This is a genomic window from Microbacterium terregens, from assembly GCF_039534975.1.
Classification (GTDB): domain Bacteria; phylum Actinomycetota; class Actinomycetes; order Actinomycetales; family Microbacteriaceae; genus Microbacterium; species Microbacterium terregens.
In genome coordinates this window covers 912,046-969,716 of the sequence record NZ_BAAAWH010000001.1, presented here as the reverse complement: position 1 = coordinate 969,716, position 57,671 = coordinate 912,046, and the positions used below count along the sequence as shown (strand labels likewise).

General features: G+C 67.5%; 49 protein-coding genes (2 of these 49 only partly in view). 23 read left to right on the top strand and 26 right to left on the bottom strand.

The window, feature by feature from the left end:
* A protein-coding gene (locus tag ABD655_RS04410) for a hypothetical protein (RefSeq protein ID WP_344711892.1) crosses the window boundary here: on the bottom strand, nucleotides 1-439 show its 5' portion. 272 nt of this gene lie to the left of the window's left edge; only the first 439 of its 711 coding nucleotides appear in the window; it begins with the start codon at nucleotides 437-439; the stop codon falls past the left edge of the window.
* Between the two features lie 66 nt (nucleotides 440-505).
* On the opposite strand from ABD655_RS04410, the gene ABD655_RS04405 reads away from it, so the two are divergent.
* From ABD655_RS04405 to ABD655_RS04390, 4 genes are read left to right on the top strand one after another with little or no spacing between them, the layout of a single operon-like run.
* Nucleotides 506-1,276: a hypothetical protein gene (locus ABD655_RS04405; RefSeq protein WP_344711890.1), complete on the top strand. Its 771-nt coding sequence runs from the start codon at nucleotides 506-508 to the stop codon at nucleotides 1,274-1,276.
* On the top strand, nucleotides 1,273-2,577 hold the full coding sequence (locus ABD655_RS04400; protein ID WP_344711889.1) for an O-antigen ligase family protein: 1,305 nt from the start codon (nucleotides 1,273-1,275) through the stop codon (nucleotides 2,575-2,577). Before ABD655_RS04405 ends, ABD655_RS04400 begins: the two co-directional genes overlap by 4 nt.
* Nucleotides 2,574-3,485 carry a glycosyltransferase family 2 protein gene (locus ABD655_RS04395; RefSeq protein WP_344711887.1) on the top strand — a complete coding sequence of 304 codons (912 nt, stop codon included), beginning with the start codon at nucleotides 2,574-2,576 and terminating at the stop codon, nucleotides 3,483-3,485. Before ABD655_RS04400 ends, ABD655_RS04395 begins: the two co-directional genes overlap by 4 nt.
* 22 nt (nucleotides 3,486-3,507) lie before the next feature.
* Nucleotides 3,508-4,737, top strand: coding sequence for a glycosyltransferase family 4 protein (locus ABD655_RS04390; RefSeq protein WP_344711885.1), 1,230 nt, complete (start codon nucleotides 3,508-3,510; stop codon nucleotides 4,735-4,737).
* On the opposite strand, the gene ABD655_RS04385 is transcribed toward ABD655_RS04390, so the two are convergent.
* Genes ABD655_RS04385 through ABD655_RS04325 form a run of 13 tightly spaced genes read right to left on the bottom strand, consistent with a single transcriptional unit; the run spans nucleotide 4,715 to nucleotide 20,534 of the window.
* The gene (locus tag ABD655_RS04385; RefSeq protein ID WP_344711883.1) at nucleotides 4,715-6,436 is read right to left on the bottom strand and encodes a hypothetical protein; all 1,722 of its coding nucleotides are present in this window, start codon (nucleotides 6,434-6,436) and stop codon (nucleotides 4,715-4,717) included. The genes ABD655_RS04390 and ABD655_RS04385 overlap by 23 nt on opposite strands.
* Complete coding sequence (locus ABD655_RS04380) at nucleotides 6,433-6,696, bottom strand: acyl carrier protein (protein WP_344711882.1); 264 nt, start codon at nucleotides 6,694-6,696, stop codon at nucleotides 6,433-6,435. Before ABD655_RS04380 ends, ABD655_RS04385 begins: the two co-directional genes overlap by 4 nt.
* Nucleotides 6,697-6,713: 17 nt before the next feature.
* A complete protein-coding gene (locus ABD655_RS04375) occupies nucleotides 6,714-7,940 on the bottom strand; it encodes a pyridoxal-dependent decarboxylase, exosortase A system-associated (protein WP_344711881.1) in 1,227 nt (408 codons plus the stop codon).
* Complete coding sequence (locus ABD655_RS04370; RefSeq protein WP_344711880.1) at nucleotides 7,937-9,502, bottom strand: acyl-CoA ligase (AMP-forming), exosortase A system-associated; 1,566 nt, start codon at nucleotides 9,500-9,502, stop codon at nucleotides 7,937-7,939. Before ABD655_RS04370 ends, ABD655_RS04375 begins: the two co-directional genes overlap by 4 nt.
* The gene (locus tag ABD655_RS04365; protein ID WP_344711878.1) at nucleotides 9,499-10,710 is read right to left on the bottom strand and encodes a rhamnosyltransferase WsaF family glycosyltransferase; all 1,212 of its coding nucleotides are present in this window, start codon (nucleotides 10,708-10,710) and stop codon (nucleotides 9,499-9,501) included. The genes ABD655_RS04370 and ABD655_RS04365 overlap by 4 nt, the downstream gene beginning before the upstream one ends.
* Nucleotides 10,711-10,737: 27 nt before the next feature.
* A complete protein-coding gene (locus tag ABD655_RS04360) occupies nucleotides 10,738-11,928 on the bottom strand; it encodes a glycosyltransferase family 2 protein (RefSeq protein ID WP_344711876.1) in 1,191 nt (396 codons plus the stop codon).
* Nucleotides 11,918-13,363 (bottom strand): oligosaccharide flippase family protein, encoded by a 1,446-nt coding sequence (locus tag ABD655_RS04355; RefSeq protein ID WP_344711874.1) that lies wholly within the window; start codon nucleotides 13,361-13,363, stop codon nucleotides 11,918-11,920. Before ABD655_RS04355 ends, ABD655_RS04360 begins: the two co-directional genes overlap by 11 nt.
* Before the next feature lies 1 nt (nucleotide 13,364).
* The gene (locus ABD655_RS04350) at nucleotides 13,365-15,602 is read right to left on the bottom strand and encodes a glycosyltransferase family protein (RefSeq protein WP_344711872.1); all 2,238 of its coding nucleotides are present in this window, start codon (nucleotides 15,600-15,602) and stop codon (nucleotides 13,365-13,367) included.
* 1 nt (nucleotide 15,603) lies between these two features.
* Complete coding sequence (locus ABD655_RS04345) at nucleotides 15,604-16,728, bottom strand: DegT/DnrJ/EryC1/StrS family aminotransferase (protein ID WP_344711871.1); 1,125 nt, start codon at nucleotides 16,726-16,728, stop codon at nucleotides 15,604-15,606.
* Nucleotides 16,725-17,351 (bottom strand): NeuD/PglB/VioB family sugar acetyltransferase, encoded by a 627-nt coding sequence (locus ABD655_RS04340; RefSeq protein ID WP_344711870.1) that lies wholly within the window; start codon nucleotides 17,349-17,351, stop codon nucleotides 16,725-16,727. Before ABD655_RS04340 ends, ABD655_RS04345 begins: the two co-directional genes overlap by 4 nt.
* Complete coding sequence (locus tag ABD655_RS04335; RefSeq protein WP_344715668.1) at nucleotides 17,348-18,472, bottom strand: DegT/DnrJ/EryC1/StrS family aminotransferase; 1,125 nt, start codon at nucleotides 18,470-18,472, stop codon at nucleotides 17,348-17,350. The genes ABD655_RS04340 and ABD655_RS04335 overlap by 4 nt, the downstream gene beginning before the upstream one ends.
* 17 nt (nucleotides 18,473-18,489) lie before the next feature.
* A complete protein-coding gene (locus ABD655_RS04330; protein ID WP_344711869.1) occupies nucleotides 18,490-19,482 on the bottom strand; it encodes an NAD-dependent epimerase/dehydratase family protein in 993 nt (330 codons plus the stop codon).
* Complete coding sequence (locus ABD655_RS04325) at nucleotides 19,479-20,534, bottom strand: Gfo/Idh/MocA family protein (protein ID WP_344711868.1); 1,056 nt, start codon at nucleotides 20,532-20,534, stop codon at nucleotides 19,479-19,481. Before ABD655_RS04325 ends, ABD655_RS04330 begins: the two co-directional genes overlap by 4 nt.
* Nucleotides 20,535-21,088: 554 nt before the next feature.
* On the opposite strand from ABD655_RS04325, the gene ABD655_RS04320 reads away from it, so the two are divergent.
* Nucleotides 21,089-21,691 (top strand): acyltransferase, encoded by a 603-nt coding sequence (locus ABD655_RS04320; RefSeq protein WP_344711867.1) that lies wholly within the window; start codon nucleotides 21,089-21,091, stop codon nucleotides 21,689-21,691.
* Nucleotides 21,692-21,704: 13 nt separating this feature from the next.
* On the opposite strand, the gene coaA is transcribed toward ABD655_RS04320, so the two are convergent.
* The gene (coaA, locus tag ABD655_RS04315) at nucleotides 21,705-22,688 is read right to left on the bottom strand and encodes a type I pantothenate kinase (RefSeq protein WP_344711866.1); all 984 of its coding nucleotides are present in this window, start codon (nucleotides 22,686-22,688) and stop codon (nucleotides 21,705-21,707) included.
* A 168-nt stretch (nucleotides 22,689-22,856) separates the two neighbouring features.
* Nucleotides 22,857-24,130, bottom strand: a protein-coding gene (locus ABD655_RS04310; RefSeq protein WP_344711794.1) for an IS3 family transposase whose coding sequence is annotated in 2 segments (ribosomal slippage) — nucleotides 22,857-23,860 and nucleotides 23,860-24,130 — 1,275 coding nt in all. Because the reading frame shifts where the segments join, the coding sequence is not laid out codon by codon here.
* Between the two features lie 222 nt (nucleotides 24,131-24,352).
* Here ABD655_RS04310 and ABD655_RS04305 point away from each other — a divergent pair.
* From ABD655_RS04305 to ABD655_RS04295, 3 genes are all read left to right on the top strand, one after another.
* Nucleotides 24,353-25,297 (top strand): Ppx/GppA phosphatase family protein, encoded by a 945-nt coding sequence (locus ABD655_RS04305; protein ID WP_344711865.1) that lies wholly within the window; start codon nucleotides 24,353-24,355, stop codon nucleotides 25,295-25,297.
* Between the two features lie 214 nt (nucleotides 25,298-25,511).
* The gene (locus tag ABD655_RS04300) at nucleotides 25,512-28,109 is read left to right on the top strand and encodes an ATP-binding protein (protein WP_344711864.1); all 2,598 of its coding nucleotides are present in this window, start codon (nucleotides 25,512-25,514) and stop codon (nucleotides 28,107-28,109) included.
* Nucleotides 28,090-28,959, top strand: a complete 870-nt coding sequence (locus ABD655_RS04295; protein ID WP_344711863.1) for a hypothetical protein — start codon at nucleotides 28,090-28,092, stop codon at nucleotides 28,957-28,959. The genes ABD655_RS04300 and ABD655_RS04295 overlap by 20 nt, the downstream gene beginning before the upstream one ends.
* Before the next feature lie 263 nt (nucleotides 28,960-29,222).
* Here the strand turns inward: ABD655_RS04295 and ABD655_RS04290 are convergent, their stop codons facing one another.
* The 4 genes from ABD655_RS04290 to rplM form a co-directional block, all read right to left on the bottom strand.
* A complete protein-coding gene (locus ABD655_RS04290; protein WP_344711862.1) occupies nucleotides 29,223-29,549 on the bottom strand; it encodes a GYD domain-containing protein in 327 nt (108 codons plus the stop codon).
* Nucleotides 29,550-29,986: 437 nt separating this feature from the next.
* A complete protein-coding gene (glmM, locus tag ABD655_RS04285; protein WP_344711861.1) occupies nucleotides 29,987-31,345 on the bottom strand; it encodes a phosphoglucosamine mutase in 1,359 nt (452 codons plus the stop codon).
* Nucleotides 31,346-31,362: 17 nt separating this feature from the next.
* Nucleotides 31,363-31,842 (bottom strand): 30S ribosomal protein S9, encoded by a 480-nt coding sequence (gene rpsI, locus ABD655_RS04280; protein WP_344711860.1) that lies wholly within the window; start codon nucleotides 31,840-31,842, stop codon nucleotides 31,363-31,365.
* Between the two features lie 30 nt (nucleotides 31,843-31,872).
* Nucleotides 31,873-32,319: a 50S ribosomal protein L13 gene (rplM, locus tag ABD655_RS04275; protein WP_344711859.1), complete on the bottom strand. Its 447-nt coding sequence runs from the start codon at nucleotides 32,317-32,319 to the stop codon at nucleotides 31,873-31,875.
* Between the two features lie 367 nt (nucleotides 32,320-32,686).
* Here rplM and ABD655_RS04270 point away from each other — a divergent pair, with 367 nt between their 5' ends.
* Nucleotides 32,687-32,821 (top strand): hypothetical protein, encoded by a 135-nt coding sequence (locus ABD655_RS04270; protein WP_344711858.1) that lies wholly within the window; start codon nucleotides 32,687-32,689, stop codon nucleotides 32,819-32,821.
* A gap of 184 nt (nucleotides 32,822-33,005) precedes the next feature.
* Entirely contained in the window at nucleotides 33,006-34,961 is a 1,956-nt protein-coding gene (locus tag ABD655_RS04265) for a hypothetical protein (protein ID WP_344711857.1), read from the top strand.
* Between the two features lie 17 nt (nucleotides 34,962-34,978).
* Here the strand turns inward: ABD655_RS04265 and ABD655_RS04260 are convergent, their stop codons facing one another.
* Nucleotides 34,979-36,451, bottom strand: coding sequence for an HNH endonuclease signature motif containing protein (locus ABD655_RS04260; RefSeq protein WP_344711856.1), 1,473 nt, complete (start codon nucleotides 36,449-36,451; stop codon nucleotides 34,979-34,981).
* A gap of 1,008 nt (nucleotides 36,452-37,459) precedes the next feature.
* Between ABD655_RS04260 and ABD655_RS04255 the strand changes: the two genes are divergently transcribed.
* Both ABD655_RS04255 and ABD655_RS04250 read left to right on the top strand, forming a co-directional pair.
* On the top strand, nucleotides 37,460-37,627 hold the full coding sequence (locus ABD655_RS04255) for a hypothetical protein (protein WP_344711855.1): 168 nt from the start codon (nucleotides 37,460-37,462) through the stop codon (nucleotides 37,625-37,627).
* Nucleotides 37,624-38,868: a hypothetical protein gene (locus tag ABD655_RS04250; RefSeq protein ID WP_344711854.1), complete on the top strand. Its 1,245-nt coding sequence runs from the start codon at nucleotides 37,624-37,626 to the stop codon at nucleotides 38,866-38,868. Before ABD655_RS04255 ends, ABD655_RS04250 begins: the two co-directional genes overlap by 4 nt.
* Here the strand turns inward: ABD655_RS04250 and ABD655_RS04245 are convergent.
* From ABD655_RS04245 to ABD655_RS04230, 4 genes are all read right to left on the bottom strand, one after another.
* Nucleotides 38,861-40,042 carry an SGNH/GDSL hydrolase family protein gene (locus ABD655_RS04245; RefSeq protein WP_344711853.1) on the bottom strand — a complete coding sequence of 394 codons (1,182 nt, stop codon included), beginning with the start codon at nucleotides 40,040-40,042 and terminating at the stop codon, nucleotides 38,861-38,863. The two genes, ABD655_RS04250 and ABD655_RS04245, sit on opposite strands and share 8 nt — an antisense overlap.
* Before the next feature lie 221 nt (nucleotides 40,043-40,263).
* Entirely contained in the window at nucleotides 40,264-40,998 is a 735-nt protein-coding gene (locus tag ABD655_RS04240; protein WP_344711852.1) for a CPBP family intramembrane glutamic endopeptidase, read from the bottom strand.
* Nucleotides 40,999-41,108: 110 nt separating this feature from the next.
* Nucleotides 41,109-41,648, bottom strand: coding sequence for a hypothetical protein (locus ABD655_RS04235; protein WP_344711851.1), 540 nt, complete (start codon nucleotides 41,646-41,648; stop codon nucleotides 41,109-41,111).
* Nucleotides 41,649-41,847: 199 nt separating this feature from the next.
* Nucleotides 41,848-42,687, bottom strand: coding sequence for a CPBP family intramembrane glutamic endopeptidase (locus ABD655_RS04230; protein WP_344711850.1), 840 nt, complete (start codon nucleotides 42,685-42,687; stop codon nucleotides 41,848-41,850).
* A 35-nt stretch (nucleotides 42,688-42,722) separates the two neighbouring features.
* On the opposite strand from ABD655_RS04230, the gene ABD655_RS04225 reads away from it, so the two are divergent.
* Nucleotides 42,723-43,316, top strand: coding sequence for an arsenate reductase/protein-tyrosine-phosphatase family protein (locus ABD655_RS04225; RefSeq protein ID WP_344711848.1), 594 nt, complete (start codon nucleotides 42,723-42,725; stop codon nucleotides 43,314-43,316).
* An 896-nt stretch (nucleotides 43,317-44,212) separates the two neighbouring features.
* Here the strand turns inward: ABD655_RS04225 and ABD655_RS04220 are convergent.
* Nucleotides 44,213-45,514, bottom strand: coding sequence for a hypothetical protein (locus tag ABD655_RS04220; RefSeq protein ID WP_344711846.1), 1,302 nt, complete (start codon nucleotides 45,512-45,514; stop codon nucleotides 44,213-44,215).
* A 377-nt stretch (nucleotides 45,515-45,891) separates the two neighbouring features.
* Between ABD655_RS04220 and ABD655_RS04215 the strand changes: the two genes are divergently transcribed.
* The 10 genes from ABD655_RS04215 to ABD655_RS04170 form a co-directional block, all read left to right on the top strand.
* On the top strand, nucleotides 45,892-47,460 hold the full coding sequence (locus ABD655_RS04215; protein ID WP_344711845.1) for a tyrosine-protein kinase domain-containing protein: 1,569 nt from the start codon (nucleotides 45,892-45,894) through the stop codon (nucleotides 47,458-47,460).
* 1,035 nt (nucleotides 47,461-48,495) lie between these two features.
* Complete coding sequence (locus ABD655_RS04210) at nucleotides 48,496-50,055, top strand: sugar transferase (protein ID WP_344711844.1); 1,560 nt, start codon at nucleotides 48,496-48,498, stop codon at nucleotides 50,053-50,055.
* Nucleotides 50,055-51,161, top strand: a complete 1,107-nt coding sequence (locus ABD655_RS04205) for a glycosyltransferase (protein ID WP_344711843.1) — start codon at nucleotides 50,055-50,057, stop codon at nucleotides 51,159-51,161. The genes ABD655_RS04210 and ABD655_RS04205 overlap by 1 nt, the downstream gene beginning before the upstream one ends.
* 334 nt (nucleotides 51,162-51,495) lie before the next feature.
* A complete protein-coding gene (locus ABD655_RS04200; RefSeq protein WP_344711842.1) occupies nucleotides 51,496-52,437 on the top strand; it encodes a glycosyltransferase in 942 nt (313 codons plus the stop codon).
* The gene (locus ABD655_RS04195) at nucleotides 52,403-53,509 is read left to right on the top strand and encodes a glycosyltransferase family 4 protein (RefSeq protein WP_344711841.1); all 1,107 of its coding nucleotides are present in this window, start codon (nucleotides 52,403-52,405) and stop codon (nucleotides 53,507-53,509) included. The genes ABD655_RS04200 and ABD655_RS04195 overlap by 35 nt, the downstream gene beginning before the upstream one ends.
* A gap of 106 nt (nucleotides 53,510-53,615) precedes the next feature.
* On the top strand, nucleotides 53,616-54,713 hold the full coding sequence (locus ABD655_RS04190; protein WP_344711838.1) for a lipopolysaccharide biosynthesis protein: 1,098 nt from the start codon (nucleotides 53,616-53,618) through the stop codon (nucleotides 54,711-54,713).
* A 1-nt stretch (nucleotide 54,714) separates the two neighbouring features.
* Nucleotides 54,715-55,266 carry a serine O-acetyltransferase gene (locus tag ABD655_RS04185; protein WP_344711836.1) on the top strand — a complete coding sequence of 184 codons (552 nt, stop codon included), beginning with the start codon at nucleotides 54,715-54,717 and terminating at the stop codon, nucleotides 55,264-55,266.
* Between the two features lie 79 nt (nucleotides 55,267-55,345).
* A complete protein-coding gene (locus ABD655_RS04180) occupies nucleotides 55,346-56,476 on the top strand; it encodes a hypothetical protein (RefSeq protein ID WP_344711834.1) in 1,131 nt (376 codons plus the stop codon).
* A gap of 99 nt (nucleotides 56,477-56,575) precedes the next feature.
* Entirely contained in the window at nucleotides 56,576-57,613 is a 1,038-nt protein-coding gene (gene gmd / locus ABD655_RS04175) for a GDP-mannose 4,6-dehydratase (RefSeq protein WP_344715666.1), read from the top strand.
* Nucleotides 57,610-57,671, top strand: the start of a protein-coding gene (locus ABD655_RS04170) for a GDP-L-fucose synthase family protein (protein WP_344711832.1). Its footprint extends 919 nt past the window's final position; the window shows 62 of its 981 coding nt (coding positions 1-62); it begins with the start codon at nucleotides 57,610-57,612; the stop codon falls past the right edge of the window. Before gmd ends, ABD655_RS04170 begins: the two co-directional genes overlap by 4 nt.

The following is a 57,671-nucleotide window of genomic DNA, read 5'->3' as shown; positions in this document are numbered from 1 at the left end:
CGGTCCGGACGCCCTCCAGCAGGTCCTGCTGCCGCTCCCGGACGGCCTCCAGGGTCGGCCCGACGATGTCCAGGACGAGTCGCTGGGTCGCGAAGTTGGTACCCCACTGACCACCCGTGTCCGGCAGACGCAGGGACCAGCCGTCTCGAATCCCCAGGCCCAGGAGGGTGACATCCGGGGAGGCGAACTTCTGCACTTCGCCCGGGCCGGTGAGCCTCTTGGCCACCACGCCGGCCATGTCGATGACGTCCTCGGACTGCGTGCGCAGGGCGTTCGGGTTCGATGGGCTCGTCGGAGCGAGGAACAGGATCTCGGTACGCGTGAAATACACGCCATCGTCGCTCAGAATCGCCACGCCCGCCATGGCGGTGCACAGCGCCCCCGCCAGCACGATGGGCCAATACCTGAGAACCGCTCGCAAAAGCTCCCAGAAAGTCATACGTCCCCCGGATTAGACTAACTCTGTACGTGGCTTTCGGGGAGTGCTCGTGGGGGGAGGAAGCCCGTGATCGCCGATGTTGTCAAAGCGCTGGCGCGCCGCTGGTACGTCGTGCTGGTCGGACTTCTTCTGACCGCCGGGCTCGCTGTGAGCGCCTACTCCGTGACACCACCGGAGTACAACGCCCGGGCACTGGTCCTCCTGCTTCCCGGCCCGAACGCCGTCGCGGAGGGGGGCAACCCGTTCCTGGCCCTCAGCGGCCTGGAACAACCCGCCAGCATCGTCGTCGCGTACTTCGCCAGCGAGTCCGCCCATACCGAGGTCGAACGTCTTTCGCGCACCGCCGAGTACGAAGTCCTCCTGGATGACTCCACCCGAGGACCCGTCATCTCGGTGGATGTGACCGACCGGACGGCCGAGGCGACGCTGTCGACGCTCGACCACCTGCTGACGCGCATCCCCGAAGAGCTGGCTCGACTGCAGGGCGAGGTCGATGCGCCGGAGTCGTCGGTCATCACATCGATGGAGTTGGCGGTGGACTCCGAGGCGACCCGGGAGACCTCGTCCACGGTGCGGAACGTGATCGCGGCCGTCGTCGTGGGAGTGGTGGTCACCGGGTTCGCCGCCTTCGCGCTGGATGGCCTGCTGCTGCGGCGCAGAATGCGCCGCAGCGCCCCCGCCCCCGCCGACGCGGAATCGTCCACCGATCGACGGCCCCCACGTGCGCCGAGGGGCCGGAGACGGAGTCGTCCCGCACCAACGGCACCGGCGCCGAGCGAGGAACCCGAGGGCGCGGTCACGGGCCCGATCGAGATCCGGGCGGGACGGGATAGTTGACGGCTCTCCTGCCCGTCGCGCAGACGAGGATCCTGACGGACTCGGTCGGATGGCTGACTCTGTACCTCGGGCTGCTGTTGTTCCTCCCCTCCCGCCTGATCGTCGGCCCGCTCGGCAGTGCGGGAGCACCGTCCCTGCTCTTCGGTCTGGGGAGTCTGCTCCTCTGGCTGCTCACCTTCGTCGGCGCCGCACGACGGGCGGTCTCCGAGCCTCAGCCCATCCGGATCGCGCTGGGCATCCTGCTGTTCAGCGTCGGCGTGACCTATGTGCTCGCGATGACAGGCCCCATCAGCCCGGATGAGATCAGCCCCGCAGACGTCGGGCTGCTCGCTCTCGCGTCGTGGTCGGGCACGCTGCTGCTGACGCACGACGGCATCCATCAGAGAAGCCGCCTCGACACGCTCATCTGGCGCTTCGCGGTGTGCGGCGGACTCCTCGCGGTTCTCGGTCTGGTGCAGATCGCGACCCGGCAGCTGTGGGTGGATCAGCTGTCGATCCCCGGCCTGAACGGAGGGCCGTCGTACAGCCTCAGCACCCGCGGCGGGTACCCTCGCCCGGCCGGGACCGCGACGCATCCCATCGAGTACGGCGTCATCCTGGCGATGATCCTTCCGATCGCCCTGCACGTCGGCTTCTGCCACAATCATCGCCCACTGGTGGTGCGGTGGCTTCCTGCTCTCGCACTCGCCGCCATCATCCCGCTCACCTCGTCGCGGTCCGCGTATCTCGGCGCTGCCGTCGCCGTCCTCGTCTGCCTGGTGGCATGGTCACCCGCCCGACGGCGATACGTCCTGGCCGTGGCGGTTGCCGGCGTGCTGGCGATGGTGGTGCTGGTGCCGAGCTTCGTCGGCTCCATCGTCGGCCTGTTCACCGGTGCGGGCGATGACCCGAGCATCACCTCGCGCACCGACAGCTTCGCGTTCGCCGGGGACTTCATCGCCCGGGATCCGTGGTTCGGACGCGGCTTGGGCACCCTGCTGCCCAAGTACCGGATCTTCGACAACCAGTATCTGCTGCTCCTGGTGACGATCGGGATCGTCGGCACTCTCGCGTTCCTCGCGCTGGGGATCACCGCGGCGGTGACCCTGTTCCGGCTTCGGGCTCGGCTGCGCGACGAGGCGTCGCGCGACCTGGCGGTGGCGCTGGCCGCGGCCGTCTGCGCGGGATTCACGTGCCTGTTCATGTTCGACGCGTTCGCGTTCCCGATGACGATGGGGACGCTGTTCCTGATCCTGGGCCTGGGCGGCGCGCTCCGCCGGATAGAAGATGCCAAAGCAGGTCTGGCGGCGCTCCTGCGATGACCGACGCGCCGCCCGTGGACATCGCTGCCGTCGTCGTGACGTTCAACAGCGAACACCACATCACCGAGCTGCTGGACAGCATCCCCGCCGCAATGGGACAGCTGACGTATTCGGTCGTCGTCGTCGACAACGGCTCGACCGACGCCACCCTGGCGATCCTGGACGGCCGCGCGGACTGCACGGTGATCCGCTCCCACAACGACGGGTACGCCGCGGGCATGAACCGCGCCGTGCGTCATTCGCCGCAGGCTTCCGCGATCCTCATCCTCAACCCCGACGCCGTGCTCGACCCCGGCTCGGTGCCATCGATGTACGCCGTGCTGCGCAAGCCGGGGACCGCCGTGGTCGCTCCGCGCGTGCGGGAGCAGGACGGGAGCCTGTCACCGACGCTGCGGCGGGGTCCGACGATGGGCCGCGTGGGTGGGTTGAGCTTCACCGGCAGGCCGATGTTCACCGAACGCATCGAGGATCCGCAGCAATACGAGACCGAGCACGAGGTGGAGTGGGCGGTGGGCGCGATCCTGCTCGTGGACGGCGCACGCTACGCGGCGCTCGGGGGGATGGACGAGTCGTACTTCCTCTACTCGGAAGAGACCGACTTCAGCCTGCGCGCCAAGGACGCCGGGTGGGCCACGGTGTACACGCCCGCGGCGGGCGCCATGCACATCGGCGGCGGATCAGGAGAGAGCGCGACGACCCACACGATGAAGATCCTCAACCGCGTGCGGCTGTACCGCCGGCGAACCGGCACCGTCCGGGCGATCGTCTACTTCTGGCTGACCGTCGCGACCGAGGTGCGACGGGGGCTGCTCGGCCACGCCAAGTCCTGGCCGACCGTGCGGGCGCTGCTGCATCCGAAAGAGCGGCCGCCGCTGCTCGGAGCACGCGATAGCCTCCTCCCCAGATGAACCCACCGAGAGGCCGACCGGCATGAAAGTCCTGATGATCGCACCGGCGTGCGACGGCGAGGACATCGGAGAAGCGTGGGTCGCCTTCCAGTGGGCGCGGATGCTCTCGGAGGAGCACGACCTCACCCTGTTGACGACCTTCAAGCGCGGCCATACGCCCTCCGCGCAGCAGCTGCCCGGCGTTCGCGTCATCGAGTGGGAGGAGCCGCCCGGCGTGGGCCGATTCGAGCGGCTCAACAGCCTGATGCAGCCCGGGTACCTGCCCTTCTACGTCCGTGCGCAGCGATGGATCCGGCGGCGACAGGCTGCGGGTGAGCAGTTCGACGTCGCCCATCAGCCGGTACCGGTCGCGATGCGCTACCCGTCGCCGGCGGCGGGGCTGGGCATCCCTCTCCTCATCGGCCCGGTGGGCGGCAGCCTCGACTCGCCGCCGGCGTTCACCGAGGAGGAGGGAGCGACGCCGTGGTGGCAACGGCTGCGCGCCCTCGACGCCTGGCGGATCCGACGCGATCCGCTGCTGCGACGCACGTACGAGTCGGCCGCGTGCGTGATCGGCGTAGCCCCGTACGTGCAGGATTTCCTCAGCGGGCTCCGGCTGCGGCAGTTCGAGATCATGAGCGAGACGGCCGTCCACTCCGTTCCCGCACCGGTGGATCGCTCCCGACGCGATGGCCCGGTGCGACTCCTCTTCGTGGGCAGGATCGTGCGCACCAAGGGGCTCCGCGACGTCGTCACGGCCCTCGGTCGCACGCGGGATCTGAACGTGACCCTCGATGTCGTCGGCGACGGCAACGACCGTGCGGCGTGCGAGGCCCTCGTCGCCGAGCTCGGTCTGAGCGCGCGGGTCGCCTTCCACGGCAAGGTCCCGCGTGACGACGTGGACGGTTTCTACGAGCGCGCCGACGTCTTCGTCTTCCCGAGCTATCGGGAGCCCGGCGGGAATGTCAGCCTCGAGGCGATGGCGTACGGGCTTCCCCTCATCGTCTGCCGCCGCGGCGGGCCCGGCGCGAACGTCGACGACTCCTGCGCGTTCCGGCTCGACGCGGACTCCCCCGCCCAGCTGGCAGCCGACGTCGCCGCGGCGATCCGCACACTCGTCGAGGATCCGGATCTCCGACAGCGCATGGGGGATGCCGCGCGCGAACGCGCCGCCCGCACCCACCTCTGGGCGCACCGCCTCGAGCGCGTGAACCGGCTGTACGAAGAGATCGCCGCGCCCGCGGTGGGCTCTACCCGGGGTCGGGCGAACTGACCACGATCAGGTTGGTCACGAACGCGACCGAGCTCGGACGCGGTTCGACGCGTCCCGCGAGCACCGCCTCCACCCAGTCGGCGCGCACGAAGTCCAGTCCATTGACGGGATCCAGCAGCCCGGGGTTCTCCCGCCAGTGCGCGACGACCTTCGCCGCCATGATCGATCCGCCGGCCGGCGGGCGGTTGCCTCGACGCAGCCGCTGCAGAGCCTTGCGCGCTGCCCGGCGACCGGTGCGCACCGCGTCCAGCGCCGGCTGCCAGGGCACCGGGTTCGCGTACGCCGACGGCGGCGGGCGTCCATCGAGGGGCATCACGCCGAGCTCGGGATCCAGTTCCATCTGCAGCGCACCGAGGAATCGGGCGTGCGCCTTGTCCTGCGGTCGCAGTCGCGCGGCGATGTCGAGGAAACCCGGGTCGAGCATGGGATTGATGACCACGCGCTGGTCGGACACGGCCACGTCCGTGGCGCCCGCCCAGCGCTGCATGCGATGGCCGACGTACAGCTCATCGGCCGCCCGGAACCACTCGTCCCCGCCGGCGCGCAGCGCGTCGTAGACCGCCCGGTTGGCGGCCTCTCGCGCCTGCGTGCTGAACTCGTCCGTGAGCAGGCCCGGTTCGACCGCCTCGTTCACGAACATCCGCCATGCCGCCAGCTGCTCGGCATCCTTCCGGGTGTACGGCCGGTCCCGGGTCCGCCCGACGTAGTAGAAGCCCCGCGCGATCTCGCCGCCCAGCCCCGAGATCCGCACGCCCTGGTCGAAGTCGCGCTCGGCGATCCGCTGCGCCGCGAGCGCGACCGGGTCGGCCATGCCGTCCAGGCGGATGGCGTCGGCGCGGCACAGCTCCCACGCCTGGGCGGCGGTGACCGCAGCGACGTCGGTGAGCCCGTGCACGGAATGGTGGATGCCGTAGCGCGCCGTGATCGCCCGCGCCCGCGCGACGTCTCCCGTCCCCGGCACCTCCAGCGTCATCGCCCGGAGCCCACGCCGCCGGCGTTCGGGAATCGCGCTGAGCAGCAGCCGCGAGTCCATGCCGCCGGTGAGCTGGAGCACCGCCTCGGGGTGATCGTCGAGCAGGGCGTTGAGGGACACCCGCAGGAGCGCGGCTGCCTCGTGCACCGCGTCGGTGAGCTCGATCGGGGCTGTCGCGCGCGCACGTGATGCGGAGACCGCCACCCCGTCCTCGCCGAGGCGGGCGACCGCGCCCGGGTCGAGCTTGCGGATGCCGTCGAACAGCGTGCGCTGTCCCATCTGCCAGCCGAGCAGCGACTGGATCCCGACGGCCGTGCGATCCAGCGGCGCGGACGCGGCCCACCCGGCCTGCAGCGCGGAGCTGGACAGCACCGCGCTCCCGGCACTCCCGGTCTCGGTGTGGAACAGGTGCTGGAACCCCAGCGAATCCGCGACCATCGACACGCCGCCCTCGTCGACGCCGACAGCCCCGAACGGGGGCAGAAGCCGGGTGAGGGCGTGCGGATCAGCGCGCATCAGTTCGGCGACCTCGCGGTCCGTCACGTTTCCGTCCGCCCGCCGCACCACCCGCGAGACCGCCAGTACCGCGTTCGAGCCCGCGGTGGAACGCAACCCCCGGTGATCCAGCTGCACGGGGCCACCGGTGGCACGCGTCCCACCGGGCGCGCCCGGTGGGACGGGGCGCGCCGTGGTGGCGAGGAAGCCGGCGAGGGCGGCGGAGTTCATCGCACCGCCGACGCCCGCTTCGCGTCCACGAACGCGGTGAGCGAGCCGACGGTGTCGAACAGCTCTGCGCCGAACTCGTCGTCGTCGATCGTGATGTCGAAACGCTCCTCGATCGCGGCGACGAGGGCCACGACGCCGAACGAATCCAGCTCCGGGAGCGCGCCGAACAGCGCCGTGTCTGCACTCAGTTCGTCGGGCTGCTGCGGCAGTTCCAGCGCCTCGACGAGAACAGTGCGCACAGCATCCAGGGTTTCGGTCATGTCGGTCTCCTTCGGTCTCAGACGAGGACTTCGGCGGGCGGGGCGTGCCCCAGAAAGGCGGTGGGACTGGCGGTGAGCCCGTAGGCTCCCGCCTGGAAGATCACGATGAGATCGTCGATCTCGGCCGGCGGCAGCGCGATGTCATCGCCGAGCAGGTCCAGCGGCGTGCACAGGCATCCCACCACGGTGACGGCCTCGCCCGAGGCCGTGTCCACGCGATTGCCGACCACCACCGGGTAGTTGCGGCGGATCGCCTGGCCGAAGTTCCCCGAGGCTGCCAGCTGGTGGTGCATCCCCCCGTCGACCACCAGGTAGGTCTTGCCGCGGGAGACTTTGCGGTCCAGCACCCGGGTGACGTAGATCCCGCATTCGCCGACGAGGTAGCGTCCGAGCTCGAGCACAGCGCTCGCTTCGGGGAAGCGCGCGGCGATCGGCCCGTCGACCAGCTCGTGCAGCCCGGCGGCGACCGCGTCCAGGTCCAGCGGCTGGTCCTTCTCGGTGTACGGGATGCCGAATCCTCCGCCCAGGTTCAGATAGCGCACCGGTCGGTCGAGGTGGTCGGCGAGCGCGCTGACCAGGTCGACGGTGCGGCTCTGCGCCTCGGCGATGATCGCCGCGTGGAGGTTCTGCGAACCCGCGAAGACGTGGAAGCCGAGCACGTCCACACCGGTCGCGGCGATCTCGCGCAGGACCGCGGGAACGTCTTCGGCGTCGATGCCGAACTGCTGGGGTCCGCCGCCCATGCGCATCCCCGAGCCCTTGACAGCGAAGTCGGGATTGACGCGGAGGGCGATCGTCGGGGTCAGGCCGAGGTCGTCGCCCGCGGCGACGACGCGCGACAGCTCGGTCGTCGACTCGATCTCGAGCAGGACGCCCGCCGCGACCGCCGAGCGGATCTCGGCCGGTGTCTTGCCGGGACCGGCGAAGCTCACCCGGTCCGGGCGCATGGCGGTATCCAGCGCCGCCTGCATCTCCAGGCCCGAGGCCACATCGATCCGGTCGACGCGTCGGGCGAGGTGCTGCACGACGGCGGGCATCGGGTTGGCCTTCATCGCATAGCTCAGCTCGAGGCGCGCGGGCAGGGCGGCGCGCAGCGTGTCCACCCGCGCGTCGAGCAGACCGCGGTCGTAGGCGAAGAAGGGCGTGGACCCGACGCGGGCGGCCAGCCGGCTGAGCGGCAGACCGCCCACCCGCAGTTCGCCGTCGGTCGCGCCGAACGCGGCGACGTGGTCGTGGGGTGTCACGCTGATACCTCGGCCTTCAGAAGGGTGCGATCGAACTTGCCGTTCGGCGAGCGGGGCAGCTCTTCACGGACCTCGATGCGGGACGGGACCATGTACAGCGGCAGGAGCCGGCGGAGGGCGGCGGTCAGGGCGGGAACGTCGAGTTCGGGTTGCGTGGGTGTGGCGATCAGAACGATCCTCTGGCCCAGGGCCGCGTCCGGCAGACCCACGGCGACAGCATCCCGAACCAGGCCGGTGCTGTACGCCGCCTCCTCGATCTCGGTCGGGCTGACCCGGTACCCCGACGTCTTGATCATGTCGTCGGCGCGTCCGACGAAGTAGAGGAACCCGTCGTCGTCGGCCACGACGGTGTCACCGGACCACACCGCCATCTCGGGGGCGCGCCACTCCTGATCGGGATGGTGGACGAGGCGGTACCGCTCGGCGGTGCGCACCGGGTCGTTCCAGTAGCCCAGCGCCACCAGTGCTCCCCGGTGCACGAGCTCGCCCGGCTCCCCCGGGTCGCAGCGGGTGCCATCGGGCCGCAGCACGAGGACCTCGGCGTTCGGAATGGCCTTGCCGATCGAGTCCGGTCGACGATCGACTTCGGCCGGATCGAGATACGTGGAGCGGAACGCCTCGGTGAGGCCGTACATCAGGTACGGGTCGGCCCCGGGAAAGGTCGCGCGCAGCCGATCGAGTGTGGCCCGCGGCATCCGTCCCCCTGTGTTGGCGAAGTAGCGCAGGCGTTGCACCGCCGCGTCGGGCCACGGAACGTCCGCGATCTGCAGCCAGAGCGGGGGGACCGCCGTGATCCCGGTCACCCCGTGCTGCGCGCAGAGCTTCGGCACCTCGCGCGGGAGGAGGTAGTTCATCAGGATGACGTGCGCGCCGACCGCGAACGCCGTGGTGACCTGGCTCAGTCCGGCGTCGAAGCTCAACGGCAGCACGCTGAGGATGACGTCGTCGCCGGTGTTCTCGAGGTAGCCGCTCACGCTCTCGGCGCCGACGAGCAGGTTGCGGTGGCTGAGCACCACACCCTTCGGTCTGCCGGTGCTGCCCGAGGTGTACAGGATCGCGGCGGGGTCCAGATCGATCGCCGCCGGTGCGACGGGGTCGTGCGCCGTATCGGCCGATCCCCGCCAGGGATGGAAACCGGCTGCGAGGTCGCTCTCGTCCGCGGCGCCGATCACGATCACGTGCTCGACCGCGGTGTGCGGCAGCAGCTCGCCGAGCTGACCCAGCCGGTCCGCGGAGGTGATCAGGATGCGCGACCCGCTGTCGCTCAGGATGTGGCCGACCTGGGCGGATTTGAGGACGGCGTTGATCGGCACGAACACCCCGCCCGCAGCGGATGCCGCGAACAGGGCCACGACGGTCTCGATCCGCTTCTCGAGGTAGACCGCGACGCGGTCCCCGCGCGCCAGACCCAGCTCGCGGAGGTGCACGGCGACCGAGGTCACCGCACGCCACACATCGGCGTAGGCGGCGGTGTCGCTCTTGTACGTCAGCGCCGGCGCATCCGGCGTCGCCGCGGCGGCCTGGGCGAGCAGGTGGTGGACGTTCCAGCGCAGCGCGGTCACGGTCCGTACACCTCGTCCTCGATGATCCGGGTGACCGCGTCACGGGTGGGTTGCCAGGATCGCCCGCGGACCGATGCGGCTGCGGCAATCGCGTTCGCGTCGATGTCGGGTGCCGTCACGGCCGCGCTGAGCGCGGCGGCGAGGCCGCCCGCGGTGGGCTCGGACCACCGCACGTGCGGATTGGGCAGCACCCGGTGCGCGAGCGGCATGTCGTTGACCACCGGGATGTTCCCGGCGGCGAGCATCTCCTCGGCGACGAGCGTGATGTTCGTGAAGGACATCGCCAGCCCCGCGACGGTCCGGCCGTAGAGGTCGTTCAGCTCCGCGGTCGTGAGGCGGCCGTGGAACGCATGCGGGACGTCCAGTCCCCGGGGTGGTGCCCCGTAGACGTGGATCTCCTGATCGGGGTGCAGGCGGTGGAAGTGGGTCAGCGCGACGCGTGCCAGCTGGTACCCGCGACGGGCGTAGTCGGGGCGCGAGTAGAAGACGACCCCGCGGCGGTCCGGCTGCGGGGACGGCAGTCGGTAGGCCGCCGAATCGCAGCCGAACGGGACGACGTCCGATGCCAGGCCGGTGTGCTGACGGATCATGCCGTCCAGCATGTCCCCCAGGGCGATCCGGCGGAATGGCAGCCGGTAGGTCATCGCCGCGAACTCGTGCTCGGCGCCGTGGCCGTAGAAGTGCGGCTCGTAGTCCTGGATGAAGTACAGCCGCCGCATCGGCGTATCGCCGTATCGAACGATCAGGTGGGCGGATTCCCACCCCGAGGCGACGACGGCATCCAGGCCACGGATGCCGGCGCGCACGTCTCTGACTTCCGCGCGCACGGTCGGCCAGTGCTCGCGGACGACGGCGGCCAGCGCGGCGACGTCCAGCCCGTGCCGGTCGTAGAAGTACAGGACGCACCGATGGCCGTTCGCCTCCAGCGCCTCCACCATCCGGAACAGCGTCGTGTGACCGCCCGAACCGGGGGCCGGTGCCGTGGAGACCCAGCCGATGGTCAGCGGACGCCCACGGCGGGGGCGGACGAGCGGTGTCGGCAGCTCTTCCGGGACGCGGGCGAGCAGGTCCTCGTCGGCGATCTGGAAGAAGAGGTCCGCCGCCCCGGTCGCGCGGTACGCGCGCCACGCGACCCGCTGCGCGACGCCGCGCGGCCCGACGTCGCGGGCGCGTCGTGCTGTCGTCATCACCGCCTTCACCCTGCCCATGGCCCGCCACTCTCTTCAGAAACCGTCCTAGGCACCGGAGACCACCCACCGCGCGTAGTACAGCCGGTCGCGGGTGCGCCGCCCGGCCCTCCGTGCGAGCACCGCGAGCCGCGCGGCCCGCGACGGCGGGGTTGCGCGCGCGACCCGCCGGAACGTGCCCCACTCCGTCGCCGGCGGCCACACGCCCGCCGCGAAGTCGAGGAGGTCGGCGTAGTCCTCTTTCGGTCGCCCCCGGTCGAGCGCGGCGGACGCGAACCGCAGCGCATCACGGGCCAGGGCGCGGCGCGCTTCGTCCCCTAGGCGCGCGGCCTCGGGAAGCCGCCCCCCGACCCGCCGGAACACGCTGGCGAAAGCCCCCGCACGGGCGATGAGATCGACCAGGGTGCCGGAGCCGTCCGTCGCGCTCATGCTTGCGCCGTGTTCCCGGTGCAGCGCCTGGTCGGCTCCGCCGATCCACCCGACGTCGCTGACCGCGGCGACGCGCATCGCGATCTCCATGTCGGGGGCGTACGGGAGCGCCGGGTCCATCGGCCCCAGCTCCACCAGCACGGCCGAGCGCAGCACCATCTCGGGATTCGTGATCGCGCTGACCCCCAGGCGGCAGCGTTCCGCCAGCCAATCCCGTCCGGCCCACACCGTCCAGCGCACCTCGCGCACCCGGCCGGCCGGTAGTGCACCGTCGAAGTGCCGAGGGTGGCCGTAGACCAGGCCGACGTTCGGATGCGCTTCGAAGAGGGCGGCCGCGCGGGCCAGCGCCCCCGCGGCGAGAAGGTCATCGGCATCCAGTTTCACGATGTACGCGCCGGACGCGACCTGCCATCCGGCGTTGAAGGCGCGGACGTGCCCCCCGTTCTGCTCGCTGGCCAGAACCCGCACGTTGGGGTGCGCCGCCGCGAGGCCGCGCGCCACCCGGAGGCTGTCGTCCGTGGAGACGTCGTCGACGATGATGACCTCGACATCGACGTCCTGCTGCGCCACGACGCTGCCGACGGCATCCGGCAGATACCGGGCGTAGTTGTAGCAGGGGATGACGACCGAGATCACGGGCCGCTCCCGAGGCGTGAGTCGGGGCGCGCGGGTGCGGGCGACCGGTCTGGGCAGCGGCGGCGTGGCGAGCGCCAGCAGGCGCAGCGCACGGCCCGACAGGGCGTGGGCTTCGGCGTAGTCCTGCCAGGTCCCGGACACCGGCACCGCGGTCACCGATCGCTCATCCAGCATCCGACACCTCCGTCCGCCGGCCGCCGCGGACCGCCCGCACATGAGCGCGCAGCCACGGCCAGCCCACGAGCAGGTAGACGATGACCGCGCCGAAGCCCCCGACCAGCACGGCGAACACCGGGTCGCTGAGGAACACGCGCGCGGCGAGCGCGACGCCGACCGCCGGGATCGCGGCGACGGTCGGCCACCACGCCGCCGCCAGGATCGTGCGGAACCGCACCCCGGCCGTCCTCAGGGCGATGGCGTACGCCGGCAGGATCACCACGACGGCGACGACCACGTGCACCCACCCGGCACCGACGATGCCGAATGCCTGCGTGGCGAAGATCATGCCGACCACGAGGACGACCAGCCACACGATCTGCACCCACAGCACCGGTCGGGACAGCCCGCGAGCGTAGAGGAAGCCCGCGAAGATGTCGAACACGACCCGGAGGCTTCCGTAGAGGCCGAGCGCGGCCAGGACCGGCGCGGCGGGGAGCCATTTCTCCCCGTAGACGACTTCGATCAGCGGGGCGCTCAGCGCGGCCAGCACGGCGCCGGCCGGAAGAGCCGCCGCCCACGCGACTGCGACGACGGACGAGAGCCCTTCGCTCCCGTTTCCCGTGCGCGAGAAGTAGGGCAGCGAGATGGAGCGCACGACCTGCGACAACGCGCTCATCGGCCAGCTCGAGATGTTGAAGGCGAGGACGTAGTAGCCGAGGGCCGTCGCGCCCGCGACGCGCACGAGCACGATGTTGTCGACGTTCAGCAACGCCCAGGAGAGCAGGTTGGCGGCCGCGATGGGCAGGCCGAAGGCCAGCACCGGACGGACGACGGCACGATCGATCCGGTACTTCGGAACGACGCGCGCGAATCGGAACTGCATCGCGGACGATACGATCTGTGCGCTCACCCGCCCGATCGCCAGGCCCAGCACGCCGAGCCCCATCGCCACCAGCACGAGGGTCACGGTGGTCGAGACGACGAAGTCGGCCACCCCGACGAAGAACATCTCCCGCTGCTGGAAGCGGCGCTGCAGCATGGCGTACGGGACGACGGTGGCTCCCGCCAGCACCAGCGTGAAGGAGAGCACCGCGATGGCCGGCCCGGCTGCGGGGCTGCCGAGGAGCTCCGCGATCGCGGTGCTCGACGCCACCGTGATCGCCGTCATGACCGCCCCGCTGAGCAGGCCGAGACTGGCGACCGTCGGCGCGATCCGTTCGGGCTTGTCGGATCTGATCAGGTCGGCCGACAGACCGAGATCTGCGACCGTGATCAGGATCGACTGGACCGTGAGCGCGACCGCGTACACGCCGAACTGCTCGGGGGTCAGGATGCGCGCCAGGACGATGCCCACCACGAGCCCGCCGAGCCGGAGGACGATCGTGCTGAGCCCGCTCCACGCCGCACCGCGGGTCGCCCGCGAGCGGAGGGTGGGCTCTGACTCCGTCATGTCACACGCTCCCCCGCGAATCGGATGCCGCGGAGCGTTCCCACGCCGTGATCCGGATGCCGGGGAGCGCTTCGTTCCAGCGATCCGTCGTCTCCGCTCCGGCCGGAACCCAGGCCGCGCCGGTTCGCGCCGACCGCTCGAACGCGGATTCGGGTGCGTCGTCGTCGATGAGAACCACCACGTCCGTGTTCGCCAGGTCCGGGACGCGGAGGTACGCCGCGCCCGCTCGCGTGGCGACGACCATCGAGGTGCCCCACAGCGGGAGGGAGCGCAGCACCGAACCCTCGACGCCGGATCGAAGTCCCCACGGGACGAATCGATCGGGGTCCGCAGAGCGCACCGCCGAGCCCAGGCGGACGATCTCCAGCGACGACGGGTCGCGTGCGACGAGGGACTGCAGCCGCCGTGCGGTGTCGTCCGCGACCATCAGGAGAAGGACGGTGTCCAGCCGACGCCCGCCGAGGATCTGGAACATCGAAGAGCGGTCGGGACCGGTTTCGCGTCCGGTCAGCGATGCGAGTTCCCGTCGCGCACGGCGCGCGACCCGTCCGAGCAGGCGCCGGGTGGAGCGCACCGCGCGATGGACGCGCGACGCGGTGGGGGTCGGTTCCGCGGGCCCGGCGGGCAGCGGCGCGGCCGCCGACGGGTCCGGCATCGTTCCAACCTGCGACGCGGTGGCCGGGCGCCGGCAGGCGAGCAGGTCCTGGACCAGGTCGGCCCGCCACACCTCCCACGCCTCCGCGCCATAGCCGGCATGGACGCTCCGGTGCCGCGGTCGGTCGGCCGGCGAGACGGAGGCACCGACCAGGTGGGCGACGACGGCTCGCATGCGATCCAGCTCCGGATGACGCACCTGCGGGTAGGCGGCTGCGGCTTCTCGCGCGCGCTCGAGGTCTCCCTGGCAGAGCGCGACGCGAGCCAGCCAGGCCCACTCGACCGGATCCGCATGCGAGGCCCCGTGTCCGCGGACGACGATCGCGGTGGAGTGCTCCAGCAGCGCCCGGGCCAGATCCGGTCGTCCCAGGTGCAGCGCGCTGCGCGCGAACCCGAGGGCCGCCTCGGGCTCGAAGTGGAAGTTCAGCACCTGTCCAAATCGATCGGCCGCCTCGCCGGGACGCCCGGCCGTGATCGACGCCACCGCCGACGCCAGCAGGCGTCGATCCACGCCGGGACGGGTGACGATACTCACCGACTCGGCATCACCGGCGGCGTTGACGGTGAGGAGCCCGAACGGATCGGGCTGGGTGATCTGCTGCCCCGGTGCGCTCTTGCGCAGCTCGTACCACTGGCGGAGCTGGTCCCGGTTCTCGATCGAGTGCCGATCATGCGCGAGCCGGGTGCCGGCGGCGGTGATGTCGGCCAGGACGTCGAGGCGCTCCAGCAGGTACTCCACCTTGTCCGCGACATCCGCGTCGTCCGCGAACACGCAGTTCACCATGTCGACGTACCCGGCGGCCTCCACCGCGGGTGTGCGCTCGGTCAGCAGCAGCGCGCCCGAGGCCGGAATCTCGAGGTGCTTGCGCACGAGCTCCTCGGCGATCGTCCCGCACGTCGGCACGATCAACGCCGAGCTGAGCGCGCGCGCATAGGACTCCCCCGACGACATCGCGGTGGCCGCGGAGCGGTCGAACCACCCCGTGTGCGGCATGCTCCGCACCGGGAACCGCTCGCGCAGCACCCGGTCGACCCGCACCCGCCACGGGTAGTTGCTCTCCCGGCTCCCGCTCAGCAGGATCGATTGCGTCTTGCCGCCCGGGTAGGGGTGGAAGATCTTCCGGTCGGCGAAGTTCGGCCAGGCGTATGTCCGGTCGGCGATGTCGGGGGTGTAGCCGACGGCCGAGACCGCGATCGCGAAGAACGTGTCCACTCCCCAGTCATCCATGTCGGCGAGGAACACCGACCGGGTCGGACAGTATCCATCGGCGTTCAGCAGCCCCACCTTGGGGATCTCCGGGTGACGGTGGGTATTCGCGATGGCGCGGCCGCGCCGCGCGTACACCCCCGATTCGAACAGCGTCAGGTCCGGCCGCAGGCGATCGACCACCTCGTCGTAGTCGGCGTTCGCGTCGATGACGGACACGTCGAAGAACTGCTCCAGGCACCGGACATGGTCGCGCGCGTGGCCCGCGATGAACTCCGGCAGCGCGGGGTCGGCCATGCGGAAGAACGCCATGCGCGGCTTCGGGCCCGGCCACGCGCGCACGTCTCCTGTCACCACCAGCCGGTCGAGGGTGTCCATGTCAGCTGCCCGCGGGTGCGTACCGGGCGGCCGCGTGCACCAGTGTCTCGGCGACCCTGTCCTGCTGACCCTCGGTCAGGTGCGGGAACATCGGCAGGGACAGGATGCTGTCGGCGGCCGCCTCGGCGACCGGGAACTGCCCGCGGCGGTAGCCGAGCGACGCGTACGCCTCGGTCAGGGGCACCGGCGTCGGATAGTGGATGCCGGTGCCGATGCCCGCCGCGGCGAGCTCAGCCAGAACACGGTCGCGATCATCGACGCGCACCACGTAAAGGTGCCAGACGTCGACGTTCCCCGGCCGGACCGTCGGGATCCGCACGTCGCTCTCGCGCAGGAGCTCCGCGTACCGACCCGCCGCGGCGCGGCGGGCTTGATTCCACCGCTCCAGGCGGCGCAGCTTGGATCGCAGCACCGCGGCCTGAACGGCGTCGAGACGTGCGTTGACGCCGACGTGGTCGTGCACGTATTTGACCGAGCTGCCGTGCGCCGCGAGGGTGCGCACGAGCGCCGCGACCTCGGCGTCATCGGTCAGCACCGCACCGGCATCCCCGGCCGCACCGAGGTTCTTGCCGGGGTAGAAGCTCGTCGCCGCGACGCGCGCCAGCGCGCCCGCGCGTCCCGCCGTCGAGGCCGCGCCCTGCGCCTGGGCGGCGTCTTCGATCAGCACCAGGTCGTGGCGCTGCGCGATCGGCCGGAGCAGATCCATCGGCGCGGTCTGGCCGAACAGGTGCACGGGGACGATCGCGCGGGTGCGTGCGGTGATCGCAGCCTCGACGGCATCGGCATCCATCAGCAGGTACTCGTCGTCGACGTCGACGAAGACCGGTACCGCGCCGATGCGGGAGAGCGCCTCGGCGGTGGCGATGAACGTGTTCGCCGGGACGAGCACCTCATCCCCCGGGCCGATGCCGACCGCGCGATAGGCCAGCTCGAGCGCGTCGGTGCCGTTGGAGACGCCGACGACGTGGGTCACGCCGATGTAGTCGGCGAACTCGCGCTCGAAGGCCTCGACCTCGGCGCCGCCGATGAAGCTCGCGGACTCGAGCTGCGCGCGCCACACCGGCAGCACCTCGTCGACGATCTCGGCCTGCTGCGCGGCCAGATCCAGGAACGGCACGGGCGTCATCGCGCGTCCTCCAGCCGCCGCGCGGGCACACCGGCCCAGGTCTGATCGGCCGGGATGTCCTCGAGCACCGCCGCGCCCATCCCCACCGTCGCCGACCCTCCGACCTGCAGGCCCTGCCGGATCGACGCGTTCATCCCGATATATGCCGCTTCGCGAATGTGCACGGATCCGCCGAGCGCGACGCCCGCGGCGAGGGTCGCGAAGTCGTCGAGAATCCCGTCGTGGGCGATCGTGCAGTTCGGCATCACCACGACGTGGCGGCCGATGGCCGCGTCGGCGGTGACGACCACGCCGTCCAGCACGATGCTGCCGATCCCGACGGTGCTGCTGAGCCCGATCCGCGCGGAGCGCGCCACGTAGGTCGCGAAGCGCTGCTCGGGCACGCCGAACTTCAGCAGTCGCCGCACCACTGTGCGACGGCTCGCGCTGGGCCCGATGCAGACGAGCAGCTGCTCGTCGCGCCGGGTCGCATCGCCGGTCAGCCCGACCACCGGCACGCCGGCGATCTCGGTGCCCTGCAGATCCAGGTCGTCGTCCAGGATGCCGGTGACTCCGACCATTCCGGCGGTTAGAACCTCCCGCGCCAGTCCGCTCGCCCCCACGAGCAGCACTCCCTCGCTCACGTTCCCGTGCCCCCCACCTCGCGCAGGACCGCGATCACCCGATCCTGGTCGGCCCCGGACAGCGCGTGATACACCGGCAGGATCAGCGTGCGATCGTGCAGCCGTTCGGTCACCGGCAGTCCCTGCGGCGGTGTGAGGCCGCGATACGGCGCCTGGCGGTGCGAGGCCATGATGCCCCGCCGCGCGGAGATGTCCGCGTGGGCGAGCGCCTCGAGCAGCCCGTCCCGGTTGGTCGGATACTCCGGCTGCACCTCGACCCAGAAGGACTGATAGTTGCCGGTGCCGTAGACGGGGTCGGTCACCGCGCGCAGACCGGGGATGTCCGCGATCGCACGCTGATACGTCTCGGCGATCGCACGCCGGCGCGCCACGATCTCGGGCAGGCGGCCCAGCTGCACGATCCCGACGGCGGCCTGCAGGTCGGTCATCCGGAAGTTGAAGCCCATCTCGGTGTACTCCTCGGCGGCCGGCAGCACCGCGAGGTGCCGGTCGGCGGCCGAGACGCTCATCGCGTGCTCGCGCAGGTGCCGGGCCCGGGCGGCCCACCCCTCGCGCCGGGTGGTGATCATGCCGCCCTCCCCGGTCGTGAGCAGCTTGCGCGGATGGAACGACCACGCCACGATGTCCGCCCCCGCCCCCACCGGGCGGCCCTTATACGTGGATCCCGCCCCGCACGCGGCATCCTCCACCACGAGGACGCCCTCCGGGTCGGTCACCGCGCGGATGTCGTCCAGGTCGACCGGGACCCCGCCCTGGTCGACGGCGATGACGGCCTTCGTGGCCGAGGTGAGCACGTCCGCCACGGTGGCACCCGTGAGGTTGCCGGTCGTCGGATCCACGTCCGCGAACACAGGGTTCGCCCCGACGTAGCGGACGGCGTTGGTGGTCGCGATGAACGAGAACGACGGCACGATCACTTCGTCGCCCGGTCCGACTCCGGCGACGAGCAGCGCGAGGTGCAGCGCGGTGGTGCAGCTGGTCGTCGCCACGGCGTAGGGCGCCTGCATCGCGGCGGCGAACTCCTGCTCGAACCGCAGCACACGTGGTCCCTGCGCGACCCATCCGCTGGCGATCGCGTCGGCGACGGCATCCGCCTCCTCCTGGCCCAGCCACGGGACCATGACGTTGATACGGTCGCTCACGCGCGCACCAGCCGGCCGGCGGCGATCTGTTCGCGCAGCGGCCGCCACCAGTCCACGAGCATCCGCAGCCCCTCGTCGATGCCGATCGTGGCCTCGAAGCCGAGGTCCCGCTGGGCGGCGCGCGTGTCGGCGAGCCGCCGGGGGACACCGTTGACGGCGCGTTCAGGTCCGTGCTCGACTCCAAGCTCGGACCCCATCACGCGCAGCAGTGCCTCCGCAAGTTCCAGCAAGCTGGTTTCGGTGCCACTCGCGATGTTGTAATCGCCGTCAACGGTGCCGCTTCGTGCCGCGAGCACATTGGCTCGGGCGATGTCGGGGACGCAGATGAAATCCATCGTCTGCCTGCCGTCGCCGAAGATGAGCGGTGGCTTGCCATCGGCGATGCGCTCCATCCAGCGCACCAGCACCTCGGTGTACAGGCCGTGCACGTCCATGCGAGGGCCGTACACGTTGAAGTACCGCAGGATCACGTAGTCCAGCCCCTGCATCGCGCGGAAGCTGCGGATCAGCCCCTCGTTGAAGGACTTCGCCGCGCCGTACAGGGTGTCGTTGTTGTGGTGGTGGTGGCGTTCCGGAGTCGGGAACTCCTCCGCGAGGCCGAACACCGAGGCGCTCGAGGCGGCGATGAGCTTTCCCACGCGATGCTTGGCCGCCGACTCGACGACGTTGAAGGTGCCGTCCACCAGCACCTCGAGGGCGAGCCGGGGCTCCTCGGCGCACTGCGTGATGCGGATCGCCGCCTGGTGGTACACGACGTCCTTGCCCGCCGTGAGGTCATCGACCAGCTTCGCGTTGCGGATGTCGCCGTCCACGAGCGTCACCCGGCCGGACGCGAGCGCGCCCTCCAGGTTGCCGACGCGCCCGCGCACCAGGTTGTCCAGCACGTCGACGTGCGCGACGCCGGCATCCAGCAGCTGATCGACCAGTGTCGATCCGACCGTTCCCGCGCCGCCGGTGACGAGGATGTCCGCGCCTTCGAGAGTCGTCATCGGGCCACCTCCAGCTTCATGGATGCCGTGGCCATCGACTGCGGGGCACCGCCGGCCTTGATGCTGCCCGTCGCGGCCTCGAGCACCGACAGGACGCGCAGCCCGGCGCCGCCGCTGGTGCGCGCGGTGCGGCCCTCGTGGATGGCGGCGGCGAACTCGGTGACGACACCGGCGAGCGCCTCGCCCTCGTGCAGGGCCGGCGCCCATGTGTCGCCGAGGCGGTAGGAGATGTTCGCCGCGCGGGCGTCGCTCGCGGTGGCTTTGGAGACCTCGGCGATGTCGACGCCGCGGTCGTAGACGCTGACCCGCTGCTGCGGGTTCAGGTCGTCCCACACCAGGGTGCGCTTCGTGCCGCCGATCACCATCTGCCGGATCTTCGTCGGGCTGAGCCAGTTGACGTGCACGTGCGCCATCGCCCCGCCGACCAGCGGCATCGCCAGGTAGCCGACGCACGACTTGCCGGTGCGGAGCGGGTCGGCGCCGTGCGCGGAGACGCTGGTCACGTCCAGGCCGCCGGGCAGCACGAAGTCCATGATCGACAGGTCGTGCGGGGCGAGGTCCCAGAACACGTCCACGTCGGGCTGGATGAGCCCGAGGTTGATGCGCACGCTGTCGACGAACAGCACGTCGCCGAGGAAGCCCTCGGCGATCAGTTCGCGGATCTTCAGCACGGCGGGCGTGTAGCAGTAGGTGTGGTCGGCCATCAGGACCAGGCGCAGCTCGCTGGCGCGTTCGACCATCTCCAGGCCCGCCGTCCGGCTGTCGGCGAGCGGCTTCTCGACGATCACGTGCTTGCCCGCCTCCAGCGCCGCCATCACGATCGCGTGATGCGTGCGCGCCGGGGTGGCGATGGCGACCGCGTCGATGAGCGGATCGTTCAGCACGTCGCTCAGGGAGTCGGTGACCGGAGCCCCGCCGACCGACTCGGCGACGGCGCGTGCGCGCTCGATGTCGAGGTCGCAGATCGCGGCCAGATTCCATGCCGCGTTCGTACGGAAGTTGCGTGCGAGGTTCGGCCCCCAATAGCCGGCCCCCACGACAGCGATGTTCATCCTGTGGTCCACGATTCCCCGACTTCCCCGTTATCTCCCCAGATGCGCGAGCTCGCGCCGACGACCGCGACGGATGCTGTCCGGCACGCGATCGGATCGCCGTCCCCGGCTCGCGAGAGTGCATGTCCCCGCTCGCGAGAGTGCACGTCCCCGGCCGCGACAGTGCACGTCGTCGCGGCGGCGCGTTCGCGTGCCTCCGCTCGCGAGAGCGCACGTCCCCGCTCGCGAGAGTGCATGTCCCCGCTCGCGAGAGTGCACGTCGTCGCGGCGCGCGTGTAAGCGGCGCGCGAGTACGCGGCGGGCACGACCCGTGCCGTCGACGTCGTCGTCCCCTTGAGAACGACGGATTCCCCAATCCCCATTTTTCCCCAGACTGCCCATGGCTCCGTTCGACAGCGCCATGGAACCACCTGCCCCAGCAGGTGTTATCTACCCGACGACCCCCCACGCGATCCCCAGAAAGCGCAGCCGTCGAATATCCCCGGGTGCAGTATAGCGTTATGCGGTCGCGGAGCAGCAACGTCCGCCGACCGTCTTTCAGAGAAGGGATGCCGATGACCGACCCGCGTGCCCCCTTCGCCGCCGCGTCCGCCGACGTGGCCGACTCCGCCACGCTCGGCGCGGGAACGCGCGTGTGGCACCTCGCCCAGGTGCGCGAAGGAGCCGTTCTGGGCGCGGACTGCAACGTCGGTCGCGGTGCCTACATCGGACCCGGAGTCACCATCGGCAACGCCTGCAAACTGCAGAACTACGCGCTGGTCTACGAGCCGGCGGTGCTCGGCGATGGGGTGTTCATCGGCCCGGCGGCGGTGCTGACGAACGATGAGTTCCCGCGCGCGGCGAACCCGGATCTCACGGTCAAGAGCGCCGCGGATTGGCACCCGGTCGGCGTCGAGATCGGCGACGGTGCCTCGATCGGCGCCCGCGCGGTATGCGTCGCCCCGGTGCGGGTCGGGGCGTGGGCGCTGGTGGCGGCCGGTGCGGTGGTCACCAAGGACGTGCCCGACTACGCGCTCGTCGTCGGAGTCCCCGCCCGTCGGATCGGATGGGTGGGCCGGGCGGGCAAACCGCTCGTGGCCGAGGCCGGTGCGTGGGTGTGCCCGGACACCGGCGAGCGCTACGTCGAGGTGGACGGCATCCTGAGCGCGGCATCCTGATTCGGCTGTTCTTTCACAGCTTGCGCAGCAGTACCCGCTGGACCGTGTGCCGCGCGCCCTTCTCGAGCACCAGCGTCGCCTGATGCTTGGTGGGCAGCACGTTCTCCTCGAGGTTCGGCAGGTTGATCTCGTTCCAGAACCCGAGCGCCGTCTGCACGGCCTGATCGTCGGACAGGTGCGAGAAGACGTTGAAGAAGGAACTGGGGTTCGAGAACGCGCTGCGGCGCAGCGCCAGGAACCGATCCACGAACCAGGACGCGATGTGGTCGGTCTCGGCATCCACGTAGATCGAGAAGTCGAACAGCTCGCTCACCGCGATGTCACTCGGCGAGGGTGAGGGCTGCAGCACGTTCAGTCCCTCGACGATGACGACGTCGGGGCGCCGCACGGTGACGTGGGCGTCCGGCACGATGTCGTAGCGCATGTGCGAGTAGAACGGGGCACGCGCCTCGGGCGCCCCGCTCTTCACATCGGTGAGGAAGCTCACGAGGGCGCGGCGGTCGTACGACTCCGGAAAGCCCTTGCGCTCCATCAGGCCGCGACGCTTCAGCTCGGCGTTGGGGTAGAGGAACCCGTCGGTGGTGACGAGCTCGACCCGCGGAGTGCCCGGCCAGCGGCTCATCAGTTCGCGCAGCAGGCGGGCGATGGTGGACTTGCCGACGGCGACGGATCCGGCGACGGCCACGACGAACGGCGTCGTCGTGTCCGGCTCGCCGAGGAACGTGCTCGTGTCCGCGCCGAGGCGCTTGGTCGCGTTCGCGTACAGGCTCAGCAGGCGGCTGAGCGGCAGGTAGACCTCGCGCACTTCGGCCATGTCGAGCATGTCGCCGATGCCGCGGATCTGCACGATCTCGGTCTCGGACAGCGGCTGCGGCGTTCCCGCGGCCAGTCGCGACCAGTCCCCGCGGTCGATCTCGCGGTAGAGCGAGAAGCCGCCCGGCGTCTCAGGGCTCGAGACAGAGGTGGTCGTTCCGGGGGCGGTGTCGTCGGCGGGCATCTGGAACATCGTATCCATAGGTGTCCTGTGCTCGGCTCGCGCGCGTGTGCGTCCCGGCTCGCGCGCGTGTGCGTCCCGGCTCGCCGAGAGTGCATGTCCCTGCTGCCGAGAGTGCGGGTCGTTGTTCGCGAGGGTGCAGGTTGAACCGTCCCCGGTTCTGTGCCGCTCCTATGCGGGTTCCATCACCGGATGGGATGGCGTTTCGAGGTCAGCGTAGTACGCGGCCTCGAGCTCTTCGGGCGGGACGTCTCCGATGGTCGAGTGCAGGCGTCTCGCGTTGTACCAGTCGACCCAGTCGGTGGTGACCCATTCGACGTCGTCGATCGTGCGCAGCGGCCCGGATCGGAACGGGGAGCCGTCGCGGATCGCCTCGTTCTTGAACAGCCCGATGGTCGATTCGGCCAGGGCGTTGTCGTATGCGTCACCGATCGATCCGATCGACGCGGCGATGCCCTCGAGGGCGAGCGTCTCGGCGAACGACACGCTCGTGAACTGTGAGCCGGCGTCGCTGTGATGGATCAGCCCGTCCTTCACTCCGTGCCCGGCACGGTCACGGCGCCACAGTCCCATCCGCAGCGCGGTGGTCACCAGCGGTGTCGTCTTCACGGTCGCGGCATGCCAGCCGACGACCGCCCTCGAGTAGCAGTCGATCACGAACGACACATAGACGAACCCGGCCCACGTCCGCACATACGTGAAGTCAGCGACCCACTGCCGGTTCGGCGCGGCGGCGGTGAAATCGCGGTCCAGTAGGTCAGGCGCCCTCGCGGCGTTACGGTCCGGGATGGTGGTCCGCACGCCCTTGCCCCGCACGAGGCCGTTGATCTGCAGCTGTCGCATCAGTCGGTCAACTTGCCGCTTCGACACGGCGAGGTCTTGCCGGCGCAGCAGCGCGGTCATCTTCCGTCGCCCATACATCGACTCCGGCGTCAGCTCGCCCTTCGCGTTCACCCGGGCGGCTCGGATCGCGTCGATGATGACCGCGTCCGCGAGGTCCCGGTTGCTGGGCTGGGCGCGTTTCCATGCCCGATAGGTCCGCTCGGCGACCGGCACGCCCTGCTCCCGCAGAACCTTGCAGATCGACCCGACCGAGCGGCCTTTGGCGCGTTGATCCTCGATGAACGCGAGGATCAACGGCGTCGGGGGTCGAGTTCCCCGGCGAAGAAAACCGCCGCGTCCCGCAGAATCGCGTTCGCCTCACGCAACTCACGGTTCTCCCGCTCGAGCCGACGCATCCGCTCCGACTCACTCGAGGACACCCCCTGGCGCTCGCCCCCGTCGATCTGCGCCTGCCGCACCCAGCGGCGCAGCGACTCAGCCCCGAACCCGAGCCTCGCCGAAACCGCCTCGCACGCAGTCGTCAGGTTCGGGTACTCATCGAGGTGATCGAGCACAAGCCGGATCGCTCGCTGCTTCGTCTCCTCCGGAATCCTCTTCGGCATGATCAACATCTTCCTTCCAGACTCGAAAGGAAACGGCATCAAACCGGGGACGGTTCAACGGCCGCGACACGCACCCTCGGCAGCCGCAACACGCACCCTCGACGGCCGCAACATGCACCCTCGGCAGCCGCAACACGCACCCTCGGCAGCCGCAACATGCACTCTCGGCAGCCGGGGGGAACCCGCGCGGACACGACCCCGCGCCGCGCTACGCTTTCCCCCGTGCGCCTCGGAGTTCTCGATATCGGCTCGAACACCGTCCACTTGCTCGTTGCCGATGTGCGACCGGGAGGGCGTCCGCTCGCGACCACCAGCCAGCGCACGGTTCTGCGGCTCATGCGGTACCTCGACCCGGACGGCTCCATCACCGAAGAGGGCATCGTCGCCCTCGAGCAGGCGGTGCGCGAAGCCCGCGCGGTCGCCGCGACCGAGCGGGTCGACGAGCTGCTGGCCACGGCGACCTCCGCCGTCCGCGAGGCCGAGAACGGCGCCGCGGTGATCGCCCGCATCGAGGCCGCGCTCGGCCAGCCGCTTCAGGTGCTGGCCGGCGAGACCGAGGCCCACTTCACCTACCTCGCCGTGCGGCGCTGGTTCGGCTGGGCGGCCGGGCAGATCCTGCTCCTGGACGTCGGCGGCGGCTCGCTCGAGATCGCGGCGGGGTCCGAGGAAGTCCCCGCGGCCGCGGCATCCGTCCTCCTGGGCGCGGGACGCATGACCGTGCAGTTCCTGCCCGACGACCCGCCCGGCGAAGCCGCGGTCGAGCGCCTCCGGGACCACGCGAAGCAGGTCCTCGCGCCCGAGCTCGACACGTTCCGCGCGCAGCCGCGCCCCGACCACTTCGTCGGCTCGTCGAAGGCGATCCGGTCGCTGGCGAAGCTCGCCGGGTATCCGGTGGGTCGCTGGTCCAGCATTGAGCGGATGCTGTTGCCTCGCGCCGCGCTCGGCGCATGGATTCCGCGGCTGGCGCGCATCCCCGCGTCCGCGCGGCAGGAGCTGCCGGGGATCACCCCCGACCGCACGTTCCAGATCGTCGCGGCCGCCGTCGTCCTGCACACGGCGATGACCGCGCTGAACGTGGAAGAACTCGAAGTCTCGCCGTGGGCGCTGCGCGAGGGCGTACTGCTGCGATACATCGAGTCGTTGTCGTGGAGCACCCCGGCCGCCTGACCCGAGCCCCCCGCAGTACCGACCTCCGCTGACCCGAGCCCGCAACACCGGGCCGCCAGCAACACCGAGCCTCCGCCTGACCCGAGCCCCCAGCCGACCCGAGCCCCCCGCACAACCAACCCCCCGAAAGCCCCCGACCCACCCCCGCGAAAACCCAGCCCCCCAACCCGCCACATCCCTGGCGCATCGGACCCACCTGCGCCACACTTCACGTATGGACGCTCATGCGTCGTCGATCCGCACGCCCGACCAGCGCATCCGGGTGTTCCTGAGCTCCACTCTCCGAGAACTGGAGCCCGAACGCGAGGCCGCCCGTGCCGCGATCGAGTCACTTCATCTGGCCCCGGTCATGTTCGAACTGGGGGCCCGGCCACACCCGCCCCGGTCCCTGTACCGCGCCTACCTCGCGCAGAGCGACATCTTCGTCGGGCTGTACTGGCAGAGCTACGGGTGGACCGCCGACGACGAGCAGGTCTCGGGCCTCGAGGACGAGTATCTGCTCTCGGGCGACCTGCCCCACCTCATCTACATCAAGAGCCCCGCGCCCGACCGCGAACCGCAGCTGGCCGAGCTGCTCGGGCGCATCCGCAGCGACGACACCAGCTCGTACCGCACCTTCGAGACGCCCGCCGAGCTCGCGCAGCTGATCGTCGCCGACCTGGCGACCCTGCTCGCCGACCGGTTCGACGCATCCCGAGCCGCGCCGGCGGCCGCGCAGCTGGAGTCGGGGCGCGGCATCCCGGCGCCCTTCACCAAGCTGGTGGGACGCGTCGACGAGCAGCAGCAGCTGCTCCAGATGCTCGACTCCCCCGGCGTGCGTATGGTCACGATCGTGGGCCCCGGCGGCATCGGCAAGTCGCGCCTGGCGATCGAGGTCGCCGGTGCGGTGGCGGCGACCGGGCGCGAGGTCGCCTTCGTCATGCTCGAGACGCTCACCTCGCCCGAACGGGTGCTGAGCGTGATCGCGCGGTCCGTCGGCGTGCGCGAGACCGGTGAGGAACGCGTCGACACCAAGCTCCTCGCCGCGCTCGGCGGCCGGAACATGCTGCTGGTCGTGGACAACATGGAGCACCTGCTCGATGCCACCGGCGACCTGGTCCGCCTCATCACCGAGCTGCCGACCCTGCAGCTGCTGGTGACCAGCCGGTCCCCGCTGCGGGTGCGGGCCGAGCGCACCTTCGAACTGGGTCCGCTGACCCTTCCCGATCCGGATGCTTCCCCGACGGATGCCGTCAACGCCAGCGCCGTCGCCCTGTTCGTCGAGCGGGCCATGGCGATCAACCCCGCGTTCCGGATGACGCCCGATCAGGCGCCGTCCGTCGCCGGCATCGTCAGGGCACTGGACGGCGTGCCGCTCGCGATCGAACTGGCCGCCGCGCGCACGCGGACGATGCCGCCGCGCGAGATCCTCAAGCGGCTGGATTCCGCACTGAGCCTCCTCGTCGGCGGCGCGCGCGACCTGCCCGAACGGCAGCGCGCCGTGCGCAGCACGATCGAGTGGAGCGTCCGGCTGCTCGATGAAGAGGCGACCGCGGCCTTCGAGTCGCTCTCGGTCTTCTCCGGCCCGTTCAGCTTCGTCGCGGCCGAAGCCGTCCTCGGCACGAGCGATGATGAGGGCGACGGAGCGGTCGCGGCGATGGAGGCGCTGATCGACACGAGCCTGCTCTGGCAGCACGAGCGCGACGGCCTGCAGGTGTTCGGGATGCTGGCGCTGGTCCGCGCCTTCGCGCGCGAGCGCGCGAAGGCTCCCGAGACGGTCGAGGCGGTCGACGCGGCGCGGGATCGCTGGGTCGCGCACTACATGTCCGTCGCCCGCGACGCGTCCGTGCGCATGCGTACCGCCGATCAGCTCGCCGTGATCCGGGAATTGGATGCCGAGACCGAGAACCTCGGCGCAGTCATGCGTCACCTGCTCGACACGTCGCGCCTGGACGAAGCGGCCGACTTCGCGTGGTCGCTGTACATGTACGTGTGGATCGGAGGGCTGCTCGGGGTCGTCCGCGATTGGATGGCCGAGCTGCTGGAGCAGGCCGAGCGCGACGGCATCGCGCTGACCCCGCGCACCGAGGCGATCGCGCTGTACTTCACCCGCGCCGTGACGTACTGGCAGGATCCCGGCGTCGACGTGCTGCCCGGGTTGGCGCGCGCGGCCGAGCTGTTCGAGAAGTCCGGTGAGCCGGCGAGCGCCGCCCTGACGCGGGTGTCGATCGGCCTGGCGTACCTGTCCGCCCCGACCGGTCCCGACCTCGCGTCCGGTCGCGCAGCCCTCGAGCAGGGCCTCACCGGGTTCCGCGACGCCGGTGACCGGTGGGGGCAGGCGATGATCCTGGTCGCGCTCGGACGGATGGACATGGTGACGCAGGATGTCCCGGCCGCCGCCGCGCGATTCGACGAGAGCCTCGCGCTGGCCTCGTCGGCGGGAGAGATGCTGGGCGTCGTCATCGCGCAGCACCACCGCGGCTGGCCGAAGTTCCTCGCCGGCGACATCGACGGTGCCGAGCGGGACTTCGCCGAGGCCCTGGACACCTCGCTGGCGATGCGTCACGACGAAGGCATCGTGTACGGGCTGGAGGGATTCGCGGCGATCCGCGCGGCGCAGCGCAACGCCGAGCAGACCGGGCTGCTGGTTGGCGCCGCGCAGCGCCTGCGGCGGCACATCGGCTTCGTCAATCCCGGAGGTCTCGCCTTCTCCGGCCCGCTCGTCGAGGCACTCCGCGAGTCCGGTCAGGGACCGGTTCTGGATGCCGCGATCCAAGAGGGCGCAACCCTCCCCGTCTCCGAGGTCCTTGCTCGTGTCACGGACCGACGCTGAACGCGCGCGTCCGGAGCGGACGCGCGATGACCGGGTCCTGCGGATCACGCGGATCGTCGCGCTGCTCCTGCTGCCGTTCCTGATCATCGCGGTCATCCTGCTGTTCGGGTTTCCGGACCGCACCGGCGAGCTGTTCGCGTGGCCGATCACCCCGCCGCTGACGGCGTATCTGCTGGCCTCGGCATACGTCGGCGGCATCTGGGTCTTCGCGCGGATCGTGCGCGCACGCCGGTGGCACCGAGTCGTCGTGGCGTTTCCCCCGGTGATCGTCTTCACCGCGGCGCTGCTGATCGCGACGCTGCTGCACCTGGACCGGTTCTCGCAGAACCTGTCGTTCTACACCTGGTTCGTGCTGTACATCACGACGCCGTTCGTCACCGCGTGGTTGATGTGGCTGCAGCGCGGGCGCGATGACGGGGAGCCCGAGATTCCCGACAGCCGGGTGCCGATGGTGGTGCGCGTGCTGCTGATCCTCGTCGGCGTCGCGTCGCTGCTGACCGGCGTCGTGCTGTTCGTCATCCCGACGTTCGTGATCCCGTTCTGGGCCTGGGACGTGACTCCGCTGACCGCCCGGGTGCTCGGCGCGGTGCTGTCGCTGCCGGGCGTGGTCTCGCTGTGGTTCCTGCGCGATGCCCGGTGGAGCTCGTTCCGGATCGTGTTCCAGGCGCAGCTCGTGAGCCTGATCGCGATCGGATGCTCCCTGTTCGCCGGCCGCGACGCGCTGCACTGGGACCGTCCGGCGACCCCGGGGTTTCTCGCGCTCCTGGGAATCGCGTTCGTGGGCTACCTGGCCCTGTACGTCGCGATGGAGTTGCGGTTGCGGCGGGCCGCGGCATCCCCCGGTCCTTGACCCCCGCTCCCCCTCGCTGCCCCCTGCTGCCCAGAGTGCACGTCCCCGCTGCCGAGAGTGCACGTCCCGCTGCCGAGGGTGCATGTCCCCGCCTGCCCCGCTGCCGAGAGTGCACGTCCCCGACGCCGAGAGTGCATGTCCCGGATGCCGAGAGTGCACGTCCCCGGCGCTGAACTGGCAAGTCCCGTGCCGACAACACGCACTCTCGCGAGCAGCAACATGCACTCTCGCGAGCAACGACCTGCACCCTCGCGAGCAGCGGGTCAGGTCCCGGGCTGGCGGTACTTGACCTGCGCGACCTTGCCCAGCGCCTCCAGCGTCTCTTCGACGCTGAGGAGCACCGTCGTCTCGAACGAACTCATCGCCCCGCCACTGCCGATCGCCAGGGCCACCGCCGCCATCGACACGTTGTCGGGCGCTTCCCACAGCGTGTATCCGTCGTGGCTGCCGAACGCGTACCAGAATCCGTGCAGCTGTCCGCCGACGGACTCGATATACGTCCGCGCCGCCGTGCGACGATCCTCGGGATGCTGTGCCAGCCGCTGCCAGGTCTCGGGTGTGTAGCTGAATCTCGTCAGGTAGAGCGGCATCGTCTCGTCCTTCCCTGCGCTCGAAAGAATCGCTGATTCCCCCAGAGTGACCCTCTACGCCCGCTCCCACAATGGGTTCCGCGCACCATGGCTGTGGGCGGGTGTTCACACGCGAGCCATGCACTCTCGCGGGCCGGGCATGCACTCTCGCGGGCCGGGCATGCACTCTCGCGGGCCGGGCATGCACTCGCGCGGGCCGGGCATGCACTCTCGCGAGCTGGACAGCGGCGACCGAACGATCGCTCAAGCCCGAGCGCACCACCTACGCCCCCGCGCACCACCTACCCCGAGCGCACGACTTCCCGCCGAGCGCACGACTTGTCCGCATCGCGAACCCGTGCACTCGTCGCGAACCCGTGCACTCGGCGAAGCCCAAACCCGTGCAAAGCGCGCAACGAAGAAAAGCGCGACACCAAACCCGACGAAACGCGCAGACCCTAAAGCGCGAGCCGCTCCCGCACCACTTCGGCCAACTGCTCCGCATACTCCGACGCGACCTCCGCCGAGGACGCCTCGACCATGACGCGCACCATCTCCTCGGTGCCCGAGGGCCGCAGCAGCACGCGCCCGGAATCGCCGAGCGCCGTGGCGACTGATGCAACGGCAGAAGCAACGCCGGCGTCCGTCGCGGCCAGCGTGCGATCCACGCCGCGCACGTTCACCAGCACCTGCGGGTACACGGTCATCACCGACGCGAGCTGCGCCAACGAACGGCCCGACCGGGCCATCTCGGCCATCAGGTGCAGGCCGGTCAGCAGCCCGTCGCCGGTGGTGGCGTACTCGCTCATGATCACGTGGCCGGACTGCTCGCCTCCGAGGGAGTATCCGCCGGCGTTCATCGCCTCGAGCACGTAGCGGTCACCGACCCCGGTCTGGACGACCGTGATCCCCTGATCGGCCATCGCCCGGTGCAGTCCGAGGTTGCTCATCACGGTCGCCACCAGCGTGTCCGCGACCAGGTGCCCGCGGTTCTTCATCGCGACCGCGAGGATCGCCATGATCTGGTCGCCATCGACGATGCGTCCGCGCGAGTCCACGGCCAGGCACCGGTCGGCGTCGCCGTCGTGCGCGATGCCGACGTCGGCACCCACGCGCACCACGTGCGCGGCCAGCGAATCCAGGTGCGTCGAGCCGACGCCGTCGTTGATGTTCATGCCGTCCGGGTCGGCGCCGATGACGGTGACGCGGGCTCCGGCGTCGCGGAACGTTTCGGGTGAGACTCCGGATGCCGCGCCATGCGCGCAGTCCAGCACGACGTGCAGCCCGTCCAAGGAGTGCGGCAGGGACGCGAGCAGGTGGACGACGTAGCGGTCCTCGGCATCCGCGAACCGGCGGATGCGGCCGACGCCGACGCCGGTGGGCTGCAGCATCTGCCCCGCCATCGCGGCTTCGATGCGTCGCTCGACCACGTCGGGGAGCTTGACACCGCCGCGGGCGAAGATCTTGATGCCGTTGTCGGGAGCGGGATTGTGGGATGCCGAGACCATCACACCGAAGTCGGCATCGATGTCCGCGATCAGATACGCCGTCGCCGGGGTGGGCAGCACGCCCGCGTCGAGGACGTCGACACCGGACGAGGCCAGGCCCGCCGCGACGGCGGCGGAGAGGAACTCACCCGAGACGCGCGGGTCGCGGGCGACGACCGCGGTGAGGCGTTTGCCGGCGGCCTTGCGGGCCTCGGCGGTACGCCCCTGGCCCAGGACGACAGCAGTCGCCTGGGCCAGGTGCAAAGCGAGATCGGCGGTGAGGGGGCCGTTGGCCAGCCCCCGCACCCCGTCCGTGCCAAAGAGCGGCATGCGGAACGGGGGACCGATCAGCGCTTCGAGTACTGAGGAGCCTTGCGGGCCTTCTTGAGACCGGCCTTCTTGCGCTCGATGACGCGGGCGTCACGCGAGAGGAAGCCGGCCTTCTTCAGGGTCGGGCGGTTGTTCTCCTCGTCGATCTGGTTGAGCGAACGGGCGATGCCCAGGCGCAGTGCGCCGGCCTGGCCCGAGTCGCCGCCACCCGAGATGCGCGCGATGACGTCGTACGCTCCGGTGAGGTTGAGAACCGTGAACGGGTCGGTGATCAGCTGCTGGTGGAGCTTGTTCGGGAAGTAGTCCTCGAACTTGCGGCCGTTGACGGTGATGGTGCCCGAGCCGGGGATCAGTCGCACGCGGGCGATGGCCTGCTTGCGTCGTCCGACCGCTGCGCCGGGGACGCTGAGCACGGGGCGCTCTACGACCTCGACGGTCTGGTCGGCCGGGGTCTCGGTCGAGAAGTTGCTTTCGGTGGATTCTTCGAGATTCGCCACGAGTATGTCCTTAGTCAGTCTGGGAGGCGCTTACTGGGCGACCTGGTCGAGGGTGAAGGTCTTGGGCTGCTGGGCACCGTGGGGGTGCTCGGCGCCGCGGTAGACCTTGAGCTTGGAGAGCTGCTGCGCACCCAGGCTGTTCTTCGGGAGCATGCCGCGGACGGCCTTCTCGACGGCCCGCTCGGGGTTCTTGGCGAGGAGCTCTTCGTACGTGACCGACTTCAGACCACCCGGGTAACCCGAGTGACGGTAGGCCTTCTTCTTCTGGAGCTTCTGCCCCGTCAGCGCGACCTGGCCGGCGTTGATGATGATGACGAAGTCGCCCATGTCCATGTGGGGGGCGAAGGTCGCCTTGTGCTTGCCGCGGAGCAGTGCTGCCGCGTGGCTTGCCAGCCGGCCGAGAACGACGTCGGTGGCGTCGATGACCAGCCACTCACGCTGAGCTTCGCCAGCCTTGGGGGTGTACGTGCGCGTCACAATAGTGCTGCTTTCATTGATTCGAACGGAGATGTTCGTGAATCCCGCTCCGGGGGGTTTGGCCATCCCGGTCCCCGAGCTTTTGTCGAGGGGGCCGGACCAAACGCACCAGTGGAGGGCTCACGTTCGCGGTGCGAGGCCAGCAGGGCACAGGCACCAAGGATCGATTCTACGGCATCGGGATGCCGCGGCCAAACACGCGGTCAGATCGCGAGCGGCTTCGCCCCGGCAGGGTGCGGATGCCGCTAGTCTCGCAGCACGGTCTCGCGATGACGCGGGTACCACCGCGTCCGCGGGAAGACGAGAGATCCAGGCATCGATGATGGATTCGAAGAGTCCTCGCCAGACATGTGGGTTAGGCGTACTCGTGATACCTGCTGTGCTCGGAGTCCTGATCGCCTTCGCGATCGCCGTGTCGATGATGCGTGTGTCGACCATGCTGCGCCGCGATGCCGAGCGCGAGGCCGAGCTCGACGGCTGGGCTTCCGCGCGCCTGTCCTGACGGACCGTTCTCGGGGGTCGTAAAGACCATCACGTAAGCCCGGATGCCGCGGCCGAACACCCGCCAAGAATTTCGCCTCTTGACACCTGAGCGCGTGAGGTCCACGCTGTGCTCGACGGTGGCACTGGAGCCACTGCGGGGGTGCCGGTGCGCGGGGGTGCACCGGAAGGCTGGGGGGCGTTCCATGGCTGTTCCTCGCATGCGTGCGGCGGGGGCCGCACTGGCTGCTCTCGTGCTCGTCGTCATCGGTGGGGCGGCTACCCCTGCCGTGGCGGATGACCCGCCGCCGGTTGTGTGGACACCGGTGGCGGGTTACCCGGCATCCGTCGGGGATCTGACCGTGCACATCGAACACGGGTCCGGTGACCCGTTCGTGGATTCGGGTGAGCCGTCCGGTCCGACGCCGCTGGCGAACTACGGCGTGACCAACGCCTCCGCCGAGCCGGTCGTCATCGGGTTCGGGACGGACACCTCCACCCAGGGCGTGATCGAACCGCTGTGGGAGCCCGCGACGTGGGGCGTGCTCGAAGAAGAGGCCTCCAACGGGCTCACGGACTATTTCCGTCTGACGGTCCCGGCCGGCGAGACGGCGTACCTGGTCGGCGACAGCGGTGTCCCCGAGTACTCCGGCCGCACGGCCGTGATCTACGAGCTGACTCCGGCGCCGGATGTCTGCGTGCCCGAAGATCCCGAGGATCCGGAGGGCCCGCAGGTGTGCACGCCCGCCGCCGACCCGACGGTCGAGACCGAGATCGGCCGGTACACGGCGCCTGGTCGCTTCGTGCCGGTGCGGTTCGACGAGGGCAACGAGCACACGGTGTTCGGCATCGGGCAGGAGATCTCGGTCGCCGGCGCCGATGGAGCGGAGCTGTTTCCGGGGGTGTCGGCGACGGTGACGGCGAGCGGCTTGACCGCGGGTGAGCAGTTGGAGCTGTGGCTCGCGCCGAACATGGACTATTTCTTCTTCTTCCTGATGGGCGGGGTTCTGCCGGCGGATGCTGTTCCCGTCGGCACCGGGACCGTCGCTGCCGACGGAACCTTGAACACGACCTTCGTGATCCCGGCGGATACGGCCCTGAACAGCCAGTACCAGCTGGTGGCGGGGGTTCCGGGTGAGTACTACTGGCCGGCGGGAAGTTACGAGTACTTCCAGGTGACGGCGCCAGCGGCCTCGGCATCCGTCGGAACACCCGAAGGCGCGTCCGAGTCCACCGTCGCGGTGGGGGCCACGAACCTGACGTTCACGTTCCCCGAGGGAACCGAGGCGGGCACCACGACGGCAGCCGTGAGTACGACCGGCCCGGCGCCGAACGAGTTCACGCTGGCGACGAACCCGCCGCTGTATTACCACCTGGATACCACTGCCGAGCCGGGCGGGCCGGTGACGGTGTGCATCACGTACAACACCGCGAATCTGCCCGGCGGTCCGCCGTATCTGTACCACCACGAGCCGGTCGAGGGTGGCTACACGTGGACGAACATCACCACGAGCCGCGAGGCGGGCCGGGTGTGCGGGGTGACGAGCAGCTTCTCTCCGTTCACGCTGGGGTACCCGTTGCACGACGGGTCGACGGTCAAGCCGGCAAAGGGTGTGATGAGCGATGACAACAGCCCGCGCCTGCAGGACGGCACCTACAACGTCACGATGGACATCAAACGGGGCGAGAACGCGCGCATCGTGCGGCTGCTCGAAAACGGCGTCGTGGTGGCTGAGCAGGAGTTGACGCGCAGCACTCCGAATCCGCAGCGTGCGGTGTTCGCGATCTCGGGCAAGGCGAACGGGACGTACAAGTACACCGCGGAGCTGGAGAACTCGACCGGGGTGACGAAGACGGCTGCGCACACGGTGAAGGTGAAGGATGCCAATCCGGGCAAGGTCATGCTGAAGGCGACGTCGCCGAAGAACGGGGCGTTCACGCTGACGGCGACCATGTCGAGCGGAACCAATGCCACCAGCGCGCAGTTCTACCAGAACGGTGTGCCGCTGGGGGCGCCGATGGCGTTGACGGCGAATACTCCGAACGCGCAGACGGTCTCGCTGCCCCTGGTGCGGTCGAAGGGGAACTACACGTACAAGGTCGTGTTCGCGAATGCGGTCGGTGCCACGTCGAGTGGCGATGTGAAGGTGAAGGTCAAGTAGCCCGCTCACGCCGCGCGTCACCCGCGTCGCTCGAGCGGTGGTGGCGGATCCCACGCCCACGCGATCGCCGACTTCGTCTTCAGCGCGACCGGATCACCCCGCCCCGGCGGCGGATGCAGCATGAACGGCCCGAGTTTCTCGCGCGTGATCCGCCACCCGTTGTTATGAAGCAGCATGTGATGAAAACGACAGAGCAGGATGCCGCGATCCACGTCGGTGCGACCCTCATGCTCCTCCCAGTGATCGCAATGGTGCGCTTCGCAATACGACGCGGGAACGCAGCATCCGGGGAACATGCATCCGCCGTCGCGAACGGCCAATGCGATCCGTTGCCGCGCAGAATAAAGGCGCTGTTCGCGCCCGAGTTTGAGCGGATTCCCCGCTCGGTCCACGACGATTTCCTGCGCGCCGAGGGTGCAGAGCGTGCGATCGATAACCGAACCCGGGATCGCGTCGCCGCCGTCTTCGAAATGCCCGGTCGCGACCATTCGACCGAATGCATCGCGCGGGCCGATCGCGTCTTTGACGACGACCATGCGAACGCCCGGCTGCCGCGCCCCGAAGACGTCGCTCGCCGATGCGAGGGATCCTGCCCGCCACACGTCCAGCATCAGGTCGTACGCGATCTGGTCGTTCGTCCGCGGATCCTTCAGCAGGGCATCGGCGGCGGCCGCGGCATCCGAGTCGACGAACCGCGGACCGCCTCGACGGGGCCGCAGGGCGGCGTCGATCATCGCGTCCACCCACGCCGCACCTTCGTCATCGAACGCGATGCTGCCGCGACGCACGCCGTCTTCGTCGGTCCACCGGCGGAACGACCGCCCGTCGTATCGCCGCTGGAAGCGCTCCTCCGCGCCGACCGGATCCAACGCATCCCGCACCTGGCGAGCGCGCCGCAGCAGCTCTTCTACCGGCATCCCGTCGATCTCCGCGAGCAGCTGCTCGGCCGCGCACGCCCACACCTCGCGCGCCGCATCATCCGAAACCCGGCCAGCACTCACCTGCGGCTCCCCCAGTCCCCGGCGAATCGCATCGTGCTGCGCCGGCGTGATGCGCCCGCCCAGCATCGCCGCCCGCAGCGGCTGGTGCCACGGCACCGCGACCGGCAAAGCCTCGGTCGTATCAGCCTCGGACGAGACCGGCGGCTCACCGTCCAGCAGCGCCTGGCCGACCCGGACCGCGCGCGCGGCATCCGCCTTCGTCCCCCCGGTGATCGACTGGATCAACGCGACCGGAGTGCTGTGGCCGTGCACAGCCGCGACGCCGGAATGACCCTGATCGCGGGTCGATCGCTCGGCGAGGACTCCCGCGCCGACTGCCATCAGGTTCTCCACGCCGTTGTGCACCGCGGCAGCCGTCGACAGAAACGACAAGGCCGCCTCGCTGTCCACGCAACGCAGCAACCCGGGCAGCTCGTCCAGCTCGAAGTCGCGCCCGACGTGCGCACCAAGCGAGTCGAGGTGACCCTGCAGCTCGGACAAGAAAGCCATAGTCCATAGTGACAGCGGCCCCCGACATTCCGAGGTATGTTCCGAGGCCTTGTGCACAACACCACGGCGACGGATGCTGTGGAGGAACCGCCCCACCAGCACACGCAACTCAATCCAACAAAGAGAACGAGTTGCCGGTGCCGACGGACGTGCCCATGGGGATTTAAGGCAGCGTCCGACGGCACCTACCCGGACCGCTCCCCGCATGAGCCGTCTTGGAGGACGGCATCCCCGCGGTTCGGACTGGGCATGAACGACCATACGGGGCACCGCCGACACACCCTGGGGGCCTTGTCATCGGGCGCAATTTCCGATACACGATGCACACGAAGGCGCGGCGGCGCCGCCGGGCACGCCTGCTTGGGGGGCTGGGCGAGTTCCGACGGCACCTGACCGTCACCGGTGATCGGCCGACCGCCGAGGGGCAGCGGTCTCGTGCGCGAGTTCAGGCTAAGGCTGACCCTAGGAGCACGGTGCCTGCCCCCTCATCGGGGGTTTCTACGGGTGCGTACTATCCACGTTCAGGGAAAGGCCGCCCGAACCCCCTGCCGTCGTTTTGCACCGCACCATTGCGGCTCGTCATTTGGGTTCATTGCAGACCGTCAGTCTCACGAATCTCCGTTCTGGGCAGTGTTCGAGATCGCGATTCCTGGGCAGCCCGATGAGCAGCCGACGTCGCCGACGATCGACCGACGTTAGGCCGCGATGGTGGCAGCGCGAGGTGGGCGGCGTACCTGTGTGGAGGTTGCTCGTGACCCTCGCGGTGCTGGTAGTCACCGCCGCTTTCAGCATCATCAACACGTCGCGCTGACACACGGCTCACACCAGCGGCAGCACAACCCCGATGGGGTTGAGCGAGGCATGCGCGACAAGTACGGCGCCGAGCCGCCAAGTAGCGACGGTCGGGTCGCCGCACCCAGGCATCGTCTGACTTCGTGAAGATGCAACAATCTGTCGTCTATAGGAGCCGTTCGAGGGTGCGACGAGCGTCGCGATACGATCGTGGGTATGACTTCACGCGGCACCCCCGCCGACCGCCTCGCGGCCTGGGCTCAACGTGCGCGTGAAGTCGGATCGAAGGAGCATGAGCAGGCAAGCAGTCTCTTTGCCTATTCGGCGATGCTCATCGTTGTAGCATGCGTCGTCGGCATGATGATCGCAGCGGCCTACCAGTGAGCGACAAGCCTGCGCTGTCCGTTCATCAGCGCCCCGCCTTTGTCCGCGCGCTGGGCGTGCTCAGCAACGTACCGGCAATCGGGATGGGCATCCCGGCCTCGGCGCTGATCGCACCGTTTCTGATCCCGCTCCGTCGAGCGCCTGGACGAATGCCGTGGCTGAGGATTCTGGGTATCTGGGCTGTCGTTTCGATCGTTGCCCATGTCGTCGCGTCGCTGGCCAACGGCACACCGGTGTTGTCCGGTTCGGTGGGTCAGCTTGCGGTATTCCTGCTGATGCTCGCCGCCCTACCTTCGTCTCTCATCACGCTTCGGTCATCCGCTCAGTTCATCGGGTGGTTCGCGGCCGGCGCGATCCTCTACTTCCTGACGATCGGAATCGACGAGGGACGCGGGACATTCGAGGGGCTTTGGAAGTACGGGATCGCGTTCCCAGTCACGATCGTGGCGGTGTACGCACTCTCGCTACGTGGTACGGCACGTGCGTGGCCGGCGTTCGCGCTATTCGCCGTGGGAGCGCTCGGGATCTTCCTCAACTTCCGTTCACACGGCTTGATCTGTTTCGTTGCGGCACTCCTTCTTCTCGTGAAGGGGCAGAACCGGGGCGGCGCTTTCCGAGCCGTCGTTTCGAGCCTCGCCGGGCTCGCCGCGCTGATGTGGATTCTGCCCCAGATGGTCACCGCTGGGGTCTTCGGAGACGCAGTGCGCGCTCGCACATTGGCGCAGTCTGCAGAAGGACCACTCCTTCTCGGCGGACGCACCGAGCCGCCGCTATCGATCGCAGCGATCCTCGAGAATCCGATCGCCGGGTGGGGCAGCGCGCAGAACCTCACCGACGACACCATCGCGCACGGCTCGCAGATAGCACAGTCTCTCGGACTCGGCTCACCGTCCGCCTACCTCGGCTACTGGGTGCGCTCGGACGGTTTCATTTCCCTGCACTCAGTGTTCTTCTCGTCGTGGGTGGAGGGCGGAATCCTCGCCGCAGTGTTCCCCGCACTCTTGGTCGCATTCTTCGCCTACTCCGCAATCGTGGTCCGCGGTCGTTGGTCTGCGGTCGTAATCCTTGTTTCGATTCAGAGCGCTTGGGACATCCTGTTCTCTCCGTGGTCGACGAACAAGGGTGTCGCGGTCGCTGCGGCATGTATTGCGTGCGCTTGGGCCATCAGGGAGACGCGAGCGGCTCGAACGGCTGATGCAACGCGTCTCCCTGCGCTGACCGCAGCGTCCGTGATCAGGTGAGTTTCCGTACGGTCAACTCCCCGATAATAAACTCGTCGCCGGCTCCCGGGTCAGAGTTTCCCGACGAGCCAGGTTCAATCGAGATGCGTATCTGAGTTACCGACGCCTGTGTTATCACACCCTCCATATAGACGACGTGATCGCCGTCGGTGTCGGCCTCCACCCACTGCTGGATGATGTAGGAGAAGGTGCCACCGTTGCCACGGAGGCTGATATTTGGTCGGAGCCCCCTCGCCTGCAAGCCGACCGCGCGGTAGCGGAACGACAGGGAAACCCGATCGCCGGTTACAGCGGAGAGCAGCGGACCCTGGATGATGCGGGCCGTAGCGCGGGACCATCCCGAGACGCGGAGCGCTTCGCCACGGAACCCGCTGACCGGCTCAACAATACTCGTCACCGACCCGGAGCCCGACGCCGCGAAGCCGCTCGGCAACACGCCATTATTCGTTAACATGAGCGGGTTCGCATTGATGATCGACGTGTCAACGTTCGACGTTGCCAGAATTGGCTTGGCGGACTTCACGTAAGGCTCCAGGGCGGTCGCGAGCGCCTTCCCGATTGCGCGCTTACCGATCGGCATTGCGTGTACCCCGTCGAACGAGTAATTGGTGAGGTACGTGGCGTCGGCGGGATTCGTCAGGACGGTTGTCAGGTCAACCGCGACGAGACCGTTCGCGCGACCCCAAGTGAGCAGCCAGTCATTGATCTGTGTCTGCATGAGCAGATGCGCCGCGGTACGTGTGACCGCCGATCCTGACGGCGAGAACGTCACGGGGTTCGTGCCGGGAGTCCCGAGCGGGGGGATGGTGAGCAGCACCGGGACGATGCGATTCGCAACGAGCGCCGCCACAATCGCCTGCATGTTCGCTTGGAACGTCGCGAGGGTGACGCCCTGGATGATGTCGTTGGTGCCGAGCATCACCGTGCACAGCCCTCCGTTGGGGAGCTTGGCGATTACGTCTGCGTCGATGCGTGCGAGCGCCTGCGCAGACGTGTTCCCGTTGATGCCCGCGTTATAGACCTGCGTCAGCCCACCGTCCAGGTAATAGGATGCCCAGAAGTGGTACGAGTCCATGCAGCGGTTTTGCAGGGTGGTTGTGGCCGCGTCGCCGGTCGATGCCGTGTGCGAGTCCCCGAACACAACCCACTGCCCGTTGGGAACCGTGATCGCCACTTGAGCTGCAAGTTCAGCAATCGTGTCCTATAGCGCCTACTCGCTGTGCCGGTCGGCCCGGCCCGCACAACGTTCGCAACGGGGGCCCCCTGGGTCGTGCGAGTTGTACCCGGTAGTAGCCGCGGTCACCGTTCGCACGTTCGCGCGCCCCGATCTCGCGGTCGTCCCGCGGCGAGGGGGACTGTTACCCGGAGCGGATATCCCCGCGCTGCCCGGGTCCGTCATGCCAGCAGCAGCACAACCCCGATGGCGTTGAACGAGGCGTGCGCGATCAGCGCTGCACCCAGCCGTCCGGTGATCACGGTCAGGATGCCGCACCCCAGGCCGACGCCGAAGGTTCCGATCGCCAGCGACAGCGCGATGTTCGAGCCCCACGGCATGAAGTGAAGCGAGGCGAACGCGCACGTTGACACCACGATCGCGATCACCGAAGCGACGCCTGGTCCGCCGACGATCCGGGAAACCCGAGCCCCAGACATCGCATCCATGAGCGCCCGCAGCAGCAGCCCTCTAAAGAACCACTCCTCGACGAACGGCGAGATCAGCACCGCGCCGATAACGAGAACGACCGTGGTCGCGAGCGCGGGCTGGCCGAACGGGCCGCCCAGCGTCCCGAATGTCGGCGCGACCAGCTCGACGATCGCCCGCACCACGAGCCCGACGCCCAGTCCGTAGGCGAGATCCATCCATCGCCACGATCGGATGCCGGTAGCCCGAGCGATTCCCATCCTCGAGGCCGCGATGCCCGCCCCGATGACAGCGACGACCATCGGCAGGCTGATCAGCACCAGGTCGAGGACGGAGAGCAGCCACTCGGGCAGCGCGCCCCACCGGGCACGCAGGCTCAGATAGACGGTGAGAAGCAGGAGCGTTCCGACGAACCCGAGCGCCGCGAAGACAAGCGCGAGGCCCGGTCTGGAGTACGCGCGTGCCGAAGAACCCGAAGGCTCCGGCACAGAAGTATCCGATGCTTCGCCGGCACTCGTCATCATCACGAAGGTCCCCTATGAACTCATGACGAAGGCCCCGGGCTTGCGACCGGGGCCTTCGTCAGTGCTGATGTGTGTCAGTTGCTGGTGTGCGCGCGGCGACGTGCAACGCCGGCTGCGATGGCGATGCCACCGATGCCGAGGGCGCCAACGCCGAGCCACAGGGCTGCAGCCGGGAGCTCGTTACCCGTCGCCGGGAGGCCGCCACCGGTACCACCGGTGCCGCCACCGGCGCCGCTACCTGCTGCGACGACCGTGATAGCCACGGACCCGAGGGGGTTACCCGAGGCATCAGCTGCCCAGACGGTGTAGTTGCCGGGCGCGGTCGCCGTGAACGTGACCGATGCGCTGCCGTTCGAGACCGGCTTGACGACGGGTCCGACGCTCGCAAGCACGATGGACGACAGCGCGCCGCCGTTAGCGGTGAACGAGACGCTCGTGATCTCAGGGCCGAGGTTCGACACGGTGACGACGGTCGAGTTGCCCGCCGTGATCGTGGGCGCCGAGGCGCTCGTTACCGGCACATCGTCGCCGCTGTACACAGCGTGTGCGGCAGAGCCGCCGCCGAGGACGAGAAGACCCGCGACAGCAGCCGCAGTGAAGATTTTTTTGAACATGTAATGAACCCCCGGGGGAATGGTTTCGCGAACTGAACGGTTGGCGGAACCCTCTATGGGATTCCTATGTCTGGGGAAACCTTAGCAATACCTCAGGACGCCTGACGAGTCGCGTTGGTTTCGGACAGGTAACAAATCGTGTGCTAATGTCCCCCGTTCGGAGGACACAGCGTGAACAGATCGTGAATATTCCGGCGAATTAGACCAGGAATGTCCCCGCCAAAGAGATGACGACAAAAGTCAGATTGAATCCGGTGTGCACCAGAACGGCACCCCAGATGCGCCCCGTCAGCATAACGAGCATCCCGCCAACGAGTCCAATCAGCGCGATCGACACGACCTGATCGATTGAGATCCCACCCGTCAGCCCGTGGAGCAGCACGAACAGCCCGGTGCTGACGATCACCGCTACCAGGCCGGCGGTGACGTGTCCGAAGGGCCGGCGCAGCACGGTGTATAGGGCGACCAGGATCACCCCGCGGAAGAAGAACTCCTCGACAACCGGCGCAATCAGCACGACGGAGACCGCGTCGGTGAACCACCACATGCCCGACAGCTCGCCGTTCATGAGTGAATACGAGGGCAGCGCACCCGAACCCCCGGTCACGACTGCGAGCCACCCCTGGATAATTCGCAGCACCCCCGCGAGCGCGACGCCGTACAACACGTCGAGGGCACGGAAGCGCAACAGCCCAGCGGGCCGCGACCGTGTGAACGCCCACAGGATCGGCACCAGCATCCCGAGCCAGAGAACGGCGGTGGCGGATGCCGCGCCCTCCGGCGTCGGCCAAAGCCAAGACAGCAGCGTGGCGATCAGGATGGCGACGCCGAGCGACAAAAGCGCGGTCGCGAGCAGCCATTCGCGCCAGCGCGCCACCGTGCGACCCCCGAGACGCCAGTCGATGCGTGGCTCCGCAAGCGGTTTCGATGCGTCACGCCTCGCGGCTCTCGTGAACGTCGGCTCGACCGCCGGGGTGGTTGCCGTCGCATCACTGACCGCGAGTTCGGGTGTCGTCACGTCGATAGAGTGGTCAGGCACTCGCCCACGTTACCTTGCCCTGCGGAGGCCCCTCGGTGTTCGACATCCTCACGGTGTGCACGGGAAACATCGCCCGTTCACCGCTCGCCGAACAACTCCTGCGTGCCAGGCTTGCCCCGCTCGAGGGCATCGTGCACAGCGCCGGCACGAGCGGTCTTCGAGCTGTCCCGATGACCGCAGAGGCTGTTGCGATCGCGGGCCGACTCGGCGTTCCGGCCGAGGACTCGGCCGCGCACCGCTCCCGATACCTGACGGAGGCTCTTCTCGACTCCCCCGACCTCATCCTCACGATGACGCGCGAGCACCGGCGTTTGGTGGCCGAACTCGCTCCCGCCCGCCTGCGCAGCACTTTCACGATCCGTGAGTTTGCCCGGCTTACCACCGCCGTCTCCGACGAAGAAATTCGAATTGCGGCGGCCGCCGCAGGGTCGGATGCGTCGGCGCGACTTCGCGCGGCGGCGGCGGCGATCGCGTCCCATCGCGGAATGCTTCCACCCCCGACGGATCCGAATGATGATGATGTGATTGACCCGTACCGGCGAGGCTCGGACGTGTACGAGCGTTCCACTGCCGATCTCCAGCCCGGGATCGACGAGGTCGTACGCATCGTCCAACTCTCCGTCACGTGACTGGACACGCAGCAGCAGCGAACACAATCTCAGCCTGCTCAAGGTAAACCGCGAACCACAGGTGGCCGCCCGACCATTCTCGTTTCGCAGAGCCATCGCATGACGACAGCAGGACCGTTCGCCATATCGACACGCGATCGGGCACGAGCGAAACACGCGACCCGAGACGGCATCGTCGCTATCGCCGGGCACGAGATCCCGCTCGGACCGAGAACCGACACCGCAGGGTCACGCTCCGCCCCGACAGGGGGCTGATTCAAGTAATCGCAGACGGACATCTGACCATAATCCTCCCTGGTGCGCTTCAGGCGGGAGATCCTGCACGACTTCGCGCAGCACGCCCGGTGAGCACACCGCTGCCGACCCCCCCAGCCGGCGGCGCACAGCGCGTCCAACAACGTGTCCCGTTGGGGGTGTCACGATGGGCGAGGCGCGAAGGCTCCGGATAGGCCGGACCCACGCCGGCAAAGTCGTCACCGTCCTCGTCGAGGACCACCACTTCCGTGCTCTCGACGGCGAAAGCGAACTCGCACCGCGCACTCGCACGACGACTAAGCCCTTCCGGAACTACAACGCTCCACGCGCCCACCAGCGGAAAGCATCTCCCAACGACCAAGCGTCAGAGATGCCCTGAGACCACACACGTCATGGAAGAACCGGCTGCCGTCGGTGCGTTCCCTAGTCGACGCGGAACTGACCGGGACGATCGTCCGAATTCAGCCGTCAGCGGGCAGTTCCCCCGGCCGCCAGTGGGCACTTCCGTGGTCCCCAGCGGGCCGTTTCATGGCCACCGACATTCACCCTGGGCCATGGGATCGGCGGGGCATAGTGGGCGCATTAGCACTACTTCGCCGATGCTGATCTCCCCTGGCGCGCTGTCGAGCGGGCAGATCACGTCACTGAACGGTCGCCGACCGCGAACCATCCGACCCTGATTTGGTGACAGACCGTCGCTCTGCTGGCTCTAGTCGTTCGAGCTCAGGGGCGGGTCGGACAGGCCTGCTAGCGACGCAAATGAACAACATGATCAAAATGGCGGGGGTGTCGATGATTGGCTGAGAAGCCAGGACGGTCAGGGCGATGAACAGAGCAGCGTAAGTCATCGGATTCTGCCGACCCGACCGGATCAGAGCCGTGATCAGTAAAACGCCAAGAATGACTAGCCACGGCCCGCCATGCGCGTCAACGCCGGCGATCAGGTTCACATTCGACAGCGGCAGCGTCGTCGCGCTGTCCCAGAAGTTCAGTTGCAGCGCTTCGAGCCCTCGCAGGGTGGCCGCGTTGCGTTCGTCGTAGGATGTCGTCTCCAACTTCGAGAGCACCCCAAAACTCGTGTCAAAGATCGCGAGATACGCGATCGCGGCGCTCGCTCCCAAGGCGAGCAATGCGACTAACGGGCGGATGCGGTCACGACCGAACACTACCCAGAGCGCGAGAGAAATCGTGAACAGGGCCACGCCCGCTGTCGACTGAGTGGTGAGCAGCGCACCCAGGAGAACAACCCACCGCAACACGGACCTGTGGCGCCAGGTCGCGGGTATCGCGAAGAAGGCCCACGCATAATAAATCGCACCCATACCGGGTTCTCGGCCAAGGCCCAGCATTCGGGGGAACCCTTCGCTAAGCGTCCCGCCGTAGGTGAAACCGCCCGGCAACAGAAGACCGACACCGCGATCGGAGTAGCCGAGTGGTACGTTCGCGACGTGGGTCGCGCCGAATCCGATGATCGCCCCGACCGCGAACGACACTAGGGAAAGAGCCGCCACGACGACAACAACTGTCGTCAGGCCAATGATGCTCTGTTCCAGGTAGCCCCGATCGCGGGCAATGAACCAGAACAGGATGATCGGCAGCGCTGTCGTGAGCAGAATCGACGTGAGGCTCGCCTCGGAATTCGGAACGATAGCCTCATGCACGAGCAACCAGAAGTAGGCGAGTCCTACGAGGATCGCGAACCACCCGGTCCTGAAAGTGTTCGTCCCACGACCGGAGAACAGTGCGAAAGCTGCTGCAATGAGCAGAAGAATCGCGCCCAGGGTTGGGAATCGCTCCCCAATCAGGCTCGGACGGCTGCACACGATCCCTGCGACAGCGATGACTGGTACAACCTGGCGTGGTCGCAACGCAGCTAAGGCGATCAGCCATACCGCGGCGACCACGCCGAACGCAATGAGAAGGAGCGATGCGCCGTCATCCACGGGGCGGAACCGGTTCGAAGGCCATGTGGGCGATATTACCGGCTCGATGTCGACGCACTATCATAAGCTCCGCACCCGACGTCCGCATGTGCGCATCTCGCTCGCGTTTGCATCTCAATCCTGCTGAATGCGCCTGCGCTCGGCGATGCGGTTATCCATGCGCGGGATGACGCCGGGATTTCTGGCTCGAATGGACCGCGACCCGGCCTGGTCTACATCGTCTGGCTAACGATGGCGGCGATCCCGCCGTGACTAAATCAGCACGTCTAGACAACAGTAAGCAAAGGGTCCAAACCGGGACCACAAGGCCCCGTCGCGCCCTATGGCAGGATGAAGAAGGCTCGCGCTCCCCCGATTCAGCGCGACCGAGAGGCACCATGGAGCTCACAGACTATATCCGCATCCTTCGCAAGAGCTGGCTGATCATCGTGGTCGCTACTCTGCTCGGGGTCGGAAGTGCTGCTGGCTGGTCACTCACTCGCAGTCCGCAGTACGAAGCACAGAGCACTGTGTTCGTCTCGACGCAGGCTGGCGGCACGATCGGCGAACTGCAACAAGGCCAGAGTTTCACGCAGTCGCGAGTCACAACTTACGCGAACCTCGTGGCCACGCCGATTGTAATGAATCCGGTCATTGCCGAGCTCGGTCTCGGCATCACGGCAGGCGAATTGGCAAAGAACGTATCGGCCTCGAGCCCGCTGAACACCACCCTCATCACGATCACCGTAACGAGCGATGACGCAATCGCCGCGGCCGACGTAGCAAATGCACTAGGAGCCAGCCTCACCAGTGCAGTCGAGTCGATCGAGACCCCTAATGGCACGGACACGAGCCCAGTGCGGCTGACCCGCGTCAAGGACGCGCTGCCCGCGTTGTCTCCGTCCAGCCCGAATGTCCCCCTGAACCTCTCGCTGGGGGCGCTCCTGGGGCTTGCGCTGGGCGTGGGTATCGCGGTGCTGCGGGCGGTACTCGACACGCGCATCCGGACTCCGCGCGACGTGGAGCTTGTGACCGACCGGCCGCTAATCGGGGCCATTGCTTTCGATCCGAAGGCGAAGGAACGCCCGCTCATCGTGCACGTCGATCCGCTGAGTCCGCGCGCAGAGTCCTTCCGTGCGCTGCGTACTAACCTGCAGTTTCTGGACATGGGCGGCCGATCAAGCTTCGTCATAACCTCGAGTGTTCCAAGCGAGGGCAAGTCGACCACCACCATCAATCTCGCGATAGCCCTCGCCGACGCGGGCAAACGGGTCGCGCTACTGGACACGGACCTGCGTAAGCCGAAGGTGGCCGAATACCTCGGAATCGAGGGCGGTGCAGGGCTTACAGACGTGCTCATCGGCCGGGTTCGCATTGGCGACGTTATGTTGCCGTGGGGAGGACGCAGTCTCTATGTGCTTCCCGCAGGAAAGATTCCTCCAAATCCCAGCGAATTGCTCGGTTCAAAACAGATGCATACGCTCTTGGAGGTGCTCGAGCGCGACTTCGATGTGGTACTGTGCGACGCTCCGCCGCTGTTGCCTGTAACCGACGGCGCTATCCTCGCGAAGGCAACCAGCGGTGCCATCGTCGTAGTGTCAGCGGGTCACACAAGCAGGCATCAACTCTCAGGCGCAGTAGACGCGCTTGAAACCGTAGGAGCCAAAATCGCTGGTGTTGTGTTGTCCATGGTGCCCACCCGCGGCCCGGACGCTTACTACACGTACGGCGCCGGGTATGCATACGGGTACGGGGTGGCGTCGAACGGAGCCACCGGCAGCTCCCGCAGGCAACCCAAAAAGAGCGGGTTGGGACCGAGCCGGAGGCCTGCCACACCGACGATGCCCGATTCGGCGCCGATACCCACGCAACTGCCCCTGTACCAACCTGGAGCCGCGCGGAGCGCTGCCCATACCCAGACTGGGCCAACTGATTCACCCCCGCGCCGTTCCACCCCCGCCTCATAAAGCATCGGTAGCTCAGTTGGCCAGTCGGAGTTTGCGAGCTCGGATAATCGCGCCGGTGGCGCTTGTATTTCTGGCTCTTGGCGTCGGTCTGTTGACAGCATTCGCGCTGCAGCATGCCACACCTACTGTTCAATCCGAATCCCCGGGACCGGTGCCCACGTTCAATCTGGGCGTGCACTCGCCCACTCCGACGCCTACACCCACTGCCGAATCGACGACTCCCAGGGACCGGGAACGCTTCTTGTCCGCGGCGGCTGGAACGCTCTGGCGCGGGGTGGCGGGGTCTTGCGGTGGCGTGACGCCGGTTGTTGAGCGTTCGAACGACGGGGGGGACACATGGGTCGACATAACCCCCCTATACACGGGGATAGCGCAGGTCGCCTCCCTCGAGGGTATTGCGGTGGATGCCGTGGAGGCTATCGCAGCTATCGGCCCAGCTTGCGAGACGCGGGCCCTTCGTAGCTTTACCAATGGCCGGTTTTGGGAGTCGTATCCCGAAGTTCTTTCTGGATCGCGCTTCATTGACCTGACCACCTCGTCAACTGTTCACCTCGGGGGCATCTCGGTCCCAGCCCCGTGCGTGGAGGCGAGGGGCCTTCGTGCGGTTCGGTCCGTCGCCGCGGTCATCTGTGGCGACGTGGCCTTTGTCCGGTCAGAGGAGTCTTGGACACCACTGTCAGCTGTCGCGGCAGTCGCCGTAGCTGTTGACGGAGCTGATGTAATTGTTGGCCACGTCGATGAGAGGTGCGAGGGGCTGGCCCTCACCCGCTATCTCGTCTCGGACGTCGAACAGCCTTCGTCACCCGCGGGTTGCGCAGAAGGCGTTGACACCCGCCAACCGGTGGCGATCACTTTCGAGGTGCGCGGCACCTTGGTGTGGTCGAACGACGCCATCGCCGTCGTGCCATCGCCCTGAGCGACTGGCGCCCTCTGGTCTTCACTTCGACATCGCGGCGTCGCAGTCCATACGAAACGTTGCCGTTACCTGCGGCTGTTAGTCTCGTTCCTGGGAGACTGAGCTACAGGAGAATACTTGTGACGTCGAGTGTTAACATCGACGCGACACCGACGTCGCCCGAGTCAGGCAAGGCGAGTCCGGCGAAGGAGCCGGCCGATTCTGATTCGAACCCCTCCTCGATCAGGTCGCTCGGCACCGCTGACCCACGCTGGCGTGAGCGATATGGCAGGCGCTTGCGGATCAGCGACTTCTTCGTGCTGATATGGGTGGTTTATGGCACCCAGATGGTGTGGTTCGGGGCAGGCAATGCCCAAGTTTCCATCCGTGAGGATGTCCGACTCAGCGAGATCTCGTACTGGCTATTCTCCGCGGGTTTGGTAGCGGCATGGATGTGGTCGCTTGCTCTGATTGACTCTCGCAGCTACCGAGTGATCGGTCAGGGCACGACCGAGTACATTCGCGTGATTCACGCGAGCGTCGGTGTATTCGGTTTGATTGCAATCCTCGCGTTCCTTACTCGGGTTGATGTCGCGCGCGGGTACCTTCTGATCGCCCTCCCCCTTGGAATCGTGGTTCTCGTCCTCGAACGATGGCTCTGGCGCCAGTGGCTCATCGCCAAACGCTCGACTGGCGGATACTCGGCGCGTGTGCTGCTGGTCGGATCGCGCGACTCCGTCGCGCAGATCGCCCGCGAACTCGAGCGTGCGTCCAGCGCCGGCTACCTCGTCGTTGGCGCGTGCGTCCCCTCAGGCAAGATCGCCGACACCATCGACGGCACTGACATTCCGATCATGGGAAATGTCAACGCTATCGAGAGTGCGATCGCCGCGACACATGCGGATACCGTCGCCGTTACAAGCACCGATGATCTTCCGCCGAACAAGGTCAAGCAGATATCGTGGAGCCTCGAAGCGGGCAGACAACACCTCGTCCTCGCGCCGAGTATTACCGATATCGCGGGGCCGCGGATCCACACACGCCCAGTCTCGGGACTCCCGCTGATCCACGTCGAGACCCCGCGATTCTCTGCTGGTCAGCGATTCGTTAAGCGCGCATTCGACCTGGGCGCCGCCATAACGATTGCCATCGTGCTATCGCCAGTACTCGGGGTCGTTGCGATCGTCGTGAAGGCGACGAGTCCAGGTCCAATCTTCTTCGCACACGAACGAATCGGACTCGGCGGACGGCCTTTCCACATACTCAAGTTCCGGTCGATGCGCGTTGGCGCAAACGAAGAGCTCGAGGGATTGCTAGCCTCACAGGGCACGTCCACAAAGCCACTTTTTAAAGTCCGCAACGATCCGAGAATCACCGGGGTAGGTCGGTTCATCCGCAAGTACTCAGTCGATGAACTTCCCCAGCTCTTCAACGTCATAGCCGGATCAATGAGCATTGTAGGGCCCCGCCCGCAGGTTGCCGCAGAAGTGGCCATGTACTCCGATGCTGCCCGGCGGCGCCTCCTCGCCCGCCCCGGCATCACCGGCCTCTGGCAAGTTAGCGGTCGTTCGACACTCGATTGGGAGGATGCTGTAAGGCTGGACCTCTACTACGTCGAGAATTGGTCGCTGATCGGCGATGTGGCGATCCTGTTCAAGACGATCAAGGCCGTGCTCGCGCCAGGCGAGAGCGCCCACTAGTGGCCGGTCTTGTGGTTCATGAGTGGGTGGAGTCCGCCGGGGGCTCGGAGAAGGTAGTCGAGGAATTCCTTGAGACGTTTCCGGACGCCGACCTCCGTGTGCTCTGGGACGATGCACCGGGACGCTTCCGAGTAAAGAGTTCCGAATCCTGGCTGGCAAGAACGCCATTTCGGCGACACAAAGCGCTTGCCCTTCCCATGCTCCCGGCGGTCTGGCGGGCCATGCGCTCGGAGGTGGACTACGACTGGATGCTCATAAGCTCCCACCTCTTTGCCCATCACGCTCGAATCCGGACGCAACCTGATCTGTCTAGGCTTGTCTACGTGCATACACCGGCGCGGTACATATGGGAGCCGGAGCTAGATTCAAGAGGTTCGGGCCTCTTGCCACGCCTTGTTGCCGCGACCCTGAAACCCATCGACCGTCGCCGCGCGGGCGATTCGACGGCCCTGGCCGCAAACAGCGAGTTCACCCGCAGCCGCATCGACCGCGCCTGGCGCCGAGACGCGGCCGTGATCTATCCCCCCGTCGACACCGAGCGTCTGATTGCCGGAGGCGACTGGGCGACTCACCTAGGGCCAGAGGATGCGGAGTTGCTGGGATCACTGCCGACGGAGTTCTTGCTCGGCGCTTCGCGGTTCGTGTCATACAAGCGCCTCGATCTCGTGGTCGCGGCCGGCGAGGCCACACGAATTCCAGTCGTGCTCGCCGGAAGCGGACCCGAGCTTCCGAGGCTGCAACGAGTTGCGGAGGACGCGTCCATTCCGGTTCGAATCATCGACCGCCCGTCGGACGCCCTCCTGTACGCCCTCTATCAACGATCGACAGCATTCGTCTTTCCAGCTATCGAGGACTTCGGAATCATGCCAGTCGAGGCGATGGCATGTGGAACGCCCGTCATAGCCCCCCTGGTGGGCGGAGCAGCAGAAAGCGTCAACCTGCTGCGTGGTGGCGCCATCACCACCGGATCCAGCCCAGGCGCGTGGCGTGCTGCACTCATCGAGGCGTCATCGGTCGACCGGGAAGCCCTGCGGGCACGGACGTTGGCACTCTCGGTCACCCGGTTTCGACAGGAGATCCAGGCATGGGTAAAAGAGCATGAGTGAGCCCAACCCATCACTATCGGCATCGCCGGGGACGGTCGCATGCTCGATAGGCGACGGCGAGAACGAACCGTGGATACTCGTGCTGGGCACCGCAGATTGGAATCAACCAATCGCCACGAATCAGCACTATGTAAGCCGCGCGCTCAGCGAGATCGAAGGAGCGCGTGTCACGTTTGTGGAGTCGCTCGCCCTCCGCCGACCGGAACTGACGACGAGGGACATTCGACGAGTCTTGGATCGCCTCCGGTCAGCGTTCAGGCGCAAGAAGGTGTCCCCAGCGAATGAAGCATGGCGTCCCCGGCCACCGCGGCTCGACGTCGTTTCTCCATTGATCATGCCGATTCACTCGGGGGCCTTCGCCAAACTGAATCGACGGTTACTCGGATACACCCTTCGAGCATGGCTTAGATATGACGGGCCGACGCTGTTGTGGGCGTACACCCCTACCACCTACGACCTCGAGTCAGCCGCAAAGGGCACGGTCTACCACTGCGTCGACCTGCTGGGGGAGGTACCGGGGATAGATGGAGCGCTCATCGACCGTGAGGAGCGGCGGCTCGCGTCAAAGAACACATTATCTGCCGCGGCGAGCAAGGTGGTGCAGGCCCACCTGACCGATATCGGGTTCTCGGACGTGCAGTTGTGGGAAAACGTGGCAGATACGGCTACGATCGCTGCCGCCCATCCGGAAACGTCTACCCGCATACCACTTCGGGTCATCTTCGCGGGAAATCTCTCCCCAGCGAAGGTCGACTACGAACTACTAGAGCGCCTGGCTCGCGCCGGTCTCGACGTTCGTGTGGCGGGACCACGCGCAGAGGGTGGCGGTCGGGACCATCAACTGTTCTCCTCACTCATCGACAGCGGGGTGAGCTATCTGGGCATGCTCAGCCTCGATGAGCTCGCCGCCGAGATGGTTACGGCGAGTGTCGGACTAATTCCCTATCGCCTGAACGAGTACACACGAGGGGTGAGCCCCCTGAAGACGTTCGAATACCTCGCCGCAGGTTTAGCCGTTGTCGCCACCGCTCTCCCGGGGGTATCGCCTCTGGCGCCGGACATCTACGTCACGAGGGACTCGGACGAGTTTGTGGCCGAGACGGTCCGACTCGCAGCCGCGCCAACGAACGACGAGATCGATAGGCGACTCGTTGTCGCTCAGTCGAATAGTTGGGATGCCAGGTCAGTTCAGGTCCGGGCCTACGCGCACGCGGCACTCGGAGCCGGCAGCAAAGACGATCATGGAAACCAAGGACGAACTCGTGAATCGCGATAACTCGCAGGCGGCGGGCAAAGTCACAATCATTGCAAGCACAAGCGTCGATGGGGGAGCGGAGCGCTATATCGCGCGTCTTGCTTGCGATATGACGCGAGCTGGACTCGATACGTCTCTCATCGGGCACCTGCGCCCGTGGCCTGCTTGCCTCCCAAGCCACAGCGTGAGCGTTGGTCCGAAGTGGTCCCTCCGCTCGCTGCCGGTGGCGTTGTTGAGGCTATGGCCGGACCGTCACAATGTTCTGCGCGCCGTAAAATCAGCGCCTGCGGCCTCATACGGACTTCACTTCAAGCGCGAGCAGATCACGCTCTCCCGGGCCTTGGCCAAGACTGGGCGGGTGGTTTGGACCGAACACGGGCGCTTCCCAAGTGGCGTATTCGGATTGCTGATCCGGCCGTTCTACAGGCGCGCAGCAAGACACGCGGCCGTCATAATCTGCGTGTCACACGTGGTCGCCGCGAGCATCTCCTCCCGGGTGGATCCAGGCACAGAACTGCGCGTTATCGAAACGTCCATCGAGACAAGCGAACGACTTGACCGACAATCGGCCCGGGATCAACTGGGTCTTTCCAACACCAGCCGGGTTGCCGCCGTCGTCGGCCGGCTGGCCCCGAGCAAGCGCCCCGAGCTCGCCATCAGGGCAGCGCTGGAGGCCAACTACTCAGTTATAGTTGCGGGCACCGGCACCATGGAGCGGGCTCTGCGCCGGCGCTATCACAACCACCCGGGCGTGCGCCTCCTGGGACACGTGCCGGACTCACGGATCGCCTTCGCTGCTTCGGATGTTCATATATTCGCGTCAAATGGGCGTGGGGAAGGCTTCCCAACGGTCCTGTTGGAGTCGGCTGGCTACGGCGTTCCCACCGTCGGCTGTACCGGGACCGGCTTTGAACTGATCATCGAGCAGGCCGGCGGCGCCGTCGCAAACCCGACACCGCGAGCGCTCGCCGACGCGATTGCTGCGGTCGAAAACCGGCCTTCGCTTGCAGAGACCGCTGCACGCTGGGCGGAGTCAAAGCCCCCAGCGGAATGGCTCCTCCGGCAGATCGCCGCGTACCGCGGTGCGCTCTGAGCCCTCGTGCGTCGATCCAAGGTGACCTTCCTATGAGGCAGTGTTGATAAGGCGTTACGCAATATCATTCGGCAGTCGCTTCGGTGGTGCCATCTTTCAGGCGATATTGTTCATCGCAATCACCCGCGTACTCCGACCCGTCGATATGGGCGTATTTACAACTGCCAACGCGGCCACGCTCTTTGTCTTCGGCATCATTGATTTCGGCATGGGCACGCGGTTCCTGCGACTCAAGGCTGATCCTGACGCGCGCGGCTACCTCGGATTTTCTCTCCTGAGCCGTGGGGCTGCCGTGGCTCTCCTTGCTCTCCTTCTTGCGTCGGCATGGGCCATTTTCGGCGTTGGCTACAACTCACAGCTAGTCCTGGCGGCTTGCTTGTTGGCAGTCGGCGAGTCTTTCGGGGAGTCGGCGGTGGTCGTCTGGCAAGGCAGACTGCAATCGGGACGTGCTGCGATGGCGCTGCTCGCACGACGAGGCGCCTCGCTAATTCCAATCTTTGTTCTCCCGACGGCAGACGGGGTGCTAATCGCTGGAGCCGTTGCGGCTGTTAGCGGCGTGGCCTTTTATCTGATCGCTGTTGCCGCGCGGGCGGGCCGCGCTCTGCCGATCAAGGTGGCACTGGTCCGCAACGCGCCGTTCGCCCTCGCCAGTGCAGGCCCGCAGATCTCCCAGCTCGACAGCGTGGTGATTTCGCTGACGTCCAGTGTCACGCTGACTGGGTTCTACGCCCCCGCCGCCCGGCTCACGAACCCGATCAACGTTGCCATCACTAGCATGATGCAAGTCTTTGTCCCTGAACTTGCACGTACACCTGACCGGAATAGCCGCCTGAATGTCTTTCGGCGCGCGCGACGGTTAGTACTTGTGATAGCTCTGTCAGTTTCAAGCCTCGCCCTCCTCAGCCCCCAGATAACGCTCATCCTATTCGGGCCCGAATACACCCAGAGCACTCCCATGATTGCGGCTGTTTTTGTAGGAGCGGGGCTCTCGGGAATTGCGCAAATCCATCTGGCGTGGTTCTACGGGACTACGACTCCATTGCGTGTCCCCCTCATCATGATCTTTTGCTCGGTCGCTGGGCTCGCCGCGATGGCAATTCTCGGGCCTATCTTCGGGATCGTTGGCCTCGCGGTCTCCTTCGTGCTAATGCACGGCGCCGTCGCCGCTTCTCTCGTGTTGGCATGGAGAAAGGACGTTCACTGAAATGCGAAAATGGGCAGTCTTGGCGAAAGACTTTGAACGATACCGCCCCCAGCAGAAGTTCACGCGACTTAAGTTTGCCCGAGCTTGCTTTGCTAGCCCGGGCCTACTCGCCGTCTACTACTTTCGTTCTATCGAAGGAGCAGCTCGCCGCGGTCGACGAACGACCGCCTCGCTATTTCGTTTTATCGCGTTGACTACGCTCGGCGCGGACTTCGTTCCAGGTTGCCGAGCAGAGCCAGGCCTGATGATCCAACATCCGAACGGGATCGTGATCGGCGGCCGCGTCGTCATTGGAGCGCATTGCACCCTTCTCCAACAGGTGACCCTCGGGGAGAAGTATGCCGACGGTTCTGCACCGCATCTCTCGCCCACGATCCTGGCCGGGGCAACCATCGGCGCCGGTGCAAAAGTTGTTGGCCACGTGACAGTCGGCGCGGGCTCAACCGTCGGCGCGAACTCGGTCGTAACGCGAGATGTGCCCGACGGGTTCACAGTTGTCGGCGTACCCGCTGCACCCGCTCGGCGAGCCAATGAGGTCGGACCAGCAATGTGATGTGGCCGAAGAGCCCTCGATTGCGAGCATCTCGCGCCGGTTTCACCTTCACTCGCGGAGGCCTTTTTCGGAGGAACCCATGACACAAACACTAGTTATTCTCGAGCCGAACTATACGGGTCACCGGATGTTATACGCCCGCGCCATCCTCCAGGCCCATGACCAGGTCGTACTCGCGACCACCTCTGACACCCTCGCCAGTGAGGAATACGCGACGCACATCCTTGCGCGGCGGACGCCGCCACGCGTCGTCGATATTGGCCACCTTAAGGACTATAGAGCGCCGGGATATTTTGCTTGGCTTACGTCCAATCTGCGGCAAGCCAATCTACGGTACCCGTCGGCGCAGTTTGTGATTCTCGAGGGTGATAAATACGCGCTTCGCCTTCTCTTCGCGAGAGGGATTCCGGCAGCGACTATTCTTATCATGCGCCGGCCATCGTTCCCAACTGTTTCGCCAGCCGTGATTTTGAGAGATCTGGCGAAGTTGGCGGGCATGTGGGGATTGCGTGCTCGCGGCCACCGGGTCGTTGTCCTAGTACCCGCGGAGACGCGCTCGCGCGAATACGTTTGGCGCGGATTTCCTGCGGCACCGGACCCGATCGACATTGCGACTTCGGCAGCAGACATCGCCGCGTTTAGGCAGCGGGAGAACGTCGAGGCGCAGGTTACGTGGTTCGGCGTATTTGGCAACGTAAGCGCTCGAAAAAACCTTCCCCTAATTGCTCAGTCGCTGGCGACGCACGCAGGAAGCCAAGTGGGTCTCCTCGTCGCGGGTAAAGTGGAACCCAAAGAGTTGAAGCGCGCACAACCTTTTCTGGATGAGATCACACGGGCCGGTGGGCGGGTAATCGTCCTCGATAGACTGTTGACAGATAGCGAGATCGATTCAGCAATCGGCTCGGTGGACGCGGCAGTCCTGGCGCACTCAACCGACGGCCCTTCCGGAATCTTGGGCAAGTCAGCGCGGTTGGGAACGACCGTACTCGCGGCCGGAGCGCCGGCGCTGAAACGGGACGTGGCGAGGTTGCAGTGCGGGTCTTGGTCCACTCTCACCGTAGACGGGATTGGCGGGATGATAGATGCGTTCCTCCGCGAGAGCCCCCCACAGCGACCACGGGAGTTGGCCGACGCACACGATTTCGCGCGCGCCCTTGTCCCCCGGACGGACGATCCGAGCCAGTCGACTCAGGATTCCACTGTGAACTGATGCAGGCCGATAACAGAGCAGACGTACTGCGCAGCCTCAGTTCGTAGAAGCACAATTCATAATTTATCCGCACAACACACATGAACGGTGGAACTGATTTTGAACAAGCGAGCCCTTATTACTGGCATCACGGGTCAAGACGGCTCTTACCTCGCGGAACTCCTGCTCGGCAAAGGTTACGAAGTGCACGGTCTGATCCGACGTGCATCGACGTTCAATACGTCTCGCATTGACCATCTCTATGTCGACCCTCACGACCCGAGCGCAAAGCTGTTCCTGCACTACGGCGATCTGAGTGATGGCGCGCGTCTCGTGACCCTCCTCGCCGAGATCAACCCGGACGAGGTCTACAACCTCGCCGCGCAGTCGCACGTGCGCGTTTCGTTCGACGAGCCAGAACACACGGCCGACACCACGGGCACCGGGACCATTCGGCTTCTCGAGGCCGTGCGTATGTCGGGTGTTCAGCCCCGCTTCTACCAGGCATCATCGTCCGAGCTGTACGGCGCCACACCGCCGCCCCAGAGCGAGACGACGCCGTTCTACCCCCGTTCTCCGTACGCCGCGGCCAAGCTCTACAGCTATTGGATCACCAAGAACTACCGCGAGGCATACGACATGTTCGCGGTGAACGGCATCCTGTTCAACCACGAGTCACCCCGTCGTGGCGAGACGTTCGTCACCCGCAAGATCACGCGCGCTGTTGCAGCGATCAAGGCCGGCACGCAGGACTACGTCTACATGGGAAACCTCGACTCCGTTCGGGACTGGGGCTACGCGGCCGAATACGTCGAAGGCATGTGGCGCATGCTGCAGGTCGACACCCCCGACGACTATGTGCTCGCGACCGGGGTCGGCATCACCGTGCGCGAGTTCCTCGAGATCTCCTTCAGTCACGCGGGTCTCGACTGGGAGAAGCACGTCCGGTTCGACGAGCGCTATCTGCGACCCACGGAGGTTGATGCACTGATCGGTGACCCGAGCAAGGCGCATGCCGAACTGGGGTGGAAGGCGACCGTCGACGGCCGCCAGCTGGCCAAGCTCATGGTGGACGCGGACATCGAAGCGATCAGCCACGCCGGCACACCGTGGATCGATACCGTCAACCTGGACTCGTGGAAGATGGCGACGGCATGACAGCCGTCGATGGTGTCCAGTACACGCCGAGCGAACTGGACCGCGACGCGACGTTCTA

What these genes read in the sequence shown, in the direction of transcription:
- ABD655_RS04395 (WP_344711887.1), top strand. Translation starts at nt 2,574, where the DNA reads ATGACCGACGCGCCGCCCGTGGACATCGCTGCCGTCGTCGTGACGTTC.
- ABD655_RS04390 (WP_344711885.1), top strand. Translation starts at nt 3,508, where the DNA reads ATGAAAGTCCTGATGATCGCACCGGCGTGCGACGGCGAGGACATCGGA.
- ABD655_RS04385 (WP_344711883.1), bottom strand. Translation starts at nt 6,436, where the DNA reads ATGAACTCCGCCGCCCTCGCCGGCTTCCTCGCCACCACGGCGCGCCCC.
- ABD655_RS04380 (WP_344711882.1), bottom strand. Translation starts at nt 6,696, where the DNA reads ATGACCGAAACCCTGGATGCTGTGCGCACTGTTCTCGTCGAGGCGCTG.
- ABD655_RS04365 (WP_344711878.1), bottom strand. Translation starts at nt 10,710, where the DNA reads ATGGGCAGGGTGAAGGCGGTGATGACGACAGCACGACGCGCCCGCGAC.
- ABD655_RS04360 (WP_344711876.1), bottom strand. Translation starts at nt 11,928, where the DNA reads ATGCTGGATGAGCGATCGGTGACCGCGGTGCCGGTGTCCGGGACCTGG.
- ABD655_RS04355 (WP_344711874.1), bottom strand. Translation starts at nt 13,363, where the DNA reads ATGACGGAGTCAGAGCCCACCCTCCGCTCGCGGGCGACCCGCGGTGCG.
- ABD655_RS04350 (WP_344711872.1), bottom strand. Translation starts at nt 15,602, where the DNA reads ATGGACACCCTCGACCGGCTGGTGGTGACAGGAGACGTGCGCGCGTGG.
- ABD655_RS04345 (WP_344711871.1), bottom strand. Translation starts at nt 16,728, where the DNA reads ATGACGCCCGTGCCGTTCCTGGATCTGGCCGCGCAGCAGGCCGAGATC.
- ABD655_RS04335 (WP_344715668.1), bottom strand. Translation starts at nt 18,472, where the DNA reads ATGGTCCCGTGGCTGGGCCAGGAGGAGGCGGATGCCGTCGCCGACGCG.
- ABD655_RS04330 (WP_344711869.1), bottom strand. Translation starts at nt 19,482, where the DNA reads ATGACGACTCTCGAAGGCGCGGACATCCTCGTCACCGGCGGCGCGGGA.
- ABD655_RS04325 (WP_344711868.1), bottom strand. Translation starts at nt 20,534, where the DNA reads ATGAACATCGCTGTCGTGGGGGCCGGCTATTGGGGGCCGAACCTCGCA.
- ABD655_RS04320 (WP_344711867.1), top strand. Translation starts at nt 21,089, where the DNA reads ATGACCGACCCGCGTGCCCCCTTCGCCGCCGCGTCCGCCGACGTGGCC.
- coaA (WP_344711866.1), bottom strand. Translation starts at nt 22,688, where the DNA reads ATGCCCGCCGACGACACCGCCCCCGGAACGACCACCTCTGTCTCGAGC.
- ABD655_RS04300 (WP_344711864.1), top strand. Translation starts at nt 25,512, where the DNA reads ATGGACGCTCATGCGTCGTCGATCCGCACGCCCGACCAGCGCATCCGG.
- ABD655_RS04290 (WP_344711862.1), bottom strand. Translation starts at nt 29,549, where the DNA reads ATGCCGCTCTACCTGACGAGATTCAGCTACACACCCGAGACCTGGCAG.
- glmM (WP_344711861.1), bottom strand. Translation starts at nt 31,345, where the DNA reads ATGCCGCTCTTTGGCACGGACGGGGTGCGGGGGCTGGCCAACGGCCCC.
- ABD655_RS04265 (WP_344711857.1), top strand. Translation starts at nt 33,006, where the DNA reads ATGGCTGTTCCTCGCATGCGTGCGGCGGGGGCCGCACTGGCTGCTCTC.
- ABD655_RS04260 (WP_344711856.1), bottom strand. Translation starts at nt 36,451, where the DNA reads ATGGCTTTCTTGTCCGAGCTGCAGGGTCACCTCGACTCGCTTGGTGCG.
- ABD655_RS04255 (WP_344711855.1), top strand. Translation starts at nt 37,460, where the DNA reads ATGACTTCACGCGGCACCCCCGCCGACCGCCTCGCGGCCTGGGCTCAA.
- ABD655_RS04235 (WP_344711851.1), bottom strand. Translation starts at nt 41,648, where the DNA reads ATGTTCAAAAAAATCTTCACTGCGGCTGCTGTCGCGGGTCTTCTCGTC.
- ABD655_RS04215 (WP_344711845.1), top strand. Translation starts at nt 45,892, where the DNA reads ATGGAGCTCACAGACTATATCCGCATCCTTCGCAAGAGCTGGCTGATC.
- ABD655_RS04200 (WP_344711842.1), top strand. Translation starts at nt 51,496, where the DNA reads ATGCCGATTCACTCGGGGGCCTTCGCCAAACTGAATCGACGGTTACTC.
- ABD655_RS04195 (WP_344711841.1), top strand. Translation starts at nt 52,403, where the DNA reads ATGGAAACCAAGGACGAACTCGTGAATCGCGATAACTCGCAGGCGGCG.
- ABD655_RS04185 (WP_344711836.1), top strand. Translation starts at nt 54,715, where the DNA reads ATGCGAAAATGGGCAGTCTTGGCGAAAGACTTTGAACGATACCGCCCC.
- ABD655_RS04180 (WP_344711834.1), top strand. Translation starts at nt 55,346, where the DNA reads ATGACACAAACACTAGTTATTCTCGAGCCGAACTATACGGGTCACCGG.